At 42.1% G+C, this 57671-nt stretch carries 57 protein-coding genes and 1 tRNA gene (2 of these 58 only partly in view); 39 read left to right on the top strand and 19 right to left on the bottom strand.

Annotation, left to right across the window (positions count from 1 at the left end; translation table 11 throughout):
• The 8 genes from I4Q58_RS12230 to I4Q58_RS12195 form a co-directional block, all read left to right on the top strand.
• On the top strand, window positions 1-437 hold the 3' portion of the coding sequence (locus tag I4Q58_RS12230; protein ID WP_203296172.1) for a DUF3347 domain-containing protein. Its footprint begins 100 nt before the window's first position; the window shows 437 of its 537 coding nt (coding positions 101-537); the start codon falls outside the window, past its left edge; it ends in the stop codon at window positions 435-437.
• A 13-nt stretch (window positions 438-450) separates the two neighbouring features.
• Entirely contained in the window at window positions 451-894 is a 444-nt protein-coding gene (locus I4Q58_RS12225; RefSeq protein WP_203296171.1) for a hypothetical protein, read from the top strand.
• Between the two features lie 70 nt (window positions 895-964).
• Window positions 965-1369: an HYC_CC_PP family protein gene (locus I4Q58_RS12220; RefSeq protein ID WP_203296170.1), complete on the top strand. Its 405-nt coding sequence runs from the start codon at window positions 965-967 to the stop codon at window positions 1367-1369.
• A 94-nt stretch (window positions 1370-1463) separates the two neighbouring features.
• A complete protein-coding gene (locus I4Q58_RS12215) occupies window positions 1464-2189 on the top strand; it encodes a heavy-metal-associated domain-containing protein (protein WP_203296169.1) in 726 nt (241 codons plus the stop codon).
• A gap of 10 nt (window positions 2190-2199) precedes the next feature.
• Entirely contained in the window at window positions 2200-4437 is a 2238-nt protein-coding gene (locus tag I4Q58_RS12210; RefSeq protein WP_203296168.1) for a TonB-dependent receptor, read from the top strand.
• A 21-nt stretch (window positions 4438-4458) separates the two neighbouring features.
• Window positions 4459-4845, top strand: a complete 387-nt coding sequence (locus I4Q58_RS12205; protein ID WP_203296167.1) for a heavy-metal-associated domain-containing protein — start codon at window positions 4459-4461, stop codon at window positions 4843-4845.
• A 28-nt stretch (window positions 4846-4873) separates the two neighbouring features.
• On the top strand, window positions 4874-6097 hold the full coding sequence (locus tag I4Q58_RS12200; protein WP_203296166.1) for a permease: 1224 nt from the start codon (window positions 4874-4876) through the stop codon (window positions 6095-6097).
• Between the two features lie 92 nt (window positions 6098-6189).
• On the top strand, window positions 6190-6513 hold the full coding sequence (locus I4Q58_RS12195; protein WP_317194066.1) for a four-helix bundle copper-binding protein: 324 nt from the start codon (window positions 6190-6192) through the stop codon (window positions 6511-6513).
• A gap of 367 nt (window positions 6514-6880) precedes the next feature.
• Here I4Q58_RS12195 and groL read toward each other — a convergent pair whose 3' ends face one another.
• The 7 genes from groL to miaB form a co-directional block, all read right to left on the bottom strand.
• Window positions 6881-8518, bottom strand: a complete 1638-nt coding sequence (gene groL / locus I4Q58_RS12190; protein WP_203296165.1) for a chaperonin GroEL — start codon at window positions 8516-8518, stop codon at window positions 6881-6883.
• Between the two features lie 105 nt (window positions 8519-8623).
• On the bottom strand, window positions 8624-8899 hold the full coding sequence (locus tag I4Q58_RS12185; protein ID WP_203296164.1) for a co-chaperone GroES: 276 nt from the start codon (window positions 8897-8899) through the stop codon (window positions 8624-8626).
• A gap of 150 nt (window positions 8900-9049) precedes the next feature.
• Window positions 9050-9397 (bottom strand): preprotein translocase subunit SecG, encoded by a 348-nt coding sequence (gene secG, locus I4Q58_RS12180; protein ID WP_203296163.1) that lies wholly within the window; start codon window positions 9395-9397, stop codon window positions 9050-9052.
• 2 nt (window positions 9398-9399) lie between these two features.
• On the bottom strand, window positions 9400-10290 hold the full coding sequence (locus I4Q58_RS12175) for a hypothetical protein (protein ID WP_203296162.1): 891 nt from the start codon (window positions 10288-10290) through the stop codon (window positions 9400-9402).
• 2 nt (window positions 10291-10292) lie between these two features.
• Window positions 10293-10820 (bottom strand): LptE family protein, encoded by a 528-nt coding sequence (locus I4Q58_RS12170; RefSeq protein WP_203296161.1) that lies wholly within the window; start codon window positions 10818-10820, stop codon window positions 10293-10295.
• A gap of 1 nt (window position 10821) precedes the next feature.
• Window positions 10822-12102: a sigma-54 interaction domain-containing protein gene (locus I4Q58_RS12165; RefSeq protein WP_203296160.1), complete on the bottom strand. Its 1281-nt coding sequence runs from the start codon at window positions 12100-12102 to the stop codon at window positions 10822-10824.
• A 24-nt stretch (window positions 12103-12126) separates the two neighbouring features.
• Window positions 12127-13581 (bottom strand): tRNA (N6-isopentenyl adenosine(37)-C2)-methylthiotransferase MiaB, encoded by a 1455-nt coding sequence (gene miaB, locus I4Q58_RS12160; protein WP_203296159.1) that lies wholly within the window; start codon window positions 13579-13581, stop codon window positions 12127-12129.
• Between the two features lie 186 nt (window positions 13582-13767).
• Between miaB and I4Q58_RS12155 the strand changes: the two genes are divergently transcribed.
• The 8 genes from I4Q58_RS12155 (at window position 13768) to I4Q58_RS12120 (ending at window position 24187) form a co-directional block, all read left to right on the top strand.
• A complete protein-coding gene (locus tag I4Q58_RS12155; protein WP_203296158.1) occupies window positions 13768-14562 on the top strand; it encodes a hypothetical protein in 795 nt (264 codons plus the stop codon).
• A gap of 97 nt (window positions 14563-14659) precedes the next feature.
• A complete protein-coding gene (gene topA / locus I4Q58_RS12150) occupies window positions 14660-17155 on the top strand; it encodes a type I DNA topoisomerase (protein WP_203296157.1) in 2496 nt (831 codons plus the stop codon).
• 25 nt (window positions 17156-17180) lie between these two features.
• Entirely contained in the window at window positions 17181-18338 is a 1158-nt protein-coding gene (locus I4Q58_RS12145) for a formimidoylglutamase (protein ID WP_203296156.1), read from the top strand.
• Window positions 18339-18455: 117 nt separating this feature from the next.
• Window positions 18456-19829, top strand: coding sequence for a T9SS ring complex lipoprotein PorK/GldK (gene porK, locus I4Q58_RS12140; protein WP_203296155.1), 1374 nt, complete (start codon window positions 18456-18458; stop codon window positions 19827-19829).
• A 61-nt stretch (window positions 19830-19890) separates the two neighbouring features.
• A complete protein-coding gene (porL, locus tag I4Q58_RS12135) occupies window positions 19891-20538 on the top strand; it encodes a type IX secretion system motor protein PorL/GldL (RefSeq protein ID WP_203296154.1) in 648 nt (215 codons plus the stop codon).
• 47 nt (window positions 20539-20585) lie between these two features.
• Window positions 20586-22163, top strand: coding sequence for a type IX secretion system motor protein PorM/GldM (gene porM, locus I4Q58_RS12130; protein ID WP_203296153.1), 1578 nt, complete (start codon window positions 20586-20588; stop codon window positions 22161-22163).
• A 19-nt stretch (window positions 22164-22182) separates the two neighbouring features.
• Entirely contained in the window at window positions 22183-23082 is a 900-nt protein-coding gene (gene porN, locus I4Q58_RS12125) for a type IX secretion system ring subunit PorN/GldN (protein WP_203296152.1), read from the top strand.
• A gap of 64 nt (window positions 23083-23146) precedes the next feature.
• A complete protein-coding gene (locus I4Q58_RS12120; protein WP_203296151.1) occupies window positions 23147-24187 on the top strand; it encodes an NAD(P)/FAD-dependent oxidoreductase in 1041 nt (346 codons plus the stop codon).
• Window positions 24188-24189: 2 nt separating this feature from the next.
• Here I4Q58_RS12120 and I4Q58_RS12115 read toward each other — a convergent pair whose 3' ends face one another.
• Window positions 24190-24564 carry a DUF983 domain-containing protein gene (locus I4Q58_RS12115; protein WP_203296150.1) on the bottom strand — a complete coding sequence of 125 codons (375 nt, stop codon included), beginning with the start codon at window positions 24562-24564 and terminating at the stop codon, window positions 24190-24192.
• A 64-nt stretch (window positions 24565-24628) separates the two neighbouring features.
• Here I4Q58_RS12115 and I4Q58_RS12110 point away from each other — a divergent pair, with 64 nt between their 5' ends.
• The 3 genes from I4Q58_RS12110 to I4Q58_RS12100 are packed head-to-tail and all read left to right on the top strand — an operon-like array spanning window position 24629 to window position 27143.
• Complete coding sequence (locus I4Q58_RS12110) at window positions 24629-26548, top strand: ABC-F family ATP-binding cassette domain-containing protein (RefSeq protein ID WP_203296149.1); 1920 nt, start codon at window positions 24629-24631, stop codon at window positions 26546-26548.
• Between the two features lie 25 nt (window positions 26549-26573).
• A complete protein-coding gene (locus I4Q58_RS12105; protein ID WP_203296148.1) occupies window positions 26574-26753 on the top strand; it encodes a CPXCG motif-containing cysteine-rich protein in 180 nt (59 codons plus the stop codon).
• 33 nt (window positions 26754-26786) lie between these two features.
• On the top strand, window positions 26787-27143 hold the full coding sequence (locus I4Q58_RS12100; RefSeq protein WP_203296147.1) for a SpoIIAA family protein: 357 nt from the start codon (window positions 26787-26789) through the stop codon (window positions 27141-27143).
• Here I4Q58_RS12100 and I4Q58_RS12095 read toward each other — a convergent pair.
• Entirely contained in the window at window positions 27140-28702 is a 1563-nt protein-coding gene (locus I4Q58_RS12095; protein WP_203296146.1) for an AsmA family protein, read from the bottom strand. The two genes, I4Q58_RS12100 and I4Q58_RS12095, sit on opposite strands and share 4 nt — an antisense overlap.
• Window positions 28703-29043: 341 nt before the next feature.
• Here I4Q58_RS12095 and I4Q58_RS12090 point away from each other — a divergent pair.
• The 3 genes from I4Q58_RS12090 to I4Q58_RS12080 all read left to right on the top strand — a co-directional run bounded on the left by I4Q58_RS12090 (window position 29044) and on the right by I4Q58_RS12080 (window position 33314).
• Window positions 29044-29116, top strand: a tRNA-Met gene (locus tag I4Q58_RS12090).
• A 570-nt stretch (window positions 29117-29686) separates the two neighbouring features.
• On the top strand, window positions 29687-32113 hold the full coding sequence (locus I4Q58_RS12085) for a TonB-dependent receptor (RefSeq protein ID WP_203296145.1): 2427 nt from the start codon (window positions 29687-29689) through the stop codon (window positions 32111-32113).
• Window positions 32114-32171: 58 nt separating this feature from the next.
• Complete coding sequence (locus I4Q58_RS12080) at window positions 32172-33314, top strand: PepSY-associated TM helix domain-containing protein (protein ID WP_203296144.1); 1143 nt, start codon at window positions 32172-32174, stop codon at window positions 33312-33314.
• Window positions 33315-33339: 25 nt separating this feature from the next.
• Here I4Q58_RS12080 and I4Q58_RS12075 read toward each other — a convergent pair whose 3' ends face one another.
• From I4Q58_RS12075 to I4Q58_RS12065, 3 genes are all read right to left on the bottom strand, one after another.
• Window positions 33340-34863: a T9SS type A sorting domain-containing protein gene (locus I4Q58_RS12075; protein ID WP_203296143.1), complete on the bottom strand. Its 1524-nt coding sequence runs from the start codon at window positions 34861-34863 to the stop codon at window positions 33340-33342.
• A gap of 10 nt (window positions 34864-34873) precedes the next feature.
• Window positions 34874-36439 carry a T9SS type A sorting domain-containing protein gene (locus I4Q58_RS12070; protein ID WP_203296142.1) on the bottom strand — a complete coding sequence of 522 codons (1566 nt, stop codon included), beginning with the start codon at window positions 36437-36439 and terminating at the stop codon, window positions 34874-34876.
• 147 nt (window positions 36440-36586) lie between these two features.
• Window positions 36587-37474: a YitT family protein gene (locus I4Q58_RS12065; protein WP_203296141.1), complete on the bottom strand. Its 888-nt coding sequence runs from the start codon at window positions 37472-37474 to the stop codon at window positions 36587-36589.
• Window positions 37475-37605: 131 nt separating this feature from the next.
• On the opposite strand from I4Q58_RS12065, the gene I4Q58_RS12060 reads away from it, so the two are divergent.
• Together I4Q58_RS12060 and I4Q58_RS12055 are read left to right on the top strand one after the other, a co-directional pair.
• Window positions 37606-37905: an HPF/RaiA family ribosome-associated protein gene (locus I4Q58_RS12060; protein WP_203296140.1), complete on the top strand. Its 300-nt coding sequence runs from the start codon at window positions 37606-37608 to the stop codon at window positions 37903-37905.
• Between the two features lie 42 nt (window positions 37906-37947).
• Window positions 37948-38784 (top strand): universal stress protein, encoded by an 837-nt coding sequence (locus tag I4Q58_RS12055; protein ID WP_203296139.1) that lies wholly within the window; start codon window positions 37948-37950, stop codon window positions 38782-38784.
• Between the two features lie 473 nt (window positions 38785-39257).
• Here I4Q58_RS12055 and deoD read toward each other — a convergent pair whose 3' ends face one another.
• Genes deoD through I4Q58_RS12030 form a run of 5 tightly spaced genes read right to left on the bottom strand, consistent with a single transcriptional unit; the run spans window position 39258 to window position 42306 of the window.
• On the bottom strand, window positions 39258-39965 hold the full coding sequence (gene deoD / locus I4Q58_RS12050; protein ID WP_203296138.1) for a purine-nucleoside phosphorylase: 708 nt from the start codon (window positions 39963-39965) through the stop codon (window positions 39258-39260).
• Window positions 39949-40617, bottom strand: a complete 669-nt coding sequence (gene deoC / locus I4Q58_RS12045) for a deoxyribose-phosphate aldolase (RefSeq protein ID WP_203296137.1) — start codon at window positions 40615-40617, stop codon at window positions 39949-39951. Before deoC ends, deoD begins: the two co-directional genes overlap by 17 nt.
• Window positions 40617-40916: a thioredoxin gene (gene trxA, locus I4Q58_RS12040; protein ID WP_203296136.1), complete on the bottom strand. Its 300-nt coding sequence runs from the start codon at window positions 40914-40916 to the stop codon at window positions 40617-40619. Before trxA ends, deoC begins: the two co-directional genes overlap by 1 nt.
• Window positions 40917-40952: 36 nt before the next feature.
• The gene (locus tag I4Q58_RS12035) at window positions 40953-41852 is read right to left on the bottom strand and encodes an RsiV family protein (RefSeq protein ID WP_203296135.1); all 900 of its coding nucleotides are present in this window, start codon (window positions 41850-41852) and stop codon (window positions 40953-40955) included.
• Window positions 41842-42306: a hypothetical protein gene (locus I4Q58_RS12030; protein ID WP_236002909.1), complete on the bottom strand. Its 465-nt coding sequence runs from the start codon at window positions 42304-42306 to the stop codon at window positions 41842-41844. Before I4Q58_RS12030 ends, I4Q58_RS12035 begins: the two co-directional genes overlap by 11 nt.
• A 48-nt stretch (window positions 42307-42354) precedes the next feature.
• On the opposite strand from I4Q58_RS12030, the gene I4Q58_RS12025 reads away from it, so the two are divergent.
• The 3 genes from I4Q58_RS12025 (at window position 42355) to I4Q58_RS12015 (ending at window position 45629) form a co-directional block, all read left to right on the top strand.
• Complete coding sequence (locus I4Q58_RS12025; protein WP_203296134.1) at window positions 42355-43584, top strand: PAS domain-containing sensor histidine kinase; 1230 nt, start codon at window positions 42355-42357, stop codon at window positions 43582-43584.
• A 59-nt stretch (window positions 43585-43643) separates the two neighbouring features.
• Complete coding sequence (locus I4Q58_RS12020) at window positions 43644-44690, top strand: response regulator (protein ID WP_203296133.1); 1047 nt, start codon at window positions 43644-43646, stop codon at window positions 44688-44690.
• Between the two features lie 105 nt (window positions 44691-44795).
• Complete coding sequence (locus tag I4Q58_RS12015) at window positions 44796-45629, top strand: universal stress protein (protein ID WP_203296132.1); 834 nt, start codon at window positions 44796-44798, stop codon at window positions 45627-45629.
• Between the two features lie 6 nt (window positions 45630-45635).
• On the opposite strand, the gene I4Q58_RS12010 is transcribed toward I4Q58_RS12015, so the two are convergent.
• On the bottom strand, window positions 45636-45860 hold the full coding sequence (locus tag I4Q58_RS12010; protein ID WP_203296131.1) for a hypothetical protein: 225 nt from the start codon (window positions 45858-45860) through the stop codon (window positions 45636-45638).
• Window positions 45861-45992: 132 nt separating this feature from the next.
• On the opposite strand from I4Q58_RS12010, the gene I4Q58_RS12005 reads away from it, so the two are divergent.
• The 9 genes from I4Q58_RS12005 to I4Q58_RS11965 all read left to right on the top strand — a co-directional run bounded on the left by I4Q58_RS12005 (window position 45993) and on the right by I4Q58_RS11965 (window position 53914).
• A complete protein-coding gene (locus I4Q58_RS12005) occupies window positions 45993-46838 on the top strand; it encodes a universal stress protein (protein ID WP_203296130.1) in 846 nt (281 codons plus the stop codon).
• 10 nt (window positions 46839-46848) lie between these two features.
• Entirely contained in the window at window positions 46849-47691 is an 843-nt protein-coding gene (locus I4Q58_RS12000; RefSeq protein ID WP_203296129.1) for a universal stress protein, read from the top strand.
• Between the two features lie 11 nt (window positions 47692-47702).
• Complete coding sequence (locus I4Q58_RS11995; RefSeq protein ID WP_203296128.1) at window positions 47703-48548, top strand: universal stress protein; 846 nt, start codon at window positions 47703-47705, stop codon at window positions 48546-48548.
• 29 nt (window positions 48549-48577) lie between these two features.
• On the top strand, window positions 48578-49423 hold the full coding sequence (locus I4Q58_RS11990; RefSeq protein WP_203296127.1) for a universal stress protein: 846 nt from the start codon (window positions 48578-48580) through the stop codon (window positions 49421-49423).
• A gap of 9 nt (window positions 49424-49432) precedes the next feature.
• Entirely contained in the window at window positions 49433-50263 is an 831-nt protein-coding gene (locus tag I4Q58_RS11985; RefSeq protein ID WP_203296126.1) for a restriction endonuclease, read from the top strand.
• Window positions 50260-51633, top strand: a complete 1374-nt coding sequence (locus I4Q58_RS11980) for an MBL fold metallo-hydrolase RNA specificity domain-containing protein (RefSeq protein ID WP_203296125.1) — start codon at window positions 50260-50262, stop codon at window positions 51631-51633. The genes I4Q58_RS11985 and I4Q58_RS11980 overlap by 4 nt, the downstream gene beginning before the upstream one ends.
• Before the next feature lie 88 nt (window positions 51634-51721).
• A complete protein-coding gene (locus I4Q58_RS11975) occupies window positions 51722-52168 on the top strand; it encodes a hypothetical protein (RefSeq protein WP_203296124.1) in 447 nt (148 codons plus the stop codon).
• A 3-nt stretch (window positions 52169-52171) separates the two neighbouring features.
• On the top strand, window positions 52172-52798 hold the full coding sequence (locus tag I4Q58_RS11970; protein WP_203296123.1) for a hypothetical protein: 627 nt from the start codon (window positions 52172-52174) through the stop codon (window positions 52796-52798).
• A gap of 12 nt (window positions 52799-52810) precedes the next feature.
• Window positions 52811-53914, top strand: coding sequence for a DUF6544 family protein (locus I4Q58_RS11965; RefSeq protein WP_203296122.1), 1104 nt, complete (start codon window positions 52811-52813; stop codon window positions 53912-53914).
• On the opposite strand, the gene I4Q58_RS11960 is transcribed toward I4Q58_RS11965, so the two are convergent.
• Window positions 53911-54747, bottom strand: a complete 837-nt coding sequence (locus tag I4Q58_RS11960) for a universal stress protein (protein ID WP_203296121.1) — start codon at window positions 54745-54747, stop codon at window positions 53911-53913. The two genes, I4Q58_RS11965 and I4Q58_RS11960, sit on opposite strands and share 4 nt — an antisense overlap.
• A gap of 311 nt (window positions 54748-55058) precedes the next feature.
• Here I4Q58_RS11960 and I4Q58_RS11955 point away from each other — a divergent pair, with 311 nt between their 5' ends.
• The 3 genes from I4Q58_RS11955 to I4Q58_RS11945 form a co-directional block, all read left to right on the top strand.
• On the top strand, window positions 55059-55433 hold the full coding sequence (locus I4Q58_RS11955; RefSeq protein ID WP_203296120.1) for a hypothetical protein: 375 nt from the start codon (window positions 55059-55061) through the stop codon (window positions 55431-55433).
• Between the two features lie 69 nt (window positions 55434-55502).
• Window positions 55503-57602, top strand: a complete 2100-nt coding sequence (locus I4Q58_RS11950) for a TonB-copper family protein (protein ID WP_203296119.1) — start codon at window positions 55503-55505, stop codon at window positions 57600-57602.
• 25 nt (window positions 57603-57627) lie between these two features.
• Window positions 57628-57671, top strand: the start of a protein-coding gene (locus I4Q58_RS11945) for a hypothetical protein (RefSeq protein ID WP_236002908.1). The gene runs 808 nt beyond the window's last position; 44 of the gene's 852 nt are visible here — the first part of the coding sequence; it begins with the start codon at window positions 57628-57630; its stop codon lies beyond the right edge, outside the window.

Here is a 57671-nt window from a genome sequence, read left to right as displayed (position 1 = left end):
CGGAAATTGAGAAAAATCCCCAACAGCTCGATCAAATCAACTTTAACGATGACGGAATGCGAAAAATCTTTGCGAGTTACATCGATGTGAAGTCGGCCTTGGTTGAAACCGATGCCGAAAAGGCAAAAGCTGCAGCTTCCAATCTTATGACCGATTTTGCGAACGTAGGAGTGGAGCCTGCTGCCATGAAAGCTGCCCAAAGTATCAAGGAAGCCGATGATGTGGAAGTACAGCGAACAGCATTCATGATTCTGACGAATGAAGTAGAAAAAATGATGATGGATGCGCTCGATGGCGGCGTTATCTACAAACAATACTGTCCGATGGCTTTCGATAACAAAGGTGCCTATTGGTTAAGCGAATCGGAAGAAATTCGCAATCCTTACTTCGGCGATAAAATGCTGAAATGTGGGAAAGTTACGTCTCAAATACATTAATAATTTACATATTATGCGAAACCAATTTAGCATTATCCTTTCACTCTTTTTAATAACCTTCGCATTCAGTTGTAAAAATCAAGGTGAAGCTGAAAACGAAACCTCTGATAGTGTACTTCAGATGAAGGAAATCGTTGCCGTTCACGATGAAATGATGCCGAAAATGTCTACCATTGGTGAACTTACCGGAAAATTGGAAACGGAAATGAAGTTGGCGAAAAAAGACTCTATTTATAAAGATGCAATTGCCGACCTTCAGGAAGCCAATGAGGGTATGATGAATTGGATGCGAGACTTTGGAGGCGATTTCACCTTCGAGGAAATCAATAAGGGGAAGGAGCTTTCCGAAGAAAAGGAACAACTGCTCGATGGGTATGAAAAGAGTGTCAATGAAATGAAGCAGAAGATGAATTCCGCCATTGAAAAAGGCAGAAGAGTTTTGAATAAAAATAACTAAGGCGTTAGCCCTATACGAAAAGACTGCCAATGTGCAGTCTTTTTTGTATCTTTGCACCGTGCAAAAAGTGATGTCCATAGCATTATCTTTACTGTTGCTTCTTAGCAGCAGCGGAATCTCCTATTCGCAACATTTTTGTGGCGGAATGGAAATGATGGCGAAGCTTACCCTAGGTGAAGCCCATCTTTCCTGTGGTATGGATAAAGCTGTGGATGTATGTGATGAACCTTCCGTTAGTGAACCCGACGATGACTCCTGCTGTAATACAGAGTATACTTCGGTAGAAACGGATGATACGTTTGTGAAGGCATCGTTTGATGTTGACTTTGACGTAACCTTCGCTTATGCTTTTGTCTCGGTTTTCGTGTTGGACATCCAAACAAATTTAGATGCCGAGCAACCTTCTTTTTCGGAATACAATCCACCACCCTTAGATAGGGACCTGCCGGTACTCTATCAAACCTTTCTCATTTGATATTCAAATTATAATAATGAGGTTGCCCGTAGCAGCCTTAATATCCAGCTTATAAAGCTGTGTATCCTATTGTATAATTTGAATTTCAAACGCCATGACTCATACGTATAATATAAGCGGAATGACCTGCAAAGGTTGTAAGGCTTCCGTAGAAAAAAACCTAAACGCCCTTGCTGAGGTAACCGATGTAGACGTCGATTTACAAGCAGGTGAGGCAATCATTACCAGTAACCAGCATATTTCCCTTTCTCTCCTTCAAAAGGCACTACCGTCAAAGTATACCATTTCAGAAAAGGAAACGCAAAAGACTATTTCTTCCTTTTCCGATGCCGGTGAAGAAAAATCGAAATGGCAACAATTACAACCGCTGTTTCTCATCTTCGCCTATATTGCAACGGCTTCTATTTTGCTTCATATTGAAGAGTGGAACACACAAGCAGCCATGCTCGACTTTATGGGATTGTTTTATATCGTTTTCAGCTTTTTTAAGATGCTCGATTTAAAAGGATTTCCACAAAGCTTTCAGATGTACGATCCGTTGGCAAAGGCTGTTCCGGCATACGGAAAAATATATCCATTCATTGAAACCGCATTGGGTATACTTTTTTTAATGCGAATCGAGGTGAAAATAGCCCTAATTGTAACCATTATAATTCTTGGGATTACCACCATAGGCGTGGTCCGAACGTTGCTCGATAAGAAGAAAATTAAATGTGCTTGTCTCGGTACCGCACTGAATCTTCCCATGACAGAGGCCACCTTTATCGAAAATGCCGTGATGATTATCATGGCCCTCACCCTATTATTCAACCTAGCATAAAAAAGTCCCCATGAAATATTTAAAATATCTAGTACTTCTATTACCAATACTTTCCTTTTCACAAGAAAAACTGGAAGGGATTATCTACGATGGTGCTGCTCCAGAGGCCAACTCACCACTGCCCGGTGCAAATGTGTTTTGGAAAGATACCGAAGTAGGTGCCGTTTCTGATTTCAACGGAAATTTCAGCATCAACTATAAAGAAGAGTATACCGAACTTATCATAAGCTTTGTAGGGTATAAAACCGATACCATTACAATAAACGCTACAACAGCTGTAGAACATACATTACAACCCAAAGCCTCTTTGGACGAGGTGACCATTTCTGCTAGAAAGGAAGCCATGTCACGTTCGTTTCTTCAGGCGCAGAATGTCATCAACGTTAGTAGCGATGAACTGTTGAAAGCGGCATGCTGCAATCTTGCTGAGAGCTTTGAGACCAATCCGTCTATCGATGTGAACTTTGCCGATGCGGTAACGGGAACACGACAGGTTAAGATGCTCGGCCTCACAAGTCCGTATATTTTAATGACCATTGAAAACGTTCCTGCTATTCGAGGGGCGGCCCAAGCGTACGGCCTAAGTTTTATTCCGGGTACGTGGGTGGAAAGCATCCAAATTACCAAAGGCGCTGGAAGCGTTGTAAACGGTTTTGAAAGCTTTACGGGACAGATTAATGCGGAACTGCAGAAACCTTCAAAAGATGCGAAACTTTTTGTAAACGGATACGGTTCGTTGAATGGTCGATTAGAGTTGAATACGCACGTCAATACGGAAGTGACCGATAAAATTTCAACAGGAATCTATGCCCACGGCAATCTTCGAAAAGAAAAATTTGACAACAACGACGATGGTTTCTTGGATATGCCACTTCAGGAACAGATCAATATTATGAACCGTTGGCAGTATACCGATAACGAGAAAGGGTGGGTCGCATTTTTTAATGCACGCTATCTAAATGATGCAAAACAAACGGGGCAGGTCGATTTTAACCCCGATACCGATCGCGGAACGACCAACAATTGGGGAAGTGAAATCGATACAGAGCGTATCGATCTTTCCAGTAAAATAGGATACGTAAATCCCGACCTTCCATGGCAGAGTGTCGGGCTGCAATTGGCGTACAGTACGCATGACCAAAACTCTTATTTCGGTTTGCGGCCGTATGATATAAAACACGAAAGTGTTTTTGCAAGTGCGTTGTACAACTCCATCATTAGCGATTCGCGCCATAAGTTCAAAACAGGCTTAAACTATGCCCATGACACCTACGAAGAATCTGTGGAGGGAACCGATTTTAGCCGTGCCGAGAATTCCATCGGAGCGTTTTTTGAATATGCCTACGACGACTTGGAGAATTTTAGCATGACCGCTGGCCTGCGTATCGACTTCCATAACTTGTTGGGTACGTTTGTTACGCCCAGGATTCATGGTCGCTATACGTTGTGGGAAAAGGGAGTCTTTCGCTTTTCGGCGGGCCGCGGTAAAAGAAGTCCGAATATCTTCGCCGAAAACCAACGTCTGTTTGCTTCTTCGCGAAACATTCAGATTTTGAATGCCGATGGGCCAATTTATGGCTTGGAACCCGAAATAGCCTGGAATTACGGGGCTTCCTTTTTGCAAGGGTTCGAGCTTTTTGGAAGAAAGGGAGATGTAGCCTTCGATTTCTATCGTACCGATTTTCAAAACCAGGTGGTGGTCGATTGGGAAAATCCTACCGAGATTCTATTCTATAATTTGGAGGGAAACAGTTACTCTAACAATTATCAAGTGGAGTTGAGCTATTCGCCGTTTCAGCGGTTTAACCTTCGAACAGCCTACAAGTATTATGATGTGAAGACAGATTATCTTTCAGGTGAAAAGCAGAAGCCATTAACGCCCGACCATCGAATTTTTGCGAATGCTTCGTATGAAACCGAGTTGAAGGACAACGGATCTCAATGGAAATTTGATGCTACCTATAATTGGTTGGGAAATCAGCGGTATCCCGATACCCAGAGCAGTCCGATGCAATTTCAATTGCCCGATGAATCGCCCACCGTTACAACCTTGAATGCACAAGTAACAAAGGTGTTTTCCAATGCTTTTGAAGTATATGTAGGAGGTGAAAACATTACGAATACACGACAGGAAAACCCGATTATCTCGGCTAACGATCCTTTTGGACCTTATTTTGACACCACAAACGTGTATGGTCCTATTTTTGGAAGTATGTATTATGCAGGCTTCCGTTTTAAATTGAAGTAAAAACCTAATACCTTTATAACTATGAAAAATGTAATGCTAATTTGTATTTCCTTATTTATCGGAACGTTTGCGTTCGCACAGGATAAAAATGCCAAAGCTGCCTTTCAGGTGGATGGTGTTTGCGGCATGTGCAAAGAACGTATCGAAAAAGCAGCCATTCGCACCAAAGGTGTGAAATCGGCTACTTGGGACATACACACGCACTATTTAAGTGTGATATATGATGAACGCAAAACCGATCTAGAGAACATCCACCAAAGCGTTGCCGATGTAGGGCACGATACTAAAATGGTAACCGCAACCGAAGAAGCTTACAACAGCGTTCACGATTGCTGTCGTTACCGCGATGATGAGATAAAGAAAGATCATGAAATGAATAAGGAAGACCAAGACGACGATGGGAACTAGGTTCCCCCAACTTCCATAAAAAACTATAATGCAACAATTTCTTGAAAAATGGGGCGAAGCTGCCAATACCAGTGTAGGTTTCTTCTGGATGGCGCTTTGGGCGTTTATTCTTGGATATGTTATTAGCAGTATGATTCAGGTGTTCGTTACTGAAAAACGAATGCAGGAAACCATGGGCAAAGATGAAGCGAAGGGCGTACTATTGGGTACGTTCTTCGGCTTTATAAGCAGTTCCTGTAGCTTCGCGGCGCTGGCTAGTGCAAAGTCCATTTTTAAAAAAGGCGCAAGCTTCGTATCCTCCATGGCATTTCTTTTGGCGTCTACCAATTTGGTCATTGAATTGGGAATTATCATTTCCATTTTTTTAGGATGGCAATTTGTAGTGGGGGAATATGTGGGCGGACTTATCCTAATCGCCATCGTATGGCTGCTTATTCGAATTATCAACCCAAGGAAACTGATACAAAAGGCGCGTGAAAAACTCGATCAGGAAGGTGATGACAGTATGCATTCGGATACCTCTTGGAAAAAGAAAATACAGTCGAGTAAGGGTTGGACAAAGGTGGCGCGCCAATATAAAATGGAATGGCAAATGGTTTGGAAGGACGTTACTGTCGGCTTTACCATTGCAGGAATCGTCGCAGCCTTTGTACCCGATAGTTTCTTCCAAACGCTTTTTATTAACAGTGGTCCCGATACCACCGATTTTAGTTTTTTCACCCTACTGGAACATGTAGTGGTGGGGCCGGTAGCTGCGTTTCTTACGTTTATCGGATCTATGGGAAACATTCCCCTGGCTGCCTTATTGTTTGGGAAAGGTGTAAGTTTCGCAGGGGTGATGGCTTTTATCTTCAGCGATTTGGTAGTGTTTCCCGTACTTCGGATCAATGCGAAATATTACGGTTGGAAGATGTCGCTATTTATTTTATTCCTGCTTTTTACCGCGTTGATTGGTGCTTCACTTGGCTTGCATTATGCATTTGGATTGTTCGATGCCTTGCCGGATCCTTCACAAGTAACCATTTCCGATAGTGAATACTTCAAAATAGATTATACGTTCTTTTTGAATATTGCCTTTTTACTTATCTCTGGATTCTTAGTGTATTTCGGTTTTTTCCGACATAAGGAAGTCGATTATGGTATGAGTGAAATGGCCCCGAAAAGCAAACTGTTGGAACAAATCCTGAAGTATGCGGCGTTCATTTGTTATGTGTGGTTAGCCGTTGGCCTACTGCTGAAGTATATCCTCTAAGTTTAATATTCCTTGAACAAACCTTTAGCGCTTTCTTAGCATCGAATGGAAGTAGGTATCATTACCTTAAATGTATAACCTAAAAACCATATATGATGAGAAATGAAGCTTTGATACATGCGCTCGGAAATTGCATCAACCATTGTAATTATTGCGCTGATGCGTGTTTAGATGAAGAGAATGTAAAAGAAATGACCACTTGTATACGAACCGATAGGGTTTGTGCTGAAGTTTGTAGTACCTTAAACCAAGTGTTGGCTACTGGATATTCAGATGTTAACGATTTGGTGACGTACTGCATGAAAGTATGCAATGCATGTGCCGATGAGTGTGGAAAACACGATACAAAGCATTGCCAAGATTGTGCTGATGCTTGTCGAAAATGTGCAGACGCTTGTAAAACGTTTTTAGCATAACCGTTACGTTTTAAACTATAATTGAAAGCCCATTTTTAGTGGGCTTTTTTTCTAGAATTATTTTTAGTTAAAGTTTGTACAATGCGAAACAACGGATTGTTTTTCGATGTACATTTACTATGTTCTTAATTGAGCCCACTATGAAAAAAAGCGCAAATAGCAAGCCTAAAGCTCAGCCTAAACAGCAGGCTAAGAAGGCGCCGCAGACTGCTTCTAAGAAGAAGTAATTCGCGTACGGTTTATTTCGAATAAACCCTATAAACTGAGGAGAGACCACCCTTAAAAAAGGTGGTTTTATTATTTTAAAGCATAAAAAAACCGTTGCGTATTCGTGCAACGGTTTTTTTCATTTCGTGGTGAATGACGTTTACATCATTCCAGGCATTCCGCCACCCATTGGAGGCATTCCGCCACCACCTTCGTTATCTTCCTTGATATCTACCAAGGCACATTCGGTGGTTAAGATCATTCCAGCAACGGAAGCAGCATTCTCCAATGCGATTCGCGTTACTTTCTTCGGATCGATGATACCTTCCTTCAGCATGTCTACATACTTTTCATTTTTGGCATCATACCCGTAGTTTTTCTTGCCTTCCAATACTTTGTTGATAACGACAGAACCTTCACCTCCTGCGTTTTCAACAATCGTACGAAGTGGCGATTCAATTGCTTTGGAAACAATTTGGATTCCGGTTGCTTCATCCATCGTATCGGTCGTCAATTTTTCCAATTTCGCTTGTGCGCGAACAAAGGCCACACCACCTCCGGCAACGATTCCTTCTTCAACCGCAGCACGAGTAGCATGAAGCGCATCGTCTACACGGTCTTTCTTCTCTTTCATTTCAACTTCAGAAGCAGCGCCTACGTACAATACCGCTACACCGCCGGCTAATTTCGCCAAACGCTCTTGTAGCTTCTCTTTGTCATAGTCGCTTGTAGTCGTTTCAATCTGCGCCTTAATTTGGTTTACGCGCGCTTTGATATCATCTTTTTTACCAGCACCATTTACAATTGTAGTTGTATCCTTATCGATGGTGATGTTTTCAGCAGAACCCAGCATGTCGACAGTTGCATTTTCTAACGTGAAACCGCGCTCTTCAGAAATAACGGTTCCTCCGGTTAGGATCGCGATATCCTCAAGCATTGCTTTTCTACGGTCACCAAATCCAGGTGCTTTTACAGCAGCGATTTTCAAGCTTCCGCGAAGTTTGTTCACTACCAAGGTAGCCAATGCTTCCCCTTCGATATCTTCAGCGATAATCAAAAGTGGTTTTCCTTGTTGCGCGACAGGTTCCAATACTGGAAGAAGATCTTTCATATTTGAAATCTTCTTATCGAATAGAAGGATCATCGGATTCTCCAATTCGGTCTGCATTTTTTCACTGTCCGTTACGAAGTAAGGCGAAAGGTATCCACGGTCGAACTGCATTCCTTCTACAACATCAACATAGGTTTCTGTTCCCTTGGCTTCTTCTACGGTAATAACCCCTTCTTTTCCAACTTTACCAAACGCTTGTGCGATGAGGTCACCGATTTTTTCATCGTTGTTTGCTGAAATAGAAGCCACCTGCTTAATCTTGTCGCTTGAGTTCCCAACTTTGGTCGCTTGTTTTTCCAATTCCTTTACGATGGTGTCAACCGCTTTGTCGATTCCACGTTTTAGATCCATTGGATTCGCGCCAGCGGCAACGTTTTTCAAACCTTCTTTTACGATAGCTTGTGCAAGAACGGTTGCGGTAGTGGTACCGTCACCAGCAAGGTCGTTAGTTTTGGAAGCAACTTCCTTTACCATCTGTGCGCCCATGTTTTCAAGGGCATCCTCTAGCTCGATTTCCTTGGCTACGGAAACCCCATCTTTTGTTACTTGGGGAGCGCCAAAGGATTTACTAATAATTACGTTTCGGCCTTTTGGACCCAAGGTCACTTTTACTGCGTTGGCCAACGCATCCACTCCACGCTTTATCGCGTCGCGTGCTTCAATGTCGAATTTTATGTCTTTTGCCATAATAAATTTTCTTTGAAAATTAAGTTCCAATCTCCAAATCTCAAATCACAAATAGAATTGGGACGATTTTTGGAATTTGGAATTTATGTTTTTGTGATTTTAATTTTATATGATTGCTAAAATATCATCCTCCCGCATAATCAGGTAATCGGTTCCTTCGAACTTTAGTTCGGTCCCGGCGTATTTTCCGTAAAGAACGGTATCTCCTTTTTTCACGGTCATTTCATGGTCTTTTTTGCCGTTACCGACGGCTACCACTTTTCCGCGTTGCGGTTTTTCCTTTGCAGAGTCCGGAATGATAATTCCACTGGCGGTTTTGGTCTCTGCCTCTTGCGGCGCTACCAAAACCCGATCTGATAAGGGTTGAATTTTTACTGCCATTGTAGTATGTATTTTAATTGTTGGTTAAACGTTTCGTTTTTCGACAACATACTTGGCAGAAAGTGTGCCAAGGCAAGGGATACTGACAGTAAGCAAAAAAAAATGCCAGCTTGTCAGAAGCTGGCATTTCAATATTATCGTTTGTCGGAATTAGTTACCGCCGGTAGTGTCATTTGTGTCACCATCGGTAGATTCCGTCGGATCTAACATCGGTGTTTCGATGGTTTCATCACCAAAATCATCCACAGTAGGGGTTCCACTTCCGCCCATGATTGGGATGTTGCTCAAAAGGATCAATGCCAACAGAACGATGGCCAAGGTCCATGTACTCTTATCCAGGAAGTCGGTCGTCTTCTGAACACCTCCTAATTGCTGGCCTCCACCGCCGCCAAATGTAGAGGAAAGTCCTCCTCCTTTTGGATTTTGAACCATAATCACTACCACCAATAAGAAGGCGATAAAAATGATCAACACCAAGAATATTGTAAACGTACTCATAATCAGTCTGAATCTATTATTTTTTCGATTGCCCGAATTTGGTCTGCAAAGAAACCACTTTTTTCGGGATTTTTCAAAATTAAAATTTTATATGCCTGAATGGCTTTTTTATAGTTTTTCTGCTGTAAATACACCTTCGCTAAGGTCTCTGTCATCAAGGCTTCTGGCGGTTGCGTAAACGGTTTGGCTAGATTTTTCTTTTTTGAAGGTTGTTGCTGCGGATTTATTTTCGGCTGCTCCTGTAGGAACTTATCGATCAATTCATCGTTTCGCGACTTATCCTCCTCTTCAATTTCTTCGGAAGTATTTATTGTTGGTTGTTCATCTTCCCGTTCAATCGGTTTTGCCGATGTTAGTTTCAACCACTCACTAAAGGAGTGTGTGTCTTCCTTTTTGAAGTCTAAGGGTTTGTTTATCCCTAAGGCTTCCTCGGCAGAAGTTTGTTCTTCCGGAAAATCTTCTTCACCTTCATCTACAACCGTTTCTTTTCGCTCGAAAAGGGCCGGATTCAAAATGGCATCCGCCTTTTTGCGTTCTTCACGTATTTGCTTATCCAGTTCCATAGCCGTTTGGGCTGAAACATCTTCGACCTCTACTTCAATATTATATAGGTCATCATCCAAGGCATAAATACGTTGCGATATTTCGTGTTGGGTGAAATGCTCTGAAGTTATGTATTCAAATAAAATATTGCGATCGGTAGTGTACGCTGCCGTTACCTTCAATGCGTCGTTATACCGATAGCTTTGTGAATCTTTCAATCCTTTCAATTCCAGCGCTCGCGCACTTTGAAGATAGGGATATTGTGTGATAACAGCGCCGAGTTGTGTGAGTGAATCACCCTTCAGGTTTTGAGGGTTTGCTAATAGGTATGTAAACTCTTCTTTAGTCACGATTACCAGTTTGCGAGTGAAGCATTAAAAATATCCTGCGTAAGTCTTTCAAAAATAATATTGACAGCCTCCTCTAGTCTGGCACCCGTTAATTGGGTTCCTCCGGCATAGTCGAAGTAGAAAGAAAAACGTCTTTCAAAATCTTTATCCGAGTTATTGGTATTATAAAATCGAACATTCACCGTAATAGTCAGTCGGTTCTGAGCGGCCGTATTCTGAGCGGTAGCGGTAATAGGAGCGATGTAATATTCGACGATTTCACCTTCATAAATCAGATCGCCGCCTGTCGTAACAAGGTCCAAACTTGTTTGATTCAATAACAAATCCTGAAGCTGGATCGTAAAATCGCGGGCAATTCCCGGTTCTACCAACGGAGCGCTATTTTCGAACAACCGTACATTAAACGTATTGGTAGTGGAATAGTCGATATCGGCGCCGGTAAACGAATAAAATTTACAGGCCTGTGGCACGGTAAGCAAGAATACTATCAAGCTGAGTCGAACAATTCCTTTCTGAAAAAAATGCTGCATCCTATAAATTGTATTGCTTGATTTTTCGATAGAGCGTGCGTTCGGAAATTCCGAGTTCCTCGGCCGCATCCTTTCGTTTGCCATTGTATTTCTCCAAGGATTTTTTAATCAGTTCCAGTTCCTTTTCCTGAAGTGAAAGGCTTTCTTCTTCCTGAATCTCCTCAGCAAAATCATACTTATCCGATTTCGGCTCATCCGATTTTTGTGGGATGCCCAAGACTTCAACATCTGAAGAATCTTCTTCCATGTCGTCTTCAACAATCGACGCTAACTGTTCTTCGTGATCGTTTTCTTCGGAATAGATCTTATTGATTAGGGATGAATTTTCTTCCCGAACCTTGCTGCTATTGCCACTTTTCATTAACTCCAGCGTTAATTTCTTCAAATCGTTCACATCGCGTTGCATATCGAACAATACCTTATAAAGTATCTCACGTTCACTGGAAAAGTCGCTTTCCCGCTTCTGCTGGTTTCCGATAACGGCTGGAAGATTACTTCCCATGTCAGGTAAATAGTGACGAAGCGTTGCGGCATCTATTTCACGTTCCTGCTCCAAGACAGAAATTTGTTCGGCTACGTTACGCAACTGTCGGATATTTCCCGACCATCTATATTTTAGTAAGGACTGAACCGCATCATCCGACAAACGGACTGTTGGCATTTTATATTTCTGCGCAAAATCCGAAGCGAATTTTCGAAACAACAGGTGAATATCCTCTGCACGTTCCCGAAGCGGTGGCAAGCCGATTTCAACGGTGCTTAAGCGATAGTATAAGTCTTCTCTAAACTTCCCTTTTTGAATCGCATCGGCCATGTTCACGTTTGTGGCAGCTACAATTCGAACATCGGTTTTTTGCGTTTTGGAGGATCCCACCTTCAAAAATTCGCCGTTTTCCAAAATACGAAGCAAACGGACCTGGGTAGGAAGCGGTAGTTCGCCTACTTCATCCAAGAAAATAGTTCCGCCATCCGCTACTTCAAAATAACCACTTCGTGTTTGGGTAGCACCGGTAAAGGCACCTTTTTCATGACCGAACAATTCACTATCGATGGTTCCTTCTGGTATCGCGCCACAGTTTACGGCGATGTACTTGTTGTGCTTCCGATGGGAGAGGGCATGGATGATCTTGGGAATACTTTCCTTTCCTACGCCGCTTTCACCGGTAACCAATACCGATATATCGGTCGGTGCCACTTGAATGGCTTTTTCGATAGCGCGGTTCAATTTAGGGTCGTTCCCTATAATCCCGAATCGTTGTTTTGTTGCTTGTACGCTTTCCACTAGTTGGGTTGAAAGGTTAATAGTTTATGCTTGGTTCTTCGAGTAGCCCACAGCTTCACCCAAAAGTGTAGCGGTAGTACAATCCGTAATTTTCACCATCACGAAGTCGCCCACCTCATAGTGTTCCTTGGGAAATACGGCCACTGTATTGTATTGAGTCCTTCCGCTCCATTCTTGATCGTTCTTTTTGGATTCCTTTTCGATCAATACTTCAAGGGTTTTCCCAACAAACTGTTTGGTGCGATAGGCACTATGTTCTTGTTGCAGGTCGATAATCTCAGTTAATCTACGCTTTTTCACATCTTCTGGCACATCATCCTCTAGTTTCCGTGCCGCCATGGTACCTGGGCGTTCAGAATACATAAACATAAAACCGAAATCGTATTTCACATACTCCATGAGCGTTAAAGTGTCCTGATGGTCGGCCTCTGTTTCTGTAGGGAAACCAGCGATCATATCTTGTGAAATAGCGCAATCTGGAATAATACGATGAATGGCATCAATAAGTTCCATGTATTCTTCACGCGTATGCTGACGGTTCATTTCCTTCAACACCCGCGTGCTTCCACTTTGAACGGGAAGGTGAATATAATTGCAAATATTTTCATGCTTCGCCATACTGTGCAGCACATCCTCGGTCATATCTTGCGGATTGCTAGTAGAGAAGCGAATGCGCATTTTTGGCTGGGCGTTGGCCACCATCTCCAATAAGCCGGCAAAATTGATAGCGGTAGCCTTTTGCATGTCGGTGGCCTTTTTGAAATCTTTTTTCAATCCACCACCGTACCATAGATAACTGTCGACATTCTGTCCAAGAAGCGTAATTTCCTTATAGCCTTTTTCAGCCAGGTCATTTACTTCCTCAATAATACTCTGTGGATCGCGGCTACGTTCGCGTCCGCGTGTAAAAGGCACCACACAGAACGTGCACATATTATCGCAGCCTCGGGTAATGCTTACAAAAGCGGTGACGCCGTTGCCGCCAAGACGAACCGGAGCAATATCGCCATAGGTCTCTTCCTTGCTAAGAATGACGTTAACAGCATCGCGGCCTTCTTCAACTTCCTGTAAAAGATTTGGAAGGTCTTTATAGGCATCGGGACCGACAACCATATCGACAATCTTTTCCTCTTCGAGAAATTTACTTTTTAGGCGTTCGGCCATGCAGCCGAGAACACCGACCTTCATATTAGGATTCGAATTGCGTTTTACAGCGTTGTATTTTTCAAGTCGTTTCCGAACGGTTTGCTCTGCCTTATCGCGAATAGAGCAGGTATTTACCAAAACCAAATCGGCCTCCTCCATGTTATGGGTAGTGTTATAGCCTTGTTTGGTAAGAATGGATGCCACGATTTCGCTATCGCTAAAATTCATCTGGCAGCCATAACTCTCAATATATAGTTTACGGCTGTTCTTCGCCTGTGGTTCCAATACCAGCGCTTCTCCTTGTTTGCTTTCGTCTATTATCTTTTCTTCCATGTAGGGTGCTCTAGCAAGCTGCTTTAATTTGAGGGGCAAAGATACAATAATAAGCCGCATCGTGCCAAAATGGCAGAATGAATTTTTAATGATTTCAATGCGAAATACACCATGCCCAGGTTTTTTATTTCACTTTAAATCGAAAAACTTCCCTACATTAGTTGCATCAACCAACCTAAAAATAGCATGGATAAAGCAATATTTTCAAAAATTGAAGAGGCTCCGAAGCCCGATTTCGGAAACATTTTGACAAAAAGTTTCGATTTGTTTAAGGAGTCTTGGGTAGAAGGGATGGTCCACGTTTTAATAAGTTTGCTAGTTGTAATTCCATTTTTAATAATTATATACGTGCCTTTGATACCCATCATGATAGCAGATGCACGACGAAGTTCCTATGATTATTATGATTACGGCTACGGCTATGAGTATAATCCCTTTGAAGAATATGCATGGCCTTTGATCGTGGGCTATTTCTTGTTGATCATCGTTTTTACCTTTTTTATGCAAGTATTCAACTACAGCATTTATGCACATTTTTATCGCGTGCTGAAACAGAAGGATGTAGGTGTCCAGAAACCTATCGGTGGTTATTTCAGCATGGCGAAAGCGCATTTTGGAAAACTACTTTTATTGTCGTTGGCTTCTGTAGGAATTGCACTTTTAGCAGCTTTGCTGTGCTATTTACCTCTTTTCTATGTAATGGTGCCGCTTCAATTGTTTATCGTAATTCTAGCTTTTAATCCTGAACTGTCCGTTTCGGAAGTCATTAAAGCGAGTTTTAAATTGGGCAATCGGTTTTGGTTGACCATTTTCGGACTGATAATCGTCGGTGGGTTGATTGCGCAATTGGGAATTATTCTCTGTGGAATCGGAATTATCGCAACAGCGTCTTTCGTCCATTTCCCGATGTATTACCTTTATAAGGATACGGTTGGATTTGATGAACTTCCTACGGAAACCGATCCATTAATCACTCGCTAAGGCTCGAAAAACCGCTATATTTCAAGGGTTATAACATATATTTAAAATATCGTGTAAAAAATTTACCCTACTTTTGTACCCCAAACAAAAATCGACTATGGCAAAGAATCTAGTAATCGTGGAGTCGCCCGCAAAGGCAAAGACCATCGAAAAATTCTTAGGAAAGGATTTTAAGGTGACCTCTAGCTTTGGGCATATTGCCGATTTGCCTTCCAAGGAATTGGGGGTAGATACCGAAGGCAGCTTCACTCCTAAATATATTATCCCCAGCGATAAGAAAAGCCTCGTCAAGCAACTTAAGTCGGAAGCTAAGAAAGCTGAGATGGTTTGGCTCGCTAGTGATGAGGACCGAGAAGGGGAGGCCATAGCATGGCATTTGGCGGAAGCATTAGATCTTAAGGACGAGAAAACAAAGCGAATTGTTTTTCACGAAATTACAAAGACGGCTATTCTTCGGGCCATCGAAAACCCGAGAACTATTGATTATAATTTAGTGAACGCCCAACAAGCTAGACGAGTGTTGGACCGATTGGTAGGGTATGAACTATCACCAGTACTTTGGCGTAAGGTGAAAGGTGGTCTTTCCGCAGGAAGGGTTCAGAGTGTTGCCGTTCGTTTGATCGTTGAACGCGAGCGCGAGATTGAAGCTTTCACTCCAGAGGCATCGTATCGTGTAGATGCCGAATTTACCACAGAAGATGGAAGCAAGTTTAAGGCAAAACTTCCGAAGAACTTCAAAACAGAAGAAGAAGCTCGCGCATTTCTTCAAAAGAATATCGAGGCTTCCTACGAGATTTCAGATCTCACAAAAAAGCCAGCCAAGAAAACGCCAGCAGCGCCGTTTACCACTTCAACCCTTCAACAGGAAGCAGCTAGAAAATTATACTTTTCGGTAAGTAAGACGATGATGATCGCCCAGCGATTGTATGAGGCAGGTCTTATTACCTATATGAGAACCGACAGTGTAAATCTTTCCAACGATGCAAAGTCGGCAGCGGAAAAGGAAATAAAGAAATCATACGGCGATAAATACAGCAAGCCGAGAAATTATAAAGGGAAATCGAAAGGAGCTCAGGAAGCGCACGAGGCGATTCGTCCGACCGAAATGTCACGACACGAAATTTCTGGTGATCGCGACCAAGCGCGGTTGTACGATTTAATTTGGAAGCGAACCATTGCATCACAGATGAGCGATGCGCAATTGGAGCGAACTAATGTGAAGATCGACGTGCTTGGAAAGGAAAAAGTGGAGGAACAATTCACTGCTAGAGGTGAAATGATCAAATTTGATGGTTTCTTAAAAGTGTATTTAGAGGGAACCGATGCTGAAGATGATGAGCAAGATGGTATGCTGCCAAATCTGAAGAAAGGTGATTCCCTAGAACGAAATTATATTACGGCTACCGAGCGATTCACGAGACCGCCGTACCGTTATACCGAAGCTTCTTTGGTGAAGCATTTGGAGGAATTGGGTATTGGACGACCGTCTACCTATGCCCCGACCATTTCAACCATCATTGCAAGGAATTATGTTGAAAAAGGCTCGGTGGAAGGTTCCGATAGAAAGTATATCCAGATGTTGTTAAAGACGGACGCCATTAAGGACAAGAACCTAACCGAAACAGTGGGTAGCGATAAAGGGAAATTGGTCCCGACCGACATTGGAATGATCGTAAACGACTTCTTAGTCGATCACTTCGGAAATATCCTCGATTATAACTTTACCGCTAAAGTTGAAGAAGACTTCGATGATATTGCGGAAGGAAAGGAAGAGTGGACCTCCATGATGAAGGATTTCTATAAGAAATTCCATCCGCATGTAGAAGATGTTCAAGAAAATGCGGAGCGTGAAAGTGGCGAACGCGTGTTGGGCGAAGATCCTGAAACAGGTAAACCAGTCTTGGTGCGTTTAGGCAAATATGGTCCGATGGCACAAATTGGTGCTGCGGAGGACGATGAAAAGAAATTTGCAAGTCTTCGGCCCGATCAGCAATTGCACTTGGTGACTTTTGAAGAAGTAATGGACTTATTTAAGCTTCCTAAATCCTTAGGTGTATATGATGGTGTTGAAGTGGAGGCAAACGTAGGACGTTATGGTCCGTATGTTCGGTTTGGTAAGAAATTCGTTTCCTTGCCGAAAGGAACCGATCCGTTGGATGTCGATATGGCGTTGGCGAAGCAATTGATTGAAGAAAAGAAAAAAGCCGATGCTCCTATTTATGAGTACGAAGGAAAAGATGTTACCAAAGGAAAAGGTAGATTTGGGCCCTTCATCAAATGGGACGGTATGTTCATCAATGTGAACAAAAAATATGACTTCGATAATCTTTCGGAAGAGGATATCGAGCAATTGATAGAGGATAAAAAGCAAAAAGAGCGTGATAAGCTGATCAACGAATGGCCAGAAGAGGGGATTCGTTTAGAAAAAGCACGCTGGGGTCGCTTCAACTTAATAAAAGGAAAAACGAAAGTAGAGCTTCCGAAGAGTACAAAGGCTGATAAGATTACGTTAGAAGAAGCAAAGGAGTTGCTCGAAAAGAAGGCACCCAAAAAGAAAACTCGAAAAAAGCGAAAGACCGCTAAAAAGAAATAAGAACCGTTTTCGTCCCAACTAATTCATGACCGAATTTCTTTCCCCTGTTTCAAAAGCTGTACTGGCCCATAAGGAAGTGTTGCCGGAAGGCTCGCTTGGAAAACATATTTTCTGCCATACAACAAGTGGAATGCCAGAGGTAAAGGCGCACGGTTTTGCCATTGTTGCTGTTTCTGAAAATAGAAATGACATCAACTTTATGGGGGAAGAGGTCGAATTGGATGCGTATCGGAAGGCATTTTATTCACTATATCCCGGAAATTGGAAGCGTCCTATCTTTGACCTGGGGACAATTACAAAGGGTGATTCTGTTTCAGACACCTATTTTGCAGTACAGACTGTTCTTCGCGAGCTATTGGAAAACGAAGTTATTCCAATTGTATTGGGAGGATCGCAAGATATTGGCTATGCGCAATACCGTGCATACGATACGTTAGGGAAGATGGTGAACGTAGTGAATGTCGATTCCCTTTTTGATGTGGGAGATGCCGAGAAGCCGATTAACAACAAATCGTATGTCGGGAAAATCATTGTCGATAAGCCATACAATTTATTTAATTATAGCGTGCTGGGGTATCAGTCTTATTTGAATCCTCCAGCGGAAATTGCTTTGATGGAAAAGTTGTTCTTTGATCCATATCGTTTAGGAGAAATCACGGCCGACATTACCTATTCGGAGACAATTTTCCGAGATGCCGATCTTGCTTTTTTTGATGTAGCTGCAATAAAACGGTCAGAATATAGTTATAAACATAATAGTCCGAATGGGCTCGATGGAAGGGAGATTTGCGCATTGTCGCGATATGCGGGAATCAGTAATAGGATTAGCTCTTTTGGAATATACGAGTTGAAGCCTTTTGAAGCCGTGCCAAACGGTCCCGATATGGTGGCGCAAATCCTGTGGTATTTTATGGAAGGAGTTGCTTTCCGAGTGGCCGATGAGGATTTTGAGAACGAACAAGCCTATACAATATATAAGGTACCCATTGATGACCAAGTGCTTACTTTTAAAAAGAGTAAGAAAACAGGTCGGTGGTGGATAGAATTACCTTTTATTTCGAATGTCGATAATAAATTGAAAAGACATACGTTATTACCATGCACTTATGGCGAATATTTGAGTGCAACAGAAGGAGAAATTCCTGAACGGTGGTTGAAAGCCCGCCGTAAAAATGAAGTATAAGAATCAAGCAAAACCAAGTAAAACGGGCTTTAAGGGTTTTTTAAGAATTTTTTTGTTTATTAAAATTTTTATAGATAGGTTTACGCCCTTAAATCTCGAAATTTAACCTAATTACCTATGAAGAAGTTTATTGCATGTACTGCGATTGTTGCCTTTCTATTCAGTTGTAACTCTGGCGACAGGGGAGAATTGGTAGGTGCTAAGGGCAAAAAATGGTATCCAGAAAAACCGTATGGTATGACCCTCGTTCCTGGAGGTTCATTCATCATGGGTAAGGCCGATGATGATTTTGTGGCAGTAAACGATGCCCCAACAAAAACGGTAACGGTGCGTTCATTCTATATGGACGAAACGGAGATTACGAATGCGGAGTATCGTCAGTTTGTAAACTGGGTACGCGATTCCACAGTGCGTTTGAAATTAGCTATCCTTGCCGATGAGGTAGGAGCTACTCCTGGCGACGAAGGCGGTATTGGAAACTATGCTTTTGTAGATCAGGAGAACGAGGAGATGACGCCTTGGGAGCAATATAACTACGATAATTATTATGGAATGGGCGACGATTTCTACGCCGGCCGTAAAATCAATAACGATATCGATCTAATTTGGGATACTTCTGAATATCCAGATGAGTACTATTCTGAAGTAATGGATACGATGTACATTCCTGCTGAAGAAGCTTACAACGGTCAGCGAACCATCGATGTTAGTAAATTGAACTTCCAATATACCTATATGAATATTGAAGCTGCAGCCCGTAAACAAGGTCAGCGTAAAGATTATATCATTAAGGAAGAAATCAATATCTATCCAGATACTACTGTTTGGATTAAAGACTTCAACTATTCTTACAATGAGCCAATGCATAACGACTATTTCTGGCACGAAGCATATGGCGATTATCCAGTTGTAGGAGTAAGTTGGAAACAGGCAAAAGCTTTCTGCGCATGGAGAACGCTTTACAAAAATGCCTACCAAAAAGAAAAAGGTCGCCAGCACGTAAATTCTTTCCGTCTTCCAGGTGAAGCGGAGTGGGAATATGCTGCACGAGGCGGTCTAGAATCTGCTACCTTCCCATGGGGTGGTCCGTATGCGAAGAATGACCGCGGTTGCTTCTTGGCGAACTTCAAACCATTGCGTGGTGATTATGCGGCAGATCAAGCACTTTATACGGTAGAGGCCGATGCTTACGAACCAAACGATTTCAACCTTTACAATATGGCTGGAAACGTGGCAGAGTGGGTAGCTTCTTCGTATGATCCTGCTTCTTATGAATACACTTCAACGATGAACCCTAATGTTAATGATCCTAGCAATATGCGTAAAGTAGTGCGCGGTGGCTCTTGGAAAGATGTGGCGTATTTCCTTCAGGTGAGCACTCGTGACTATGAGTATGCAGATTCGGCGCGTAGCTATATTGGCTTCCGTACGGTTCAGGATTATATGGGAACCGATGTTGTATTGAATCAAAACTTTGGGGACGCTCGATAAGAATCGTTTCCAGACCAACCAATAACTATATCTTAACTTAACTAAAACTAAATCTAGAATTATGGCACAGTCTAAATCATCCAAGAAACTCTTTAACATGGCCTACGGCCTTGGGGCTTCCATCGTAATCTTGGGAGCACTTTTTAAAATCCTTCACTGGGAGCTAGGACCTCTTAACGGTGGAGTATTATTGGCTATCGGTCTTATTACAGAGGCAATCATCTTTGCGATCTCGGCGTTCGAACCGGTAGATGACGACTTGGATTGGTCTTTGGTATATCCAGAATTGGCCGGTGGTCAAACAAAAGGAAAAAAGGCGAAAGAAGAGCCTAAGGATGCTGAAGGTCTATTGTCTAAGAAATTAGACGCAATGTTGAAAGAAGCTCGTATCGATTCAGAATTGATGAACAGCTTAAGTACTAGCATCCGTTCTTTTGAAGGTGCTGCTAAGGGAATGGCTCCAACTGCTGAAGCGATGAGCTCAACTAAGAAATATAGCGAGGAAATGGCTCTTGCTGCTGCACAAATGGAATCGTTGAATAGCTTGTATAAAGTACAGGTGGAGAACACTAGCCGTCAGGCAGAAGTGAACGAGCAAGTAGCTGAAAACGCTACCCAATTGAAGCAACAAATGGAGCACTTGGCAACTAACCTATCTTCGTTGAACGGAGTGTACGGTGGTATGCTATCTGCAATGAACAGAAACTAATATAGTTTTTCTAACCTAAATTATTAATTCTTAAAATTTAAAAGAAAATGGCAGGAGGAAAACTATCACCAAGGCAGAAGATGATTAACCTGATGTATCTGGTTTTCATCGCGATGCTTGCCTTGAATATGTCGAAAGAGGTACTTTCCGCTTTCGGACTCTTAAACGAGAAAATTAAAACATCTAACGTAGATGCTTCGCAGCGTAACCAAGCCTTTATGGATGGGTTGAAGCAAAAAGCTAGCGATGAGCCAGCACAGTATGCTGCAGTTGAGGCAAAAGCGCAAGAAATTAGTGCTATTACGTCAGAACTTGATTCGTACCTGGAAAGTCTTAAGGCTGGTGCTGTAGAGAAAATCGAAGATCCGCAGGATTACGAAGTAATGGATAAACCTGATTACTTCAACAATTTGTTTTTTACCGGTGAAAACTTGAAGCCAGAAGGGCAGGAGTTTATCGACAAGATGAATGCGTATCGTACATCGATGATTGAAATCCTGAACGATACAGCAGTCGCTAATAAGGTGGCTGGCGTTGAAGACTTGAAAGAAAATATCAACGAGAATTTCGGAACTGGTGAAGTTGAAAAGCGCGATGGAACGAAACAAGATTGGTTGAACTACCATTATGAAGGTTTCCCATTAATCGCGTCATTGACAAAAATGACATCTATCCAAAATGATGTAAAGACAAACCAAAGCGAAATTCTTCAGAAAATGCTTTCTGGACAGCAAGCAGCGGCCTTGTCTTTTAGCAATTATTCAACCTTGATGGAAGCGCCTAAAAGTGCATACTATTCGGGTGAAACTTTTGATGGATCTGTTGTTCTTGGTCGTACCGATGAAAGTACAGTGCCTAAAAGAGCTGAGTTAACGCTTGATGGTCGTAAACTGGAAAAAGGTAAAGACTATACTTTTGAAGGTGGAAAGGTAAAAATGAGTGTTGGAGCAGGTAGTCCTGGTGATCATAAGATTGAAGGTTTCCTTTACTTCGGTGAAGGTGGAGAAGAAGTTGAAGTTCCTGTAAACAGTAGCTTCGCAACAATCTCTAAGCCTAATGCAGCAGTTATTTCAGCCGATAAGATGAATGTGGTATATCGTGGGGTAGATAACCCGATGACTATTTCCATTCCTGGTATTCCTGATAACAAAGTAAGTGCTTCGGCTTCTGGATTAAGCAAGGTTTCTGGTAGTAAATATGTAATGCGTCCTACAAGTGGTCGTAGTGTAAATATTTCTGCTAGTGGAACATTGCCGGATGGACAAAAGGTGAATACGACTTCAGAATTTCGTATTAAGGATATTCCTGCTCCTGTAGGATCTATCCGTGGAGAAACTGGAATCGTTCGTATGCAGCGCCAAGGACTTGAAATTTCAAGTATTGGAGCGGTGTTGGAAGATTTCGACTTTGACTTGAACCTTCAGGTAACTGGATTTAGCTTTAAAGTATCTGGGCAACCAACAATCCGTGTAAACGGAACTTCGTTGAACGGTCAGGCAAAAGCAGCTTTGCGTAGAGCAGGTCGCGGAGAAGCGGTTCAGATTTTTGATATTAATACAAATATCTCCGGTAGCGGGGTGAAGCTTAAGAAAACGGCTCCTGTTATCATAGAATTGACAAACTAGAATTTAATAAAACGTATATATGACTCTTAAGAATGTTGTGTTAGGTGTTTTCGGATTGACTATGGCTGTGGCAACACAGGCCCAGGTGAACATTCTGAATGCAGATACACCTGAGGAAATAGGACAGAAGACGGAGGCACAAATCGCTTACGATAACGATGAGCCACTTCCATATGGCTACGTAGATGAGCGTGATGTGCTATGGTCGAAGACCACTTGGGAAATTATCGACCTTGATGAAAGGGTAAACTTCCCATTGTATTATCCAATCGACACCAACAACATTGGTGCAGAGCGTCGATCGTTGTATGATGTACTTGTAAAGAATATCAAAAACGGGGAAATCGACCATGTGTACGCAGACTCATATTTTACTGAAAAGCGTACGTTGGATGACTTGAGTGCTTCGATGATGTATAGTGATACAACCGACCTTGGTATCGAGCAATACAATGCTGAAGGGCGTGTAGACGAGCAGTACATCCGTAAGTTTACTTTGGATGCTGGCGATATTGAAGAATGGAGAGTGCGGGGCCTTTGGTACTTAGACAAGCGTCAAGGTGAACTGAAATATCGTTTATTGGGAATTTGTCCAGTAGCGAATGAAGCGCGTTCAAAAGCATTCCCAGACGACAATATCGATAGTAAAGTTGAATTGTTTTGGGTATGGTATCCAGATGCGCGTGAAGCTTTACATGAAGCCAAAGCTTTCAACCGTAAGAACACGTCGCAACCGATATCGTACGATCACTTGTTAAACTCCCGTCGTTTTAACGGCCTTATTTATAAGGAAGACAACGTGCAAGGAGACCGTGGCGTTCGCGATTACATCAACGATAATGCATTGATGCAGTTGTTGGAATCGGACCGTATCAAGGAGCAAATACGTAATATTGAAATTGATCTTTGGAATTACTAAAATTCTAGAGTTAGTTATAATGAAACCCTTCGCGTTCTCGTGAAGGGTTTTTTATTTTTGCACTATGAAAGAAGTCGATTATATCGTTGTAGGACTGGGTATCGCCGGCATCGCGTTTTGTGAACGCCTGGAACAGCACGGAAAGTCTTTTATAGTCTATGAAACGGGCCAGAATCATTCGACTACAGTATCTGGAGGTGTTTTTAATCCGGTCGTCCTAAAGCGCTTCACGCCGGCTTGGAACGGACAGCAATTTCTTTCGGAAAGCACTCCTTTCTATACTTCATTAGCGAAAAAATTAAAATTTCCATTGTTCGAGGATAAAACCGTGTTACGGGTGTTTCAGAATCGAGAGGAGCAAAATGACTGGTTTACCGCTTCCGATAAAAATACCTTGGCGCCATTTCTTGATACCGACTTGGTCGATTTAAAGAATGCTTCACTCAAAGCCGAATATAAATTTGGAGCAGTTTCGCAATCGGGACGAATTCGACCCAATAAACTTTTTCAACACTTTCGCGAATACCTTCAACAGAAAGAGCAATATGCTGAAGAAGTATTTCAACATACAAGCTTGTTAGTGAAAGACGGTCAACTTTACTATAAAAACATCACTGCAAAGAAAATTTTGTTCGCAGAAGGATTTGGAGCTTTACAGAATCCATTCTTCCCAAAGAAGGCAATGGTTCCCAATAAAGGCGAATACCTACTCATAAAAGCACCCGATCTTCACCTTCAACATATAGTGAAAGGAACACTTTTTATCATTCCTGTTGAAGAAGATGTCTACAAAGTAGGAGCCACCTATAATCGAAATGACACCAGTACCACCCCCACTATTGAAGCGCGTGATGAAATAGAGCGAAAGCTTCAGAAAATGATTTCGTGTGAATATGAAGTCATCGACCAAATTGCAGGCGTACGACCTACGGTTCCCGACCGAAAACCATTATTGGGCCAACCTTCAAGTGAACCTATCTATTTCTTGAATGGCCTAGGCACTCGTGGTATTATGATGGCACCTCTCCTTTCGAAATGGCTATACGATTTTATAGAGAATGAAGAACCGCTTCCTTCCGAAGTGAACATCAAACGGTATGTGTAGCTTTATTTAGCTTTCTGCGGATCGTATTTGAAAAAGAAGTTGATCCAAATATTTCGCGATAACCGAAGAATAATGGGAAGCATTACGATTAAGGTTCCCATGATGACAAAGAAAGTCGTAAGCCTATCCAAACCGATAAAGAAATATGCAATAATAAAGGCCGCGATGGCAATGGCAACCCCCAAACCATAGCTTACATACATAGCGCCGTAGAAAAAGGAAGGCTCAATCTTAAATTTAGTATTACAATGCGAACAACGCTCGTGCATTTTTAAGGTCTCGGTAAGGATATACGGATTGCGATTTTTATACATCTTGCCGGTATGGCATACTGGGCAGGTCCCCGTAAAAATACTGTAGAGCTTACTTCCTTTCATAGCGTTTTTTTTCCGCAGCAAATTTAAGCATCTTTGCAAAAAATTACTGTCACTTAGGTTACATATGCTGAACGTCCACAATCTTTCCGTTTCCTTTCAAGGTGAAAACCTTTTTGAAGGTATTACCTTCCAGTTAACACCAGGCGATCGCGTCGGATTGGTGGGGAAGAACGGTGCCGGTAAATCGACCATGCTTCGCATCATTGCCGGTGAACAGGAGTACAACGAAGGACAAATTGCAAAGGATAAGGAAATCTCTATCGGTTTCCTTAAACAGGATATCGATTTCGATTATGGGCGAACCGTATTGGAAGAAGCGCACCAAGCCTTCACTAAGATCAAAAAACTCGAAAAGCAACTCGCAGATATCAACGAACAGTTGGCTTCACGCACCGATTACGAAAGTGAAGGGTATCATAAGCTGATGATCGATGTAAATGAAGTGCAGCAGCAATATGAAATCCACGGAGGTTATAATTACCAAGGTGAAACAGAACGTGTGTTGCAAGGATTGGGTTTTCAGCGTGAAGACTTCGATAAGAAAACAGATACGTTTTCGGGTGGATGGCGAATGCGAATTGAATTGGCGAAATTGTTGCTTCAGAATAACGACATTCTACTGTTGGATGAGCCTACCAACCACTTGGATATCGAATCTATACTTTGGCTAGAGGAATTTTTGGTAAACTTTTCTGGAGTCGTCGTCATCGTTTCGCACGATAGAATGTTTTTGGATAATGTTACCAACCGAACGATCGAAATTTCATTGGGCCGTATCTACGATTTCAGCAAACCGTATTCTAAATATTTGGTACAGCGCGACGAACTACGGGAACAGCAACTGGCCGCGCAAAAGAATCAGCAAAAGGAAATCGAACAGACAGAGAAACTGATTGAAAAGTTCCGGGCAAAGGCTAGCAAGGCATCCATGGCGCAATCTCTGATCAAGAAATTGGACCGAATGGATAAGATTGAAGTTGATGAAGCCGACAATGCGGTGATGAGCTTACGCTTTCCTGTTTCTGTAATTCCTGGGAAGGTCGTGATTGAAGCCGAGGACATTTCGAAAAGCTATGGCGATAATAAAGTGCTGCAACATATCGATTTGCAGGTAGCGCGCGATAGTAAAATTGCGTTTGTTGGTCAGAACGGACAGGGTAAATCTACTTTGGCAAAGATTATTGTGGGTGAAATTGAACATAAAGGTCAATTGAAATTAGGTCATAATGTTCAGATAGGCTATTTCGCACAGAATCAAGCGGAGTATTTGGATGGTGAAAAGACCGTTGAGGATACCATGCTGGATGCCGCCAATGAAAAAACACGTCCCAGGGTTCGGGATATATTGGGTGCCTTTTTGTTTAGAGGTGAAGAAGTGGATAAGTATGTGAAGGTACTTTCCGGAGGAGAGCGAAACCGCCTAGCCTTGGCGAAACTATTGTTAGAGCCGTTCAATGTGCTGATCATGGATGAGCCGACAAATCATTTGGATATTCAATCGAAGAATGTGTTGAAGGAGGCTTTAAACAATTTTGAAGGAACCTTGATCTTGGTGTCGCACGACCGTGATTTTTTACAGGGATTGAGCGATACGGTCTACGAATTTAAAGATCAAAAAATCAAGGAGTATTTAGGCGATATCGATTATTTCTTGGAGCAGCGGAATCTTCAGAATTTACGTGAAGCTGAAAAACGAACTATTGCGGCGAAGGAAGCTTCAAAGGAAAGCTCGAAAGGAGGCAAGCAGGCCTATGAAAATAAGAAGGAGTTGAAGAAGCTTCAAAACAAACTCAGCAAGACGGAAGCGACCATTTCAAAAATGGAAAAGGAAATTAAGGCTATCGACGTTGAGTTGCAGATCAACTATGAGGAAACCATCGCCCAACCCGATTTCTTCGATAAATACCAAGCGAAGAAGAAAAAGCTTCAGGAATTGATGGAGCAATGGGAAGAACTGACCCTTAATATCGAATCTTTTTCGTAACTTCAAAATAGCTGACGTTTACGATATGTACGAGCACCATTTTCAATGCCCCCATTGTTGGGAAACGATTTCCATGTTAGTAGATCCTTCCGTATCGACTACCTATATAGAGGACTGTGAAGTGTGCTGCAATCCGATAGAGGTTTCGGTTACCTTTCAAAATGGCGAACTTTTATCCTTCACGGCTTCGAGTATAGAACAATAGTTCTGTTAGCTTTATAAAAATCATAACCCCACTATGCTTTCAACCTTTAGTTTTTCTGACGATACCGTAGGGTTTTTGTTCGAGGGCGACTTCAACAAAAAGACGGTCGGGAAGCTTATTTCCCAAATCGAGTCAAAATTCGACTTTTACGATAAAATCAATCTTTATTTAGAGGATGTGAATATCGACTCCTTCAATTTAGCAGCAGTGTGGGAAGAAATTACCTTTAAGTTGAAACATGAGGAACGATTCAACAAAATCGCCTTGGTTACGAATCGAAAATGGATTAAGGCATGTTCTATGCTTTGTCAAACTATTTCTTCAGCAAATATGAAAACATTTAGTAGTGAAGAGCGCCTTGATGCGTTGACTTGGATTTCACATCCTTAGTTTTGTCCACCCAAAATTGCTTTTTTAAGTCCATCACGCACATTTAGCCATAAAAAATTGAAAATGGATTTGGTCTTATCGCGTTCTACCATAGCCGAACCTTTTCTAAAATCGTCCGTACTTTTATTGCTATCTTTCGAAATGAAAAGATTTACTAAACCGGATAATAGTCCTTTTTTCCCTTTACCGTCATCTTTCATCAAACTCACCTTAAAATCATCATAGTTAATTTTAAAATCGACCTGTGAGGTATTCCTATTTCCGGAAATGGTGAAGTAGGTCTGATTAGCAGTTCCTTCCATCCGAACCTTTAAATTTGGTTCAGTAAATTCATTTAGTTCTGCCGCCGGTAAGCTACCTACGTCCCCTTTAAAAAGGAAGGCATCGCTAGCATTGTTGACGTCAAAATTCCAATTCACTTTCATTGGGGTGGTACCCATGAAAGTTCCATCGAATGTAAGGTTGGTTTTAGTTCCTTCGGAATAGGTGTTGCTCACGTTTTCCATATCGATATCCAATTCTGAAAAGTGAATCGTTCCACCACTATTATCGGCTTTCACCTTTTCGGTATAGTCAATAGCCGCTTGCTGTACATCGATTTTTGGAACGGTGAGTTGAAAGTTGAGTTTCCGTAGCATCTCGCTATAGAGCGGTTTTATAGAGGTGTCGTCGGCGACCGTTTTATCCCTAAAAATAGAAAGTTTTGGGTTGTTGATCTGAACACTGTTGCAATCCACATATAGTTGTCGATTGTTGAAGCCAAAATCTGGCTGTAGGATACTGAATTTTGGAATTTCAAGTGAATAGTGATCGCGTTCTTTACTGATTTGCCGAGAAAGTTCTGGTCTGCTATATTTTGTTCGAAACTGAATAGCGTTGAAGGAAGCTTCGCTTGGGCTAACAGAAAAATTTTCGAGCGTCAGGTTTTCGTAGTCGCTTGCTTTTAGAAAAATTGAATCGCCCGCAACGGCATACGATTTATATTGAAGCGGTAAACGTTCTGATAGTGTTTGTTTAGTTACTAAAACACTATCTATTTCTATAGTGATGTCGGAGCTATACAGCAACAAAGAGTCTTGCGCATTATCAAACATACTAATACGGCCATCTGTAATCGAAACCTTGCCAACCTTAATAGGTTTTGAAAGGTTAAGCATCGCCTTGTTTTTTTGAGTGCTATCACGCGGGCTCAGTTTATGGGTGTGGTAAACTATTTCCGGTTTGGAGATCTCGATAGCATCCATGTGAATTTCCTTCTGAAAAAGGTAACGCCATAGGCTCAAATTCTCGACCTTTAATTTTGCTACATCTACGCTGGTATGGATGCTGTCATTGGTTCTGTTGCTGATATCGAGTCGGAGGTTGGTGCCGGTTAAGGTTCCGCTGAAAGTGGCTACGGAAACATCGTCATACGAAGCCTTCATATGTGGAGGAAGGCTTTCGGTAAGAAATGTTTTTACTTTTTGATCGAGGTAAATATTGCTGCCTATCCAAATAAGGAGTGCTGTAACAACTAGTATTCCTGTAACTATCAGAATTTTGCGAACCGTGCTGCTCATACCTAAAAATAAAAAAGCAGGGGATTACCTGAAAATTTTTATGAGGTTCTGTTAAATTTTACGGATTGGTCGCTTGTTACGTTGAAAAAGGTTTGTATCTTTGCCGTCCACATCGCGGGTGCTTCGACAGGCTCAGCAACCCTTAAAAGCAATTCGCATGACATATTGAACTTAAGTTGTTATAGCGAAACAACATTAAAATATATCGCGGGGTAGCCCTTCGACAAGCTCAGGGTGAAAGCAGTATCCCGCAGCAAGTGCGGGACAGGGTCCGTTCGTCGGCCTCCTCGCAACGAAATAATGAAATTTGGTTGTTATCGCGAAACAACATTAAAATATATCGCGGGGTAGAGCAGTAGGTAGCTCGTCGGGCTCATAACCCGAAGGTCACTGGTTCGAGTCCAGTCCCCGCTACTAAAGAAAAGGGTCTTAGTTTCCAAACTAGGACCTTTTTTTATTGAGTGGATTTATGGGCTGGCGAGAAGCCTGTCCCGCACTTGTTGCGGGAAGTCCAGCCTGCCCGTCCGGAACGAAGTGAAGGCGGGTCCCCGCTACTAAAGAAAAGGGTCTTAGTTTTCAAACTAGGACCTTTTTTTATTGAGTGGATTTATGGGCTGGCGAGAAGCCTGTCCCGCACTTGTTGCGGGAAGTCCAGCCTGCCGGTCCGGAACGAAGTGAAGGCGGGTCCCCGCTACTAAGGAAGCCATCAACCAAAGTTGGTGGCTTTTTATTTATGGAAAAGCCAAGCTTGCTTATGCTTTAAAGCAAGGAAAATTCAGTTTCGGCGTGAGCAGTTTTATGGCTTCCTTTGTAATGCTCCCCCTATTCAGGTTTATTTGGATATTTTTTTAGTCCTTTTTGCACAGTATCAATCACTTGTAAAAGGCTTATTTAGATTTATTATAAATTATTTTGAAATTGTAAAATGGGTAAGTACTTTTGCTGTCAAAATTTACTATTTATAATTGGTCTAAATAAAATTAAATGAAGAATATAGTTATATTTTGCGCCCTCGTCGTACTGACAGGACAGGCGTTTGCCCAACAGAATGGAACGATAAGCGGAACAGTCGTCGACAATGATAAAACACCGCTATTGGGCGTAAATGTTTCAATCAATAACACTTCAAAAGGCGCCCAAACGAATGAAAATGGACGTTTTGAAATCTCCCAACTAGCCGCTGGAGCGTATACACTTCGCATTTCCTATATCGGATTTAAGACAAAAGAAATATCGGTTTCAATTGTTGCGAATCAATCCCTTCAGTTAGACCCCATCACGTTGTATGAGGGAAATGAAATTCTACGTGAAGTAGTGGTGAACGGAACCCGTCGAAATAAGTTTTCACGAAAGAAAACCGCCTATGTTTCAAAACTACCGCTAAAGGATATAGAGAACACGCAAGTATACAGCACTATTACAAACGAATTGTTAGAGTCGCAAGTAGTAACCGATTTCGATGAAGCACTTACCAATGCTACTGGAGTTGAAAAACTTTGGGCATCGACAGGCCGTGGTGGGGATGGGGCTGGCTACTACTCGCTTCGCGGATTTTCAGTGCAACCTCAGTTGGTGAACGGTTTACCCGGATTGACAAATGGAACGATTAACCCTGCTAACATCGAGCGTATTGAAGTGTTGAAAGGACCTTCAGCTACCTTGTTCGGGAATGCGGTGAGTTCGTATGGTGGACTCATAAACGTAGTAACCAAGAAGCCTTACGTGGGAACTGGGGGTGAACTTTCCTTCACATCTGGCACCTATGGTTTGAACCAGATTATGGGCGACTTCAACACAGCCTTAAGTAAAGAAGATAATCTCTACTTCAGAATAAATACAGCCTATACGACCGAGCAAAGCTTCCAGGATGCCGGCTTCAGAAAATCATTCTTTGTAGCACCATCGCTTTCCTATAAGGTAAACAACAGATTGTCATTTTCCTTTTACGGTGAAATCACACAGGCAGAACAAACCAATCCGACATTTCTTTTCTTGAACAGAAGTGCGCCAACCGCAGCTTCAAAACTCGAGGAATTAGGATACAATAACAAGCTCTCCTTCACAAGTAACGATTTAACATTGGAAAATCCAACCCAGAATTATCGTATTGAAATGGATTATAAATTATCCGATAGCTGGCAGTCGCAAACCCTGCTTTCCAAGAGCTCGACGTCAACGAAGGGATACTATTCTTATTTGTTCGATTATGGTATTCTCGAGGGAAATACCTATTCGAGACTTATCAACAAGCAGAATGCGAATACCCAAACCACCGATATCCAACAAAACTTTATAGGAGATATTAGGGTAGCTGGAATTCGTAATAGAATTGTAGTGGGCTTGGATTATTTCAATGAAACCCAAACGAACAACAGTACTGGATATGCTTTCTATGGAAATATTACACCGGATGGCGGTTCGAATGGTGACGACCCCTTCACCGAAACGATTGAAAACGACTCTTATCCCTTATCGACCGCTGGAGTGGATGCCGCACTTGCTTCACAAGGTGTTAGCAACGTAAAATCGAAATATCACATTTATAGTATGTACGCCTCCGATGTTATCAATTTCACCGATACCTTTTCGGCCATGCTAGGGGTACGGTTGGATCATTTCGATAATGAAGGAGATTTGACGAATCCAGAAGATGACTATGATCAAACAACGTTGTCGCCAAAATTTGGATTGGTCTATCAGCCCATAAAGGACCAGTTATCGATTTTTGGAAATTATCAAAACGGTTTTACGAATGTAGCACCCCAATTGGTTGGAAACCCCGAAGACGGACCACAAACGCTTAAAACGTTCGATCCTGAGCAAGCAAATCAGTTTGAATTTGGAGTGAAGACAAACCTTTTCAACAATCGATTGAACGCTACGGTAAGTTACTATGACATCAAGGTTACGGATAGAGTAATCACAGATCCTTCGTCACCTTTTAATCGCATTCAAGGAGGTGAAGTTGTTAGCAAAGGGTTTGAAGCAGAAGTAAATGCCAACCCAATAAACGGCCTAAATATTCGGGCAGGTTACAGTTTTAACGATAGTGAAACTACCAAATCGGATAATCCTGAAATCTTAAACCGAAGACCATTGGAGGCAGGTCCTGAAAGCTTATATAATTTTTGGGCAAGCTATGAAATACAGGAAGGAACGCTCGACGGACTAGGATTTGGTGCTGGGTTTAATGGCGCAAGCGATCGGTTTGCCATTAACTATGAATCGACTGGTGAATTTATTTTACCAAGCTACACCATTGCAAATGCTTCTGTTTTTTATCGAGCAGCTAACTATCGCATCAGCCTTAAGTTGAACAATGCTTTCAATAAAGAATATTACAAAGGTTGGACCACCATTAACCCACAGCAACCAAGAGCGTTATTAGCCAATGTTTCCTACTCATTTTGATTGTTAAGTGAAAAGGGACAATCGCTTCGGCGGTTGTCCTTTTTATTAATTTCTTTAAATGACTTTTAAAAAATTCATATTTCAAGTACACAAAATTTTAGGCCTGATTACCGGGCTAGTGGTTTTTATAGTAGCCATTACGGGTTGTTGTTGGGCGTATAAGGAAGAAATTGAAAGTTTCTATGATGGCTATAAAAAAGTGGAACCACAGGACGCTCCCATGCTTACAGCTACTCAAGTGAATGCATTGGCTACGGAAGTATTTCCGGAAAATACAATTCATGGGGCGCTTTTTAAGAAAAAGGACGACGCCATCGAAGTCATTTTCTATGATGCCGAACCCGAGTTTTATCGAAGTGTTTTCCTACATCCGTATTCGGGTGAAGTCATTCAAGTAAATGACCATCTCACAGGTTTTTTTGCCTTTATTTTGAAAGGACATATGCGCCTATGGCTTCCGAAGGAAATAGGGGAACAGGTGGTCGGTGTTTCCATACTCACCTTTATTTTTATCATCATTTCAGGATTTATTTTATGGCTTCCCAAAAAGCGAAAACACTTGAAGCAGCGACTACGATTTAAATGGAAGGATACCACACGTTGGAAGCGTAAGAACTACGATCTACACACTATAATTGGATTTTACGTGTGTTCGTTAGCATTGATTCTGGCTGTAACCGGATCCATGATTTCCTATGGTTGGTTGAAATACGCCGTTTACAAATCTATTGGCGGCGAGAAACAAGTCCGGTTTGTTATTCCTGAAAACCAATACGAAATAGCTGATGGGGAAATTGCATCCATCGATGATTTAGTCGTCCACTTGCTGAAAGAAGAAGTGGAGGCTGAGAGCTTGGAATTACACTACCCCACATCCGAAAAACAGAGTATCTATATTGAAGTTTCCAAAAATGATGGTCTATATTACAACAACGACTATCGATTTTTCGACCAGAATACGTTTACAGAACTGGAAACACCAAGCATGTATGGAAAATATGAGAATGCTAAGGTAGCCGATAAAATCGTCCGTATGAATTACGACATTCATATCGGCGCTATCGGCGGAATAGTAGGAAAAACCATTGCCTTTTTTATCAGTCTGTTAACCGCTAGCCTACCTGTTACGGGAGTGTTGCTATGGTATGGGCGAACGTACAAGAAGAAAAAGCCACGAAAGATACGGGTTCCTAAACCATAACTTCCGCGACACTAATAATACTGTTTTACCGCTTCAAAAATTTCAGGTACTCCTTTTGTCCACTGCTATCCTTCACTTCAACAACATACCACCCACCGGAAAGCGTGCTAACGTCTATCGCTTTATTCTCTGAAATGACCATTACTTTAACGATTTCACCCAGGGCGTTAAAAATTGTTGCTTCCTCTATTTCATCCGTATTGAAAGTGATAAAAGTATCGGCGGGATTCGGATATACAAAAACGGTTTCTTTTGATTCATCAGCTACGTTCAAGATGCCTTCCAACTTCAATACCCAAAAATCATGTCCGCCCAAATTATTCGAGATATCGCCATCGGTAGAATTGGATGAACCGGAAATCACAATACCATTATCGGAAGTAAGAACAATGTCGGTAGCGACATCAATTCCGGAGCCTCCATACGATTCTTGCCATTGCAATGCTCCCTCACTATCTATCTCAAGCACCCAAAAATCGCGTTCTCCATTGTTTCCCGACACATTTCCATCATTCGAAAAGGATAGACCGCTAACGGCATAATTACCATTCGGTAATGCTACGATACTCGCAACACGATCTTCGTCACTTCCGCCATAATTCTGCTCCCAAAGAATAGTACCATCGTCCGAAAATCGCAGCACCCAAAAATCGAAATCGCCAAAGTTTCCTCCTACATCCCCATTGTTCGACTCGGAATAGCCCGCTAGTATATAGCCTTCATCTGGAGTGATAAGAAGTGAAAGGCTTTGATCGTCGGCCGTTCCGCCATACGTTTGTTGCCATTCTAAAGTACCGGTTTCCGATAGCTTCAATACCCAAATGTCCCTTTCGCCATGGTTGAAGGTAACATCGCCATCATCGGAAGCTGTATTTCCCGCAATAATAAATCCACCCTCCGAGGTTTCCTTGATGCTATAGGGATATTCATTTTCGGAACCACCATAGGTTTGCTGCCATTCAATAGTGCCGATAGCATTTGTCTTTACTATCCAGAAATCGATTTCACCGGCGTTTTCGGTGACGTCTCCATCTGAAGAGGTGGTGGTAGCAGCAAAAATATACCCACCATCCGAAGTTTGTTGCACTGCGTTGATATCTTCACTCAGCGATCCCCCATACGATTGCTGCCATTCGAGATTGCCATCGCTGTCCAGTTTCAATAAAATACCATCTTTGCCGCCATTGTTTCCTGAGATATCGCCATCGTTCGACGAGCTGGAGCCTCCTAGAATAAAACCTCCATCAGAGGTCTGCGTGATAGCATAACAAAATTCAAAATCGGAGCCGCCGTACGCATGTTGCCAATCGATTTCACCTTGCGCATCCAATTTCACCACCCATACATCTGAATTGCCTTGATTATTGGTTACATCGCCATCCGACGATGAACTTCGTCCGACCACAACCACGCCACCATCCGCAGTAGCGGTATTTGCGTAGGAGAATTCGCTATCGCTACCACCAAGGTTTATTTCCCAGAGTACATCCGGCTGCGCATACGTTAAAGCCGAAACACCCATTATCAAAAAGTAAAGTATTGTTTTCATGATATATTCTTTATTGAATAATTATTTTCTGTATTGTGCTAGATCCATCTTCGAAACGTATTCTCAGAAAATAACCGCCTTTGGATACCTCACTAACATCTATTCGTGAAGTTTCAGAAGCGGAATGTACCGTTTGGCCCAATACATTCAGAAGTTGAAGGTTTGCTATCGGGATTGTAGCTTCAACGAAAAGCACATTGGAAGCTGGGTTTGGATACACTTTAATACTAGAATTATCAACAGAATTGTTCGATAGTAGTTCCCCGAGCTTCACAATCCAATAATCGCGTTCCCCTTGGTTTTCAGTCACATCGATATCTTCTGAAAACGTTTGCGCGAAGAAGGTTAAGTTCCCATCAGAACCGAAAGTTATTCCTTTTACCGTATCGCTGTGCGTGCCACCATAATTTTTTTCCCATACTATTTCTTCTCCCTCATTGATTTTCAACACCCATACATCGTTATTTCCATAGTTGTTGGAAACATCATCTGTAGATGACAATGAAAATCCAGAAATGATATAGCCATCATCGTCAGTAGGCAATAGGGTGCTAGCAGATTCATTTGAATTTCCACCATATGATTTTTCGGACAGGAGCGTGCCATTGGCATCTAGTTTCAACATCCAGATATCATAAAAGCCCTTTGGATTTGAAACATCACCATCAGCCGATTCCGAATCCCCAACGACCCTATAGCCTCCATCGGGCAGTTCCACTATATCAAAACCTGTTTCCGACTCGGAGCCGCCAAAGGTTTTTTGCCATTCAAGATTGCCTGTAGCATCCGTTTTAACGACCCAAATATCCTTTTCACCTTGATTTAGGGAAATATCGCCGTCATTTGATTCGGTATCCCCAACAATAATAAATCCATTGTCGGCAGTTTGAATAGCTTTATAGGGATATTCCGAATCCGAACCACCATACGAGTGCTCCCATTGCAAAGTTCCGTTCGAATCGATTTTTACAATCCAAAAATCGTTGACTCCATTATTCGAGGAAATATCGCCGTTAACGGAACTAGAGTATCCGCCGACTAAAAAACCGCCATCAATTGTTTGAAGCAGTAAGCGACCGCGATCGTTACCGCTGCCGCCGTAGGCGTTTTCCCATTCAATAGTGCCAACCGCGTCAATTTTCACTACCCAATAATCCAAACTTCCATTATTGCCTGCAACATCGCCATCTTCCGAGGAGGTACTGCCTGCAAAGATGTAACCACCATCTGCCGTCTGAAGTATTGCTCGCCCTAGTTCCCGGTCGGAGCCACCATAGGCGCGTTGCCATTCTAGAGCTCCAGTAGCATCTACTTTAACCACCCAAACGTCCTCCTCACCATGATTGCCGGAAACATCGCCATCGTTTGATAGGGTATGCCCCACTAAAATATAGCCCCCATCGCTGGTTGCTTGACCGTCATGCAGGAATTCATTCTCCGTGCCCCCGAATGTTGCTTCCCATGCTATATCCGGTTGTGAAAAGGCAAATGGATTAAAAAATAATAATAGAATACTGGTAATAGTTGTTGCCATGCGGAAATAGTTTCCACATAGTTCGGTTTTTCGTGTTCCCATAATTTGTATTCTTAAAAAGTTATGGCACAAAGCTCTGAGGAAGTTGCTTTTTTAAGTGGGACGAATGTTTCAAAAGGAAGGACTATTGTGCCAACTTGCAGAAACGTATGTTAGAATGGAATGGGTTTTAGAAAGAATTATGGTTGTTTAGTGCAGCGGCCGCTTTTTAATCATGCCACCCTTGGTGTCCTTAATCGGATATTGTACGATAAACGCATCAGGGTCTACCTTATCTACCTCATGCACCAATTTGGCCACTTCCAAACGGGTAATGGCACAGAACAGAATCCGCTTATCAACCGCATTGGCGCCTTTTTTTCCGAAGCCTTCATCGGAACGGAAAACGGTAACACCTCTTCCCAAATCGTGCGTAACCTTGTGCTTTATTTCATCTGAAAGATCGGAAACAATCATCACGCCGATGTATTCCTCAATACCATGAATAATGAAATCTACCGTCTTGGAAGCGGTAATATACGTCAGCATCGAATACATAGCGGTTTCTATACTAACGAGCAACGCTGCAAAAGCAAAGAGAATGACGTTGAAAATCGAAATAAAGTCGCCTACAGTAAGACTCGACTTGCGACTAACCGTAATAGCCAATACTTCGGTACCATCAATAACGCCACCGCCTCTTATAGAAAGTCCGATACCGGCACCTAAGAAAAAACCGCCAAAGACAGCAATCAATAATTTGTCGGAGGTAATGGTTGGGAGTTCTATAAGATGTACCAGAATGGCAAGGGCCACAATTGCTATCGAACTTTTTACCGCAAATTGAAACGATACTTGCCGAATCCCCAAAAGGATAAAAGGGAGGTTCACCAACACGATTAAAATAGAAAGATCGATACCGGATAAAATTCTTGTTAGCAGTGCAATTCCCATGGCACCTCCATCCAAAAACCCATTTGGAAGGAGAAACCCTTTGAGTCCAATACTGGCCATAACCACACCTGCGGAAATAAAAAATACATCGCGAACACTATTTTGAAAATCAATCCGTGATATTCGAGGACTTTGGTTTTCCATGACTGCTAATTTTTGTTGAAACTACAATTTTTTCACGTGATTCCATTTCTGTTGAAGAAAAAGCTGCTGATAAAAATCATACTTTCCCATATCCTTGTCCTGTATCTTTGAAATGATTAAAAAACAAGACTATGGATATCTTGATTCAATTTGTAAAAATGCCAACCAGCGATACCCTAAACGACTATACAGAGCAAAAGCTGAAGAAATTGGCTGAAAAATATGAATGGCTTATCAGGGCTGAAGTATACTTTAAACAAGGTCAGGACAAAACCGGAAACGCCAGTATTTGTGAAATCGAAGTAAGTGCTCCAGGACCCAGGGTTTTTGCTTCTGCTTCGCATAAGCATTTTGAGGGTGCTGCGAAGGAAGCGCTATCGGACCTTAACCGACAGCTAAAAAAACGCAAGGCTACTTTTACAGCTCATTAAAATTATCTAACTAAAATCAACAAGAACAAAACTGATAGTATCATGAAAAAAATTATAGTTCCCACCGATTTCTCGGAATATTCCCAATATGCCCTAAAAGTGGCCGCTTCCATTGCAAAAAATCATAATGCCGAACTAATCGTAGTGCATATGCTTGGTTTGTCTGAAGCCGTTGTGAATAAAGATGAATCCCGCGAAGTAATGGAGGCGCTTTATTATATGAAGCTCGCCGAAAGACGTTTCGAGGAGTATTTGGACCAACCTTATTTGGAAGGGCTTTCCATTCATACCACCGTCAAAAACTATAAGGTATTTAGCGAGTTGGGTGAAGTGGCTGATGAGTTCGATGCCGACTTAATCGTGATGGGATCCCATGGCAGCAGTGGCTGGAATGAAGTATTTGTAGGAAGCAATACGGAAAAGGTGGTGCGCACCTCTTCAGTGCCAGTGCTGGTCATTAAAAATGATATGGCTGAATTTAAAATGGAGAAAGCTGTTTTTGCGTGTGATTTTAAGGAAGAGAATCTTTCAGCCTATAGAAAGGCTATGAAGCTCTTCAATACCTTTGGAACCGAGGTGAAGCTTTTATATGTGAACCTACCGGCGGAACAATTCCGAAGTACTCGTGAAACGGAAGATCGAATCGTAGACTTTTTAAGCAAGTCCGGTTTGGACGATGCCCATACCATAAACAACGTTACCTTCTATAGCGACTATACGGTTGAAGACGGTATCTTCAGCTATAGCAATAAGGTAAATGCCGATGTAATTGCAATCCCAACACACGGACGACAAGGCTTGGCCCACTTCTTTTCCGGAAGCATCGGCGAAGATGTAGCCAACCACAGCGACCTACCGGTCATTACCTTTAAAATCTAAGATTTTGTTTTTAGTTGATTGAAAAAGGGGTTTTTTCTTCGGAAAGAGCTCCTTTTTTTTTAGCGGTAAGAAGTAAGAAGTAAGAAGTAAGCAGTAAGCAGTAAGCAGTAAGCAGTAAGCAGTAAGCAGTATGCAGTAAGCAGTTAGCAGTTAGCAGTTAGCAGTTAGGAGTAGGCAGTAGGCAGTAGGGAGTAGGGAGTAGGGAGTAGGTTGTGGGTTGTAGGGGGTAGTGAATTACCTGCCCGTACCGAACGCCCGCCTGGCCTTATTTGGACAAGTACATTCGGGCGGGGAGTAAGAGCACATTTTAGACCTTATACCCAATACCCAATACCCAATACCCAATAACTAAAGACTAATTATTGTCCAGTAATTCAGAATTCAGAATTCAGAATTCAGGATTTGGAGCTTGGAATTTGTTACTTTGATGCTTTGTAGCTGAAACCAACTACGTACAGCACATAGCGTACCGTTCATCCTTCACCAACCGTATTCAACCCAATCTCCACCATTTTTCGGAAGCTGGTTTCACGCGCATCGGCAGAAAGTTCCTCCTTGGTTACCAACGAATCGGAAATGGTCAGAATCGCCAATGCCTGAACTTTGTACTTCGCAGCAATAGTGTATAAGCCTGCGGTTTCCATTTCCACGCATAATACCCCAAAATCTGCCCATTTCTTATAATCCTCCATCGAATCTTTATAAAATTCATCGGCCGAAAGGACATTTCCAGCACGTATCGGAATATCATTGTTTTTCGCATATTCTGCCGCCTTTAGGAACAACTCAAAATCGGCTGTAGGGGCATAATCGGCATTGATAAAACGGGAATTGTTGATGCCGGAGGTTGAAGAAGCTGCCATCGCCAAAACAATATCCCGTAGCTTGATGTCGGCCTGATACGAACCCGCACTGCCCACACGAATCAGTTGTTTGACGCCGTATTCCTTAATCAATTCATGACAATAAATAAGGGTAGAGGGAATCCCCATGCCCGTTCCCTGAACGGAAACTCGTTTGCCTCTGTAATGACCGGTATAACCTAGCATCCCGCGAACATCGTTATAGCATTTGGCATCTTCCAAAAAGGTTTCTGCAATCCACTTCGCTCGCATAGGATCGCCTGGCAACAAAATAGATTTGGCTATGGCTCCTTTGGGAGCTTCAATATGAAGACTCATCGGTTGTGTTTTTTTGAGTAACAATGGCAACTCCAGATGAGGTGCCAATTCGGCTAGCGCCCATTTCAATGTATTCCATCGCTGTTTTGTAGTCGCGAATACCGCCAGAAGCCTTAATTTGCATGCTGTCCCCAACGGCCTCCTTCATCAATTTAACCGAATGTAGCGTGGCGTTTCCAGGTCCAAAGCCCGTAGAGGTCTTCACAAAATCGGCCCCCGCCTTTTTAGCGATTTTACACGCCATTTTTAGTTCGGCATCGGTGAGATAACACACTTCCAGAATCACCTTTAGGGTGCGTCGCCCGATTGCCTTTTTGATAGCAGTAATCTCCTCCCGAACACTTTTGTAGAGTTCCGCTTTCAGAAATCCTACATTCAACACCATATCGATTTCGTCGGCACCTTCCTTTATACATTTTTTGGCTTCCGCTACCTTGGCTTCGGTAGCCATGGCACCCAATGGAAATCCGACCACGGCAGCAACCAAGGGCGAGTCGTTTTCCAAAGTTTTTACCGCTAGGTGAACATAGCAGCTATTTACGCAAACCGCTTTAAAATTGTACGTTACGGCTTCTTCACAAAGCGTTTCGATATCATCAGGCGTAGCGGTCGCTTTCAATAGGGTATGGTCAATATATTCGGAAATCTGCATTAGCTATGCTGTTGAATGATATTGATAAGCTCATTTTTCTGCAGTACACCACTTTGTCGCCATTGCTGTTTTCCACCCTTAAAAAGAATAAGGGTTGGAACACCGCGAACCTGATATTGGCTGGCAAGCGGCTGGTTTTTATCGACATCAATTTTAACGATCTTCACCTTTTCGCCCAATTCAGCCTTTACTTCTTTCAGAATAGGCGCCAACATTTTACACGGACCGCACCAATCGGCATGAAAATCGATTAGCACGGGCGTATCAGATTGTATAATCGACTTAAAATTACTTTTCATAACACTATTTTCTAATAGAAAGGTATTGAAATTTTCCTAGCCTAGCAATGGATTTTGGGCGTATCGTCGCAGTACGGGAAGTAATTTCTGCAGGGGAATCTGAACCACATAATTCCCGCTGTAGGACGGACAAACAACACAGTCGTCGAAGTAGTATTCAACCACTTCATCATTGATTACAAAATTATCCTTGAATTCAAAGAAGTCGTCGGATGTAATCTTCCAACAATCATAGTACAATTCGCCTTCCGCCTGTTGGGTTGTAATTACATCATTGATAATGGCTCGCAGTTCTTCTTCACTTCCTTCCACAAAGAAGTCTTCATACTTCATAAACACGCCTCGATTCAAATCGAAATTCATACAATCAAAAGCGTAGGTTGGGTGAAGTGTTCCCGAATAGAAGTTTTCTTTATAAAATAGAATACTGACCAACTTATCGGTAAGGTTGTACACTTTATAATCGATGATGCGTTTTTCACGATAACGGTTGGTTCGGATGGTATCGCAAAGCAATTCGGAAGCTTCTAAGATAGCGGCTTCGGTACCGGCAACATCCACGTAGGTGTCTAGAATATATTCGTTGAAGTTGCTATGACTAGCCCTCATTTTTTCATTCAACAACGGATAGCGAAATTCGAGCGTATACAAATCCTCCTCCTTCATCAAGGTCTTTTCGATTAACAGTTCTTCCAATGCCTGTTTCTTATCGGGTTTGTGTTGAAGGTTTTCTTGTTTAATAACGATACTCCGTTGGCGCTTCAAATCGGGATCGTTAATCGAGTCGCTTGCGGGAAGTGTAGGAGTGACCTCCACTTCCACCATTGGAGTATCTTCTTCAGGAGTGGTTTCCTTTGCATCGTTTTTACAGGAGAAAGTGACGAGTAGCATCACTAGGACCGCTGCAAAAAAGGTATTAAATCGGTTACGCATCATCTTCAAGATTCATTTTAAGTTTGGCCAACATGGCAAGTTCAGACTTATTCAAGCCAGCAAAGGAACCAGCGATGGCATTGGCGGTTTCCCAAATCAACTTTTTAATTTTTAAAGTGAAGAGCTTCGGATGCTCTTTTTTAAAGTCCTTAAAATCCTGAAAGCAGTCTTCGGGATCTAAATATTGGTCGTCTAACCAATCGAAGACAATTTCAATTTGATAGGCAGCATCGGTATGGTATTCGTCTTCGAGGTGGTCCAACGCTTTCCACTTTTCATTTACCAAATCTCGCATAGCCTTAATTTCTGCTGGACGAACCACCTTATCGGAGGCTGCGATGGCATAGAATAATTCCCCAAGAATTTGGTATAGCTGTATGGTTGCAGGTTGTTGTGTCATCATCATAATAGTCAATTTGATGGAATAAAAGTAGGGATTGTAAAAAGCTTTCCCCATGACAAAAATCAGTTTCGAAAGCGATGATAAAATTGGTACTTTTATGCGGTGGAAGTATTCAACGAAGAAAAAGGAAATATCTTTAAACTGCTTTCCGAAGCCATTTCGGAAGGGATTATTATCGTAAACGAAAGTCAGGAGGTCGTGGCCAGCAATGGTCCCGCCAATGCGATGTTTGGGTATGAAGCTGATGAGCTTATCGGTGCGCATCTAAACACCCTTATTCCGAAGGAATATCATAAGGCACATCCCAAACATTTTCATCAGTTTATCGACCATAGTAGCTCGCGTCAGATGGGCCACGGTCGCGATTTGTACGGCTTGCGAAAGGATGGTAGTGTGTTTCCTGTTGAAGCAGGACTCAATCCGTTTCAGATTTATGAAACGAAATATGTCATGGCGCTGGTAAGCGACATCACCATTCGAAAGCAGCAGGAACAAGAAATTCGTGAATTGAATGCTTCCCTAGAAGAGAAAATCGAAGCACGTACCAAGACCTTAGAAGAAACAGTTCAGCAGTTACAACAAGAGGTAGAGCGCCGACGTGAAGCCGAAAACAAGATGAAGGAATCGCTTCAAAAGGAACGCGAACTGAACGAGTTGAAAACAAAGTTCCTCTCCATGGTTTCCCATGAGTTTAAAACACCGTTGAGTGGTATTTTAACCTCCGCAACACTAGTCGGGAAGTATACTTCCGAAGAACAACAGCCTAAGCGCGAAAAACACTTAAAAACCATCAAGGCGAAAATCAAGTACCTCGATAATATTTTAAGCGACTTTCTTTCCATTGAGCGATTGGAAACCGGGAAAACGGTCTATAAATTCAGTCAGTTTCCGCTTAGCAAAGTGGTAAATGAGGTAATTTATGACGCTAATATGCTGTTGAAGGATGGACAACAAATTGAATATCCGCAGGACATCGACGATATTATGTTGGAATTCGATGAAAAGATTTTGGAATTGGTGCTCACCAACCTCATCAATAATGCCATCAAATATTCACCTGAAAATACCGTAATCGATGTTCAGGCAGAGGTGCGGAACGAGCAATTATATTTAACGGTAATCGATCAGGGAATTGGTATTCCTAAAAAGGAGCAGAAGCATATCTTCAATCGCTATTTCCGGGCAGAGAATGCACTGCTCAACGCTGGAACAGGTATCGGACTAAATATCGTTAAAAGTCACCTCGAAAATCTTGGCGGTGATATCGAATTTTCAAGCACTGAAGGTCAAGGAAGTATCTTCGTCGTCAATATTCCCATTCGACAGTCGTAATTATTCTTTTTTGCCCTGTTTCAATTTTATATTTTTATACGGCAAAACAACCTGAACCCATGCCTAAAATATTGCTTATAGAAGACGATACCGCCCTGCGGGAGAATACAGAGGAAATTTTAGAGCTTTCCGATTATGAGGTGAGCACCGCTCCCAACGGTCGTATCGGCATCGAAAAAGCCAAAAGCGAGCTACCCGACATCATTATCTGCGATATTATGATGCCTGAAGTAGATGGCTATGGTGTATTGGAAGCCTTGTCGTTGGAAGAAAGTACCAAATACATTCCCTTTATCTTTTTGTCGGCCAAAACGGAACATAAGGAAATTCGAAAAGGAATGGATTTGGGGGCGGACGATTACCTAACCAAGCCGTATGAGGAAGAGGAATTGCTCAGCGCGTTGGAAAGCCGATTGGCAAAAGCGTCCATTCTTCAGGAAATGTATGCAAAGAAAGAAGAAAAGGAAGAGTCGGAAGACGTCCGTAACCTAAACGAACTCAAGAACTTTTTCGACGATTATGGAACCGTTTCAACTTTTGAAAAAGGGGAAGCTATCTACCGTAAAGGACAGTATGCCACGATGGTATTCCTTATTTTGAAGGGTGTGGTGAAGACCCATCGCATGGACGATAGCGGAAAGGAACTGATTACCCACTTGTATAAAGCCGACGATTTTCTAGGGTTTACGTCGCTTATGGAAAGCGTTCCCTATCCCGAAGCGGCTACTGCGGTTGAAGATACCGAGTTGGCAGGCGTAGCTATTACCGAGCTTCGTGAATTACTGGGAAAGAACAAAAACGTTTCGCTGGAGTTAATGAATGTGCTTACCGAGAGCTTAGCAGAAGTACAGGAACAGATGCTTCATATGGCGTATAGTTCGGTGCGACGAAAAACCGCACAGACCATTCTTCAATTTGCGGAAGTACTTAACCGAAAACCTGACGATGCTATTAAGATTTCGCGCTATGACCTAGCAAGTGTAGCGGGAATCGCTACTGAAAGTCTTATCAGAACCCTTTCAAACTTCAAGAAAAAGGGCTTGATAGAAATTGAAGGAAGAAATATCCGAATCCTTGATTTAGAAGGACTTCAAGACGTTACCTAACAAAAATGTAACCTTAGTTACAGAAAAATAGGCAAAACTGACAACCGTCATTCTTTACGCTATCATATAACGATACTTTTGTTCACAAAGCGTGAAAGAAGAATCATGAATGTATTGATCCCAACCGATTTCTCGGAAAATTCATGGAATGCGGTGCGGTACGCAGCATCGCTGTTGGAAGAGGTGCGCGCCAACTTCACTTTATTGCATGTGTATATCGCCAATAGCGCCGAAACCGGCCCATCGATGTATGGGAATGGGATTAGCTTACGTCAATATACCGCTGCCAATGTACGATTGCAGTTGAAGGAATGGGAAGAACGTGTTCGTACCGAATTTCATAACCCGAAACATACGGTAAACAGCCGGATTGAAAATAACTTTTTTATCCGTGGTGTTCGGAAAACTGTTGAAGATGAAGCATGCGAACTTATCGTCATGGGCACGAAAGGAGCTTCAGGCTTAAAAAAGTATACGGTAGGTAGCAATGCGGGTGATGTGATTACGAAGGTAAAATGTCCAGTATTGGTCATTCCCGAGAATGCAGATTTCTGTATGCCTAAACATATTGCATTTCCGACCGATTTCAACTTAGTGTTCAAAAACCGAATTATTGAAACGCTTCAAAGAATGTGCGGATTGTTTCAATCTCATTTACACGTGGTTCATGTACAACATAAGGAAATGCCGTTGAATGAAACCCAAGATGCGAATAAAAGTTTTTTGGATAATAGCTTGGAAGGCATATCACATAGTTTTCATACAAGTTTGGAAGCCGATTTGGAAGAAGCGATTCAGCAGTTTGTCGACAAACGGGAAATCGATATGATTGCTATGGTGGCGAAAAACCTAAACTTCTTTCAACGGATATTATTCAAGCCCACGGTCAAAAAGATGAGCTATCAAACCAAGGTTCCATTCTTGGTGCTTCACGAATAAGCCTCTCTATTGCTCTCTTCCGATAGGATAGTCTTCATAAAAATCGTCAAACTCCTTATCAGTCGTATAATCATCGGTCAATACCTTATAAACGGTAAATACTAACATGGCTTGTCCGCCAACAGTAAGATAGAAAACCAGGCCGAAAGAAATATTCATCGTGGAAAAGATAACCACGGTAATGAGTAGTAGTGTGGTGAGTGCTAACCACGTCATAGCAGAAATTTTCATTTTTTCTTTTAAAGGTACTGATTTAAAGCGCATTGACTTCTTAAGGTTCTCCCAAAAGAAAGAATGGTAGCTGATAAAAATCATAGTATCAACTTCAATTCTTATGTATTTTTCAGCAACAATTTCAATGCTATGAGAAAAATAATCGTCCCGACCGATTTTTCAGAGAACGCCCAAAATGCGCTCCGTTATGCCTGTGAAGTATTTAAATACGAACGCTCCGAATTTATTTTGATGCATGCGTTTGCCGATGAGGTGTACGAAAGCCATTTGAATGTCTCCCGCGATTTGTTTGAGGAATATCGCGAAAAAGTGAAGGAAAGCAGCCTAAAGGAATTACAGAGTATCATTGCCGAAATGGAGAAAAACCCCTGTAACCCAAGACATATTTTTACTTCGGAAGCCATTTTTGCGCCATTGGTCGATGCCGTAAATGAATTGGCCGATCGCGAGAATGCCGATGTGGTGGTGATGGGTACCAAAGGTGAAACCGACGATCGAAACATCACCTTTGGAAGCAACACCCTTCAGGTGGTGAAGTATGTTGCCAGTCCGGTATTGGCCATTCCCTCAAACTACACCGATTGGCATCCTGAGCATATCGTATTCGCAACCGATTATTCCATGCCGTTCCGGAAGCGGGAATTGAAATTGGTAAGTACACTAGCAAAAAGTTTCGCTGCCACCCTACATTTTGTACACGTTAGTTCCTTCGAGTCGCTTTCGTTTCGGCAACAGGATAATAAATCGTTTTTAGAATGCTGCCTAGAAGAAAACCAATTGGAGTTTCACACGTTGGTAGGGAAAGAAGTCATTCAAACGGTAGAAAAATTCGTAGAAGAGAAAGAAGCCGATATGCTGATTATGGTGAACCACCGTCACTCCGTCTTGGAAGACATTTTCTTCAGCAATACGATTGATACCTTAGGATTGAAAATGAAGATTCCGTTTTTTATTCTTCAAAATTTACCACGATAACTCATTACTTATGAAACATATCATTATACCGACCGATTTTTCAGACAATGCCTATGCCGCCATGCGGTATGCCGTACAATTCTTCGCCGATGAAGAATGTACGTTTTATTTATTGCATGCCTTTACACCAGCCGCTTACAATGTGGCTTCTATAGGGGAAAGCTATTCAATGCTTCAGCTTCAGGATATTACCAAGAAGAATGCTGAGGTAAAGTTCACCCAAATTGTAAAAACCTTGCAAGAGGAGTTTCCCAACGACAAGCATCAATTCGAGTGTATTACAGCTTTTAACTTGTTGGTGATGGAAATTCTAGATCTTATCGATTCCAAGGATGTCGATTTTATCGTGATGGGAACCAAGGGAGCCACTGGTGCCAAGGAAGTATTTATTGGTACCCATACCACGCATGTACTAAAAAAGGTTTCGGTTCCGGTAATTGCCGTGCCTTCCGGCTATACCTTCGAGCCTGTTCGGGATATCGTGTTCGCTACCGACTTGAAATTCAGTAAAAAGAATCCTAACTTGACTATTATTAAGGACTTATGTCGTATACATGATGCCGAATTACATGTGCTAAATGCGCATGATGCACCCATGACAAATGAACAGGAAGATCGACTGTTGTTTATTAACGATTTCTTCCGAAATACGCCGCATTTGTTTCATTTGGATGAAGACGGCGATGTCATGGAAGCCATCGAGGCTTATAAACAGAAAAGTAACAGTAACTTATTGGTGATGATACACAATCGCCATACTTTTTTTGAAAATTTACTATTTAGACCGGTCATCAATCAAGTGGCTTACCACACCGATGTACCTTTCTTGGTATTGCCTTCAAAAGAAGATTAAACCAACATTCTATGAAAAAGATTCTAGTAGCCACCGATTTTTCCGATAATTCCTATCGTGCCTTATTGTATATAGTGAAGCTGTTAGGGCGCGAACCTTTGGATTGCGTTATTTTACATTCCTTTTCCGATAAGCTTTCAACACTTACCAGTCGCGTCGATATTGGGAAATCTGAAAAACTAATGGACGAACTGTACGATGAAGCCGATGCTGAAGGTGAAAAATATATCAAAAAGGTAAAGGCCGACGACCAAAACAAGCATCACGCCTTTGAAATGATCTCTACGTCCATGTCGCTTACCAGAGCCATCAACAAACTGGTCAACGACCGAGGCATCGACTTGGTGGTAATGGGCTCTACCGGACGAACCGCTGCCCAAGATGTGTTTTTGGGAAGCAATACGATTCAGGTGTTGAGCAAACTGCGCAATGCACCGCTGTTAATTGTTCCAAAGGATATCTCTTTTGTTATTCCTTCGCATATCGCCTTTGCGACCGACTTCAAGGATAGTTTCCCGGCGATGAGTTTGGAGGCCATTCTTCGCTTTGCGAAAGAACATCAATCGCTTGTTCATGTACTGCATGTTGGCAAGACAGCCGATTTGGACGATCAACAACATGCCTCTAAGGAAAGAATCAGAAAAGTATTGCAAAACGTTTCTGCCGAGTTTCACTGGCTGACCAAGAAAGGAAGTGTTTCCGAAACCTTGATGACGTATTTAGACGACTATGATATCGATATGCTTGCCATGGTGTATCATCGTCATAATGTAATCGTTCAGTGGTTCCGTGAAGCTGTAGTTAAGAAAATAGGGAAGAAAACGACGATACCCTATCTCGTCATTCCAACCGATTAAGGAAATCCTAACCTCTAAATAGTACTGTTATGAAGAAGATTTTAATCCCAACCGACTTTTCACGAAATGCCTACAATGCGATGGGCTATGCTATCGACCTGTATCAGCGCCAAGCGTGTGAATTCTATATACTGCATTCTTATTTTCTCAGTGGCTATTCCACCGAAAACCTCTTAATTCCAGAACCGGGCGATGCCGCCTATGAAGCAGTGAGGGAAGGTGCCGATAAAAACATGGAAAAGGTTAAGACACAGCTGAATTTCCGTACCGACTCGCCCGATCATCGGTTTCACTTTATCAACGAATTTGGAACCTTGGTAGACGTCATGAAAAAAATGATCGAAAAGCACGATATCCATATGGTGGTCATGGGAACACGTGGTGAAACGGACGATGAGCATGTTTGGTTTGGAAGCAATACCGTTGATGCTATGGAAAAAGTGCGCAATTGCCCAGTTTTGGCGGTGCCTGGAAATGTTTTGTATAAAGATCCTAATGAAATCGTATTTCCGACAAGTTTTAAAACCCATTATAAAAAGCGCGAGCTGGAATACCTGATCGACATTGCAAAAACGACAAATGCGCCGATTCGTATTCTTCATATCGATAAAGGGTCTTTAAAGGAAAAGCAGGAGGAGAGCAAGAAATTGCTCGAATCTATTTTAGAAAATGTGCCCTATACCTATCATAGCTTACTGAATATAGATGTTGGAACAGGGCTTCAATGTTTTGTGCAGAGCCGAGAGAGTGAAATGATTGCCTTTATCAATAAGAAGCATACCTTTTTTGGAAGTATATTTTCCAATCCGTTGGTAAAGCAATTGGGTGTAAATCCGTCCGTACCGATTTTAGCGATGCACGATCTGCGGAACTAAGCTGAAACCATGCCGAGCGCAACAAATATCGTAAAGGCATCGGGCGATCGGGTGCCGTTTTCTGAGGGAAAGCTGAAAGCTTCACTCCGAAGAAGCGGTGCTGATGAAGCTACAGTTGCTGGTATAGCTACTACCGTGCAACAGGAGTTGTATGAAGGTATATCGACTCGAGAAATTTATAACCGCGCTTTCGCCTTACTACGACAAAAAAGGTCTCATTTCGCTTCAAAATACAAATTGAAAAAAGCGATCTACGAATTAGGACCGACCGGCTTTCCTTTCGAGGAATTTATTGGCCAACTTTTTTTGGCACAAGGGTACCATGTTGAAATTGGAATTTCGATGGAAGGAGCTTGTGTTGCCCATGAAATCGATGTATTGGCGAAGAAGAAAGACAAAATGTTATTGGCTGAATGCAAGTTTCATAGCGATGAGGGATTGAAATGTGATGTGAAAATTCCACTTTATATTTTTTCTAGGTTTCAGGATATTCGTGATAAAAGTGAAGCAGCCAGAAATGCGGAAGGATGGGTAATTACCAACACCCGATTTTCTGAGGACGCTGAAGCCTATGCGAATTGTAAAGGCTTGAAGCTGTTAAGCTGGGATTATCCTAACGATAAGGGGTTGAAGGATACCGTCGATCGATTGGGGTTGTACCCCATTACCGTTTCCCATTTACTGAGCCAGCGCGAAAAGCAATTTTTACTCGGTCGCTCCATTGTTTTAGTACGCCAATTGTTGAAGGCAACGCATTATTTGGATCATCTTGGTGTTTCGGAAAAACGAAAATCGAGGATTTTATCTGAAATGAAAGCCCTTTGTAATCAAACTGTATGAAAACCGTTCACGTTCAATTTTTAGGGGCTTCGGAAACTGTTACCGGATCAAAATTTTATCTGGAAACGGAAAACTTTCGATTTTTGGTCGATTGCGGCATGTTTCAAGGGTTGAAAAAGCTACGAGAGGAAAACTGGAATGCCTTGCCCATCGATGTTCCCAAGCTCGACATGGTGTTGCTTACCCATGGTCATTTAGACCATACCGGCTATTTGCCGCGATTGTTTCAGCAAGGATTTAGAGGAAAAATTCTAGGAACGGCACCTACGCTTGCTATTGCCGAAATTATTTTAAAGGACAGCGCTAAAATTCATGAAGAGGAAGCAGACCGGGCCAATAAGGAACATTATAGCAAGCACCATCCTGCCAAGCCTTTTTATACAACCGAAGAAGCTGAGAAAACGATTCAGTTGTTCGAACGTGTGGAGCGCGACGAATGGATATCCTTAAATGATTCGGTTAAAGCACGCTTTCGCTATAACGGACACATTATCGGAGCCACCTTTATTGAACTTGATATCCACGACAAACGCTGGGTGTTTTCAGGCGATGTAGGTCGAAGAAATGACGCGCTGTTATCGCCACCGGATAGGCCTCGTTGGGCCGATTACCTGTTTTTGGAAAGCACCTATGGCAATCGATTGCATCCCGAGGAAGATATTGAGGAGCTCCTTCAGGAATTGATTATGAAAATTCTCCAAACCCAAGGCACCTTGCTCATTCCCTCTTTTGCGGTAGAACGGTTGCAAACCTTGATGTATATTTTGTGGCAGTTGTATCAGAAGAATAAAATTCCGAATATTCCTATCTATATCGACAGTCCGATGGGCACCAACGTATTGCACGTTTTTAACCAATTTCCCGAGTGGCACAAACTCTCAAAACAGCAACTTCAGGCCATGCAAAAAAGGATGGTATTGGTGGCTTCCTATCGTGAAACCTGGGAAACCATAGACAATCCTCGTCCGAAAGTTGTTATTGCGGGAAGTGGGATGGTAACGGGAGGAAGGATTTTGACGTACTTAAGTCAATTAATCGATCGTGAAAACACCTCAATCTTATTGGTGGGGTTTCAGGCGGAAGGAACACGCGGGCGACAATTATTGGAAGGCGCGCACGAATTGAAATTCTTCGGAAAGTTTCATCCGGTGAAAGCCTCGGTTCATCATATTGAAAGTCTTTCGGCACATGCCGATCAGGCCGATTTGATGCACTGGATCGACAATATTCGAAATGTACCTGAAGCCGTATATCTTGTTCATGGCGAACCAACGGCAATGGATACGCTTCGGGTCAAGATAGAAACTGAGAAAGGCTGGAACGTTCACATTCCAAAACTCTATGAGAGCCAAAAGCACATTTCAGAATAGAAGCGTAAGCTGATGATTGTCATTTTAATAGCGCGGTTTCCTTTTTAACTTTAGGTTTCAGTTTACTATAACGTAAAATCCCCGTGCTATGGAACTTCAAAAATCACATATCAAGTATATCGAATGGCACAGTCCTGCAGCCCTTCACGAAGAGACCCATACTGCCATTTCCGAGGTAAAATTTCTAAAGGTTGAATTGAATTTTCTATTACAACTGATGGAGAACTATACTAGCGACTTTCTAAAACATGACTTGTTTGCAAAGGCGAAGAATATAGCTGAACGCCTATCGGAGTCGTTGAATGAAATTCCGAAGGTGACAAGCGCATTGAAAGAACATGCCAATTCGCTGTATGAATTGTTGGATGAAAAGGAAGTTCCTGATGAAAAGAAAGCTTACAAAGATGAACACGTGGCTATTTTGGGTAGCGTACTCCAGCTTCATGCCGAGGTGAAGAAAACGAAAAAGGCCCTCTTCGATATCTTAAAGAACGTTATGCGTGACGATGCGCAAGCTCACCTATTGAAACCCTAAATCATGAAAAAAATTCTATTTCTTGTAATAGCGATGCTGCTTTTAAGCTGCAGTAGCACTAAAGTAATTTCCGACTGGAAAAGTCCCGACACCCCAATTTTTGAAGCCAACAAAGTGTTGGTCGTCGGCATGTCATCAAACAACGATGTCCGTCGGCAATTCGAGGATGCCGTAGCCGATGCCTTAGAAAAGGAAGATGTAATTGCGGTTCGTAGCATCGACTTTTTCGAGGATGATTTTCGAGATGCACAAAAGACAGAAGAGTCCATAAACGCTATTGAAACCACTTTATTGGAAGCGGGTTTCGATGCCATATTGGTGTCGCGAACCAAGGGCAAGGAGAATAAGGTGAGCGTCGGTCAAGCGTTTCGAAGCCTGCAAGACAGTTTTCCTTCCTTTACCGATTATTATTATGGGCATCAGAATACTCCACATAATGAACAGGTAGAGGCGTATGAAGTGTATCACACCGAAACGACATTATATTGTATTTGTCCGACCAAGGACCGTGAACTGCTTTGGGTAGGCCAGATAGATGTGGTAGCGCCAAACGATCAAAATCGATCTATTTCCGATTATGCCAAGACCTTATTGGAAGCGCTAAAGCAGCAACAATTATTGGTTTACTAAACCTTTGGAGTTATGCGCACTCTTCTCCTTATTGTTGCGTCCCTACATGGTCTGATTCATTTTATGGGCCTCTTCAAGGCCTATAAATGGGCTTCTTTGCCCGAACTGAGTTTATCCGTTTCGCAACGGATGGGTGTGCTTTGGGGTATAACCGGAATGGCATTTTTGATAGGAGCAATACTAGTTTTGTTGAAGAAAGAAGGTTGGGTATATTTCCTTGGAATGGCGGTGGTCGTATCACAGATTTTAATTATCGCTGCCTGGAAAGATGCAAAATTCGGTACCCTTGCGAATATTATAGTAGTAGTGTTGGGCATATTGGTCTATGGTGCTGAAGCATTTCAAAACCGTTTTGAACAGGATGTGCAGAAAACAGCAAGTGCTTCTAATGCGACCATCGAATTACTTCATGAAAATGATATCGCTGAACTCCCAAATCCTGTTCAGAACTATTTGCGACTTACGGGAATAATCGGCAAGCCAAAGGTACAATCCTTTTACGCTGAAATGCAGGGTACGATGAGGTCAGAAGGTGAAGATTGGTTTCATTTTACTTCACAACAATATAATGCTTTGAAGCCAGCTGCCAGACATTTCCTTATGAAAGCGAGGGTGAAGGGAATTCAAACGACAGGATATCATTCGTATTTCGATCATCAAGCGAGCATGGACATACGATTGTTATCCTTATTTTCGGTTGAAAAGATAAGCGGTGAAGCCTTGTTCAAGGCAGAGACTGTTACTTTTTTGAACGATCTCTGTCTTTTTGCCCCTAGTAATTTGCTCCACCCAAACTTGAAATGGGAATCCATAAATGAAACGACGGTAAAAGTGATTTTTAATAATCAAGGCGTGGAAGTTTCAGCGAAGCTGTATTTCGATGAAGAAGGCTATCTACGGAATTTTGTATCAAATGACCGCTTGGACGTGAATCGACATAAGACGTTTCGTTTTTCAACCCCAATTCATGAATTCCAAGAGATTAATGGCTATCGATTGCCGAGAACTGCCGAAGCTATTTGGCATTATCCTGAAGGTGACTTCACCTACGGTACTTTTGAAATTACGAGTGTTACTTATAATCCAAATCTGGAAGACCTGAAGTCTTCAGATTAGTGCTGCTTTAGTATAAGTAGGGGAACCCGAGTGTGATAACTAATTTGCGAAGTTTCACTTCCGAAGATAAAGCGTTCCAAAAAGGATTCATGGGTGGTAAACATGGCATGCAATCCGACCGGAAATAATTGCACAAACGCATCGATGCCTACAGGTGTGGGAATTCCAGTGAGTGCATGGAAGGAATAGTCGATGCCCTCAAAAGCGGTTGCAATGTTATGATCTTCCTGACGCGTCGGTTCCGCAATAGCATCATCGTCGATATCCAAAATTTCCAATTGGGCGTTGGTATGTTTCAACAGTGAAAATAAGGGTTCTAAATCTTCCCTCGAGAGTTCGTCGCCGTGATGTAGACTAAATACCATGGCATTGATTTGAGTAAAAGAATAATCTTCAGGAATGGCCAATACGGGAGACTTCACTTCACGCATTACCTTCAGCGTATTGCTGCCAAATAATTTTTCAGCCGCATCGGTGGCACCATTGGTTCCCATAATAATCAAATCGATTTCATATAACTTCACCGCCTGCGAAATGGCGTCGGTAATCGAGTCGAAATCGACCTTCGCTTCAAAAGAAAAGGATTCAGCCTCAAATTGCTGTTGAATAGGGGCCATCCAGGCTTTCAGCTTCGCTTCATTATCGGCCAGAATTGCTTCATACACAGAACTTCCCGGCTTGGCCGATAGAATATCATCGGTTACATATTCTGAAGATTTCTGCACATTGAGAAAGTAGAACGTTACCGCTTCACCTTTAAACATAGCCATAGCATAAAGAATAGCATTCTTTGAGTTGTCAGAGAAATCGGTAGGTAGTAGGATACGCTTCATACGAACAAGTTATTAAAAGTTTAAAGATAAGGGCAAAAGAAGAGCCTTGCAATGATATGCCTCAGGTTCTAGCGGTATAGATAGTGTAGCATTGGAAGCTATTAATAGTTGGCTTCAAAGGATGAACCATATTTCAATAAACACCTGAAAATCAAATAAAAGATATTTTTATCTTAATTATGATAATAATCATTTCCGAACCTTGCCCATACGGTTATCTTTGCTAAAAATTAGGATTCGAATTTCGCAAAGGTTATAGCGTTTGAAACCGACAATAGTAAATGAAGCCAACAAACGGTTTCACATCAAGGATGAAAAGTATAGTACTCATATTCACTGTTTTTCTAATGTTGGTGAAGCCCATCTGGCCAATATTCGATTACATTTCGAATTATGACTATATAGTATCGAAACTCTGTGAGAATAAAGATAAACCGGAGCTTCAATGTAATGGGAAATGCTATCTGTCTAAAATGTTGGCAAAGTCGGCTCAAGAGGAAGAGGAAGCACCCTTTACCTCCAAGTTTGGCTTTGAATTTCTGAACGTTTTGTTTCTAGAGAAGCACACAGCATTTACCATAGGGGTTCGCTATGAAACCGAATCTAGTATGGCTTCACATAAAAAGCCTATATATAGCAACTTGTATACTGATATACAAACGCCTCCACCAAAGGACATAGCCTAGTACCTTCTCATGGGCTGATAATCGAAGAATCGCTTCAGCCTAATTCTATCATTATAAAAACTTATCCCTATGAAACGCATGCAAAATGTGAGGGGAAGCTTATATCCAAGCAATAAGGTTTGGCACGTGCTAGCACTCTTGGTTGTGCTATCGGTATATCTATTTCCTAAGGATGGATATGCGCAGGAAACAACCGATACGATGTGTTCAGCATCCTGCGAACCAGAATGCAACGGATCATGCGAAATCCCCCTTAAATTATATGAACTAGACGAGGTAATCCTGATTGCTCCTAATAAGGAAATTGGATATCAGAAACAATCGAAGCCGTTGTCCTCCATAGACGAGTACTTAGAATCGTCCGAACACGTCAAAATGATTAAAAGAGGTGCCTATGCCTGGGAGCCTACCCTTAATAGTATGGCCTCCGAGCGACTCTCCATAACCATAGATGGGATGCGCATCTTTGGAGCGTGTACCGACAAGATGGACCCGATAACCTCGTATGTAGACGTTTCCAACCTATCAGAGATTTCCGTGGAAAGTGGTCAGGAAGGAAACGAACACGGAAATTGTGTTGGCGGAGCCATCGATATGAAATTGGATACCAGTCCGTTTAAGGAAGACTATCTCAAAGTTAGTTTGGATGAAGGTTTTGAGTCGAACAACGAGCAAAAAATTACGGGTGTCGACGTAAACTTTGCTGAAGAATCCTTCTATCTGGATGGCGATGTCATCTACAGAAAGGCCAACAACTATACAGATGGAAATGGAGAAGAAGTGTTGTATTCGCGGTATGAAAAGTTTAATCTCTCCGTAAATGGAGGGCTAAATTTGAACGATGAAGGAAAGGTAACTGCTTCCTTTATTTTTGATCAGGCAAACGATGTGGGCTATCCCGCCTTGCCTATGGATGTGTCGTTGGCTCGGGCCTTCATCGGTGCTATTGGATACGAGCAGTACAATGTTGGTATAGTTAAAAACTGGAAATCCAAGATTTATGCGAATTCGATAACGCATATCATGGACGATTCGCAACGTCCCGATGTGCCGATTCGGATGGATATGCCCGGTTGGAGCGATACCTTCGGGTTTTATTCCCAAGCGGAACTAGAGCACTCCCGACATTCCTTTTTAGTGAAAGTAGATAGTTATTACAATCGTTCGCTAGCTGAAATGACTATGTATCCCAACGACAGCAATCAGGCCGATATGTTTATGCTAACGTGGCCCGATGTACGTACCTGGAACACGGGCATTTTCGTACAGGATGCCATTGCCTTGGAAAAGGGGAATATGTCGCTGTCTACCCGTATTAGCTATCATCGGAATTGGATCGTTGATGAATTTGGGCTGAATAGTCTTCGCATTTTTTATCCAGAAATGGAGGCTTCGCAACATCGATTTTTGGCGAGCTTCGGTTCGAATTATGATAGAACAATAAACCACTTCAAGCTTGCAGTAGGTGTCTCTTATGGTACAAGGGCTCCTTCCGTTTCCGAAGGTTTTGGCTTCTATTTGTTCAATAGTTCCGATAACCATGACTATATCGGCAATCCAGATCTTAAAAATGAACAGGCTTATGAAATGAAGGCTCGGATTTCTTTTCAAAAGAAAAGCTTTACCGCTTCACTTCAAGGAAGTTATTTTTATATGCCTAACTATATTATCGGCGAAATAGATGAAAGCATCGGAACGATGACCATCGGAGCCGAGGGAGTAAAGCTATACCGTAATTTGGACTATGCTTCCATCGCGAATGTTAGCGTTCAAAGTGAATATCTACTCAGTAAAAATTGGACTTGGAAAGGTTCGATTTCCTACCATCGCGGAGTAGACGATACCAATCGAAACCTTCCGTTTATCAGTCCGATAGCCTATGGGAGCTCGGTCCAATTCAAGAAGAATAGAATTTTTGGAGAGGTGGCTATGGATGGTGCCGGTGAGCAGGTAAACGTTAGCGAGGTTTTTGGTGAAGACAAAACCGAAGCCTACACGGTATTCTCTTTATCTATAGGGAAAACATTTACCGTTTCAAAAAACCAGTTATATGCAAAGGCTGGTGTGGAGAATATTTTCGATACCTATTATTCCACTTATACCGATTGGAACAATATACCAAGAATGGGAAGAAATGTCTTCGTCACCCTATCCTACAAAATCATTTAATAAAAAAAACAAAAAATTATATATCATGAAAATATTTAAAACAATCATATTGATAGTACTCACCTTACT

It is taken from the genome of Luteirhabdus pelagi (genome assembly GCF_016827595.1).
Classification (GTDB): Bacteria; Bacteroidota; Bacteroidia; order Flavobacteriales; family Flavobacteriaceae; genus Luteirhabdus; species Luteirhabdus pelagi.
This window is presented reverse-complemented; position numbering and strand designations above follow the sequence as displayed.

Coding starts and splice junctions, on each gene's coding strand:
- I4Q58_RS12225 (WP_203296171.1), top strand. CDS start 451: ATGCGAAACCAATTTAGCATTATCCTTTCACTCTTTTTAATAACCTTC.
- I4Q58_RS12220 (WP_203296170.1), top strand. CDS start 965: ATGTCCATAGCATTATCTTTACTGTTGCTTCTTAGCAGCAGCGGAATC.
- I4Q58_RS12215 (WP_203296169.1), top strand. CDS start 1,464: ATGACTCATACGTATAATATAAGCGGAATGACCTGCAAAGGTTGTAAG.
- I4Q58_RS12210 (WP_203296168.1), top strand. CDS start 2,200: ATGAAATATTTAAAATATCTAGTACTTCTATTACCAATACTTTCCTTT.
- I4Q58_RS12205 (WP_203296167.1), top strand. CDS start 4,459: ATGAAAAATGTAATGCTAATTTGTATTTCCTTATTTATCGGAACGTTT.
- I4Q58_RS12200 (WP_203296166.1), top strand. CDS start 4,874: ATGCAACAATTTCTTGAAAAATGGGGCGAAGCTGCCAATACCAGTGTA.
- I4Q58_RS12195 (WP_317194066.1), top strand. CDS start 6,190: ATGATGAGAAATGAAGCTTTGATACATGCGCTCGGAAATTGCATCAAC.
- groL (WP_203296165.1), bottom strand. CDS start 8,518: ATGGCAAAAGACATAAAATTCGACATTGAAGCACGCGACGCGATAAAG.
- I4Q58_RS12185 (WP_203296164.1), bottom strand. CDS start 8,899: ATGGCAGTAAAAATTCAACCCTTATCAGATCGGGTTTTGGTAGCGCCG.
- secG (WP_203296163.1), bottom strand. CDS start 9,397: ATGAGTACGTTTACAATATTCTTGGTGTTGATCATTTTTATCGCCTTC.
- I4Q58_RS12170 (WP_203296161.1), bottom strand. CDS start 10,820: ATGCAGCATTTTTTTCAGAAAGGAATTGTTCGACTCAGCTTGATAGTA.
- miaB (WP_203296159.1), bottom strand. CDS start 13,581: ATGGAAGAAAAGATAATAGACGAAAGCAAACAAGGAGAAGCGCTGGTA.
- I4Q58_RS12155 (WP_203296158.1), top strand. CDS start 13,768: ATGGATAAAGCAATATTTTCAAAAATTGAAGAGGCTCCGAAGCCCGAT.
- topA (WP_203296157.1), top strand. CDS start 14,660: ATGGCAAAGAATCTAGTAATCGTGGAGTCGCCCGCAAAGGCAAAGACC.
- I4Q58_RS12145 (WP_203296156.1), top strand. CDS start 17,181: ATGACCGAATTTCTTTCCCCTGTTTCAAAAGCTGTACTGGCCCATAAG.
- porK (WP_203296155.1), top strand. CDS start 18,456: ATGAAGAAGTTTATTGCATGTACTGCGATTGTTGCCTTTCTATTCAGT.
- porL (WP_203296154.1), top strand. CDS start 19,891: ATGGCACAGTCTAAATCATCCAAGAAACTCTTTAACATGGCCTACGGC.
- porM (WP_203296153.1), top strand. CDS start 20,586: ATGGCAGGAGGAAAACTATCACCAAGGCAGAAGATGATTAACCTGATG.
- porN (WP_203296152.1), top strand. CDS start 22,183: ATGACTCTTAAGAATGTTGTGTTAGGTGTTTTCGGATTGACTATGGCT.
- I4Q58_RS12120 (WP_203296151.1), top strand. CDS start 23,147: ATGAAAGAAGTCGATTATATCGTTGTAGGACTGGGTATCGCCGGCATC.
- I4Q58_RS12115 (WP_203296150.1), bottom strand. CDS start 24,564: ATGAAAGGAAGTAAGCTCTACAGTATTTTTACGGGGACCTGCCCAGTA.
- I4Q58_RS12110 (WP_203296149.1), top strand. CDS start 24,629: ATGCTGAACGTCCACAATCTTTCCGTTTCCTTTCAAGGTGAAAACCTT.
- I4Q58_RS12105 (WP_203296148.1), top strand. CDS start 26,574: ATGTACGAGCACCATTTTCAATGCCCCCATTGTTGGGAAACGATTTCC.
- I4Q58_RS12100 (WP_203296147.1), top strand. CDS start 26,787: ATGCTTTCAACCTTTAGTTTTTCTGACGATACCGTAGGGTTTTTGTTC.
- I4Q58_RS12095 (WP_203296146.1), bottom strand. CDS start 28,702: ATGAGCAGCACGGTTCGCAAAATTCTGATAGTTACAGGAATACTAGTT.
- I4Q58_RS12085 (WP_203296145.1), top strand. CDS start 29,687: ATGAAGAATATAGTTATATTTTGCGCCCTCGTCGTACTGACAGGACAG.
- I4Q58_RS12080 (WP_203296144.1), top strand. CDS start 32,172: ATGACTTTTAAAAAATTCATATTTCAAGTACACAAAATTTTAGGCCTG.
- I4Q58_RS12075 (WP_203296143.1), bottom strand. CDS start 34,863: ATGAAAACAATACTTTACTTTTTGATAATGGGTGTTTCGGCTTTAACG.
- I4Q58_RS12070 (WP_203296142.1), bottom strand. CDS start 36,439: ATGGGAACACGAAAAACCGAACTATGTGGAAACTATTTCCGCATGGCA.
- I4Q58_RS12065 (WP_203296141.1), bottom strand. CDS start 37,474: ATGGAAAACCAAAGTCCTCGAATATCACGGATTGATTTTCAAAATAGT.
- I4Q58_RS12060 (WP_203296140.1), top strand. CDS start 37,606: ATGGATATCTTGATTCAATTTGTAAAAATGCCAACCAGCGATACCCTA.
- I4Q58_RS12055 (WP_203296139.1), top strand. CDS start 37,948: ATGAAAAAAATTATAGTTCCCACCGATTTCTCGGAATATTCCCAATAT.
- deoD (WP_203296138.1), bottom strand. CDS start 39,965: ATGAGTCTTCATATTGAAGCTCCCAAAGGAGCCATAGCCAAATCTATT.
- deoC (WP_203296137.1), bottom strand. CDS start 40,617: ATGCAGATTTCCGAATATATTGACCATACCCTATTGAAAGCGACCGCT.
- trxA (WP_203296136.1), bottom strand. CDS start 40,916: ATGAAAAGTAATTTTAAGTCGATTATACAATCTGATACGCCCGTGCTA.
- I4Q58_RS12035 (WP_203296135.1), bottom strand. CDS start 41,852: ATGATGCGTAACCGATTTAATACCTTTTTTGCAGCGGTCCTAGTGATG.
- I4Q58_RS12030 (WP_236002909.1), bottom strand. CDS start 42,306: ATGGGGAAAGCTTTTTACAATCCCTACTTTTATTCCATCAAATTGACT.
- I4Q58_RS12020 (WP_203296133.1), top strand. CDS start 43,644: ATGCCTAAAATATTGCTTATAGAAGACGATACCGCCCTGCGGGAGAAT.
- I4Q58_RS12015 (WP_203296132.1), top strand. CDS start 44,796: ATGAATGTATTGATCCCAACCGATTTCTCGGAAAATTCATGGAATGCG.
- I4Q58_RS12010 (WP_203296131.1), bottom strand. CDS start 45,860: ATGAAAATTTCTGCTATGACGTGGTTAGCACTCACCACACTACTACTC.
- I4Q58_RS12005 (WP_203296130.1), top strand. CDS start 45,993: ATGAGAAAAATAATCGTCCCGACCGATTTTTCAGAGAACGCCCAAAAT.
- I4Q58_RS12000 (WP_203296129.1), top strand. CDS start 46,849: ATGAAACATATCATTATACCGACCGATTTTTCAGACAATGCCTATGCC.
- I4Q58_RS11995 (WP_203296128.1), top strand. CDS start 47,703: ATGAAAAAGATTCTAGTAGCCACCGATTTTTCCGATAATTCCTATCGT.
- I4Q58_RS11990 (WP_203296127.1), top strand. CDS start 48,578: ATGAAGAAGATTTTAATCCCAACCGACTTTTCACGAAATGCCTACAAT.
- I4Q58_RS11985 (WP_203296126.1), top strand. CDS start 49,433: ATGCCGAGCGCAACAAATATCGTAAAGGCATCGGGCGATCGGGTGCCG.
- I4Q58_RS11980 (WP_203296125.1), top strand. CDS start 50,260: ATGAAAACCGTTCACGTTCAATTTTTAGGGGCTTCGGAAACTGTTACC.
- I4Q58_RS11975 (WP_203296124.1), top strand. CDS start 51,722: ATGGAACTTCAAAAATCACATATCAAGTATATCGAATGGCACAGTCCT.
- I4Q58_RS11970 (WP_203296123.1), top strand. CDS start 52,172: ATGAAAAAAATTCTATTTCTTGTAATAGCGATGCTGCTTTTAAGCTGC.
- I4Q58_RS11965 (WP_203296122.1), top strand. CDS start 52,811: ATGCGCACTCTTCTCCTTATTGTTGCGTCCCTACATGGTCTGATTCAT.
- I4Q58_RS11960 (WP_203296121.1), bottom strand. CDS start 54,747: ATGAAGCGTATCCTACTACCTACCGATTTCTCTGACAACTCAAAGAAT.
- I4Q58_RS11955 (WP_203296120.1), top strand. CDS start 55,059: ATGAAAAGTATAGTACTCATATTCACTGTTTTTCTAATGTTGGTGAAG.
- I4Q58_RS11950 (WP_203296119.1), top strand. CDS start 55,503: ATGAAACGCATGCAAAATGTGAGGGGAAGCTTATATCCAAGCAATAAG.